We start from the raw sequence: 57,671 nt of genomic DNA on the forward strand, positions 1-57,671 counted from the left end.
AAGCCATAGGGCTTTCTCTGCTCCACCTTTTTTTCGTTCTCAGCCTTCTGCTGAGCCGCCAGTTTTTCTGATTCTTTAATCAGTTTTTCCTGGTGCTCTTCCCTCATATTATCGATCTTCATACGGGATAAGGAGCCATAAGTAAGGGCCTTCTGGATTGCAAGTCCCGGGTCATTGGTGTGGACATGGACCTTTACCACGTCATCGTCCGAAACAACCACAATGGATTCGCCGATGGATTCCAGATATTCCTTAAATTCATGCTCCTTCTTATCATCATAGTGATTTTCCAGGTTAATGATGAATTCGGTACAGTAACCGAACCGGATATCAATGTCAGCAGATTGCGCCCCATGGGCTGCAGCTGAAGCAGCCGGCTGCCTTATAACCTCTACAGATAAGTCCACCTCCTTGCCCATCAGGCAGTCAAAGGCTCCCTTCATTACCTGCATAAGCCCCTGACCGCCGGAATCCACTACTCCGGCCTGTTTTAAAACCGGAAGCATCTCCGGCGTCTGGCTCAATACGTAATCACCGTGATCGATCACCTTCTGACCGAACTCAAGGATATCTTCTGTTTCGGTAACCAACTCTGCAGCCTTCTCTGCCATTCCTCTGGCTACAGTGAGAATGGTTCCCTCTTTAGGCTTCATTACCGCTTTATAAGCAGTTTCCGTTGCCCTTACAAAGGAATTGGCTAAAACGGTGGCAGTCACCTGATTGGCAGCAGCGATCTCTTTTGTGAAACCCCGGAACAACTGGGACAGGATCACACCGGAATTTCCTCTCGCTCCTCTTAAAGAACCAGAGGAAATCGCTTTAGCTAACGTTTCCATGGTAGGATTCTCAATGGCGGCAACTTCTTTTGCCGCCGCCATGATGGTCATGGTCATGTTGGTTCCGGTATCTCCATCCGGCACTGGAAACACATTCAGTTCGTTAATCCATTCTTTCTTCGCTTCCAGTCCTTTTGCTCCTGCCAGAAATGCCTTCTGCAGCATTTTGGCGTCTATAAACTTCATACCCACGGGTAGTTTCCTCCTTAATCAATCACTCTTACGCCTTCGACAAAAATGTTTATCTTATCTACTGTCATACCTGTGAATTCTTCTACTTTGTATTTTACATTTTCAATCAAGTTATCCGCCACCGCAGAAATGCTGACCCCATAGGCTACAATTACATGGAAATCGATGGTGATATGGTTGTCCTGGATGTTCACATTAATACCGTGAGTCAGGCCTTCCCGTTTTAAAAGCTTAACAAGTCCGTCTTTCATACTGACAGCCGCCATACCGACGATACCAAAGCATTCCACTGCAGTCGTTCCGGCATACATAGCGATAACATCAGGGCTTACCTGGATCTCGCCCAGTCTATTGTTAATATAACCCTTCATAGTCTTTACCTCCGTTCTTTCTGTCTGATTTGATTATACATGATTTTTCCAAAAAAAGAAACAAATTTTTAATTTTCACTTGCAAATCCATGTGTTTTCTGTTATCATACATTTGTTGTGGATTTTTCAACCATAAAAAGTCCAAGTCGCTTTTAAGGAGGTGCAATCATGGCTAAATGTGCAATTTGTGAAAAAGCTGCTCACTTTGGCAACGCAGTGAGCCATTCCCATAGAAGATCCAATAAGATGTGGAAAGCAAATGTAAAGTCCGTTAAAGTAAAAGTTAATGGCGGCGCTAATAAGAAGATGTACGTATGTACTTCCTGCTTAAGATCCGGATTAGTTGAAAGAGCTTAATCGAAGGAAACTCCTGGCTAGCATCAGTCAGGAGTATTTTTTTGTCATTTTATCATGAGGCCTGCCCTCTTAAAAGGCTGGCCTCATTTATTTTAACAGCATTGCTTGATCAGCAGCAGAACAGGTTATATCCCAGTACCAGACATCCAATGATAAACAGGATCGTTACGATAGTCGCCGGGATAAAAAGCAGGATTGCCATGCCCGCTCCGAAGCAGAACAGCATAAGTCCGCATACTCTTCTCATATCATCCCTCAATCCATTCAGGCTATATGACATCCTATGCGGCTTATCCCTTTCTTATTCTTCCGCTTTTTTCTTATCTTCTGCAGCGGCCATCTCCTCCGCCACCTTTAAGGCTTCCGGAGAAACCTCTTTTGAACCGCCGGCAAATTTATTGACAAAATCCGGAACCATATCCAGAATTTTCGTTACAGCATCCTGCTGCTTGATATTTACCAGCTTTGTTACTCCATTCTGGATGATGAGCACCGCACTGGGACTCATCTTTGCATGCATGCCTCCTGCCCCGTTTTTCTTTGCATCTCCTGCAAAGGATCCGGCAGCCATGCCGCAGGTCACATCCACCAAAGGCAGAATGATCGTATCATCTACCTTTACCGCATCTCCTACCACAGTTTTTGTTGCCACAAAAGAATCCATTCCCTTAAACAGCGACTCTACTGTAGATGTAAAATTATTCTCTGCCACGTTAAGCAATTCCTCCTTTATGAAGCCATCCCTTTAATAAACGCCTGAAATTCTTATTAAACAGCATACGCGATCCAATGAAAAGAACCGTCCCCGTACGGATCCTGCCCCGAAATGTTCCTTCCGCCGTAAACACAGTCCGGTCAAAAACAGGATACAGGTTTAAATGCTTATGGCAGAGCGGATAAACAACGCTTGCATAGGTGAGCACCTGGCCGGTCAGATAAGGGTCGTCAAAGCCAAAGGTTATGTTTCCCTTTCCCCGGCGGGGAAGAATATGACGGATCAGTTTTTTTCCCTGCCTAAAAAGCAGCTTTACGGTCTTCTGGTTCTCCTTATTGGAAATCCAGGCATGAATCTCATCTTTTTTGTCTTTTATTGTTCTCAGTGTATCACAGATCCGCAGGAAAAAAAACTTAAGTTTTGTAAAAGCCATAAGAACCTTTTCCTTGACCCTTGCAAACAGCTTCTTAATCCCGAATCTTTTTTTCTTTTTTGGTTCTTTCTTTGGAAGTGGAAAATTCTTTGATTCCTCCTTTGGAGGCGGCAGGCTCCTGGGTTTTTCCTGAATCCTGCCATCAATCTCATCTTTCACTTCCGGTACTTCTTTTATGGGTTCCGGTTCCATGACTTCCATGGCCTGAACCATGATTTCTTCCGCTTCCTTAAGCTCTGAATCCATCTTCTTCGGTTTTCCTATACGAAAGCCGAAGAACCGGACCCTTACGATTAAATCCTCCTCGTACTGGGCTGACACGGAAAGGATATGTAAAAGCCAGGTAATCCTGGCCTTTCCCTTCACCTTTCCGTCATAGGACCCTTCTGCCTGGTAACGGACCGGGACCAGAAGGACCAGCAGAACCACAGAGAGGATAAGCCCTAAAACAATAAGCACCAGCAGCCCTAAGATTTTAAGTATAAACAAAATTATATGAAGCATGAACACCTCACACCTTACCGGCTTCTTTCCCTGCTTTCACCCTTGCATTTGGGGCATGCAGGTATCCCTGTTCCTCTATAAAAGCAGACAGATCAAAGCCTCCTGTTTTCCGGTACATATCACTAATGATATTCCCTGCCACCTCTAACGCTTCCCAATATCCGGACGCAATTCCCAAAATGAGAAATTCCTCCTCCCGGTAAAGGGGCCATAAAAGCGTCATTGCCGGATAGATATCAAGTATATTATTCCCATTTATGGCAGGCGTAATCACATAAATCCCTGGCCCAGGTTTTAACCTGCGGATTCCCTGAATGATCCGGTAACGTTTCTTCTTCGCTTTCTCGCCTACGTACAAACGGTCAAACCAGCTTATTTTCATCATCCATCAGCTCTTCCAATAATTCCTTGCAAGTTTCCTTTTCCGCTTCATCCAGGCAGCTTTTTAAACTTCCTTCGATATATGCCTGTATTTCCTCAATTGAATTAAAATAGACAGGAAGGTCTGATAAAACCTTAGCCATGATGGCCCGTACCACAGGCCTGGAAACGCCGGAGAATACCTCTGAAAGTTCCTCAAAGTACTCCTTTGCCGTTTTCTCCAGGTAAGGACGGTCAACAACAGCCGTTTCTTCCGCCTCTCCTGCCTCTTTCTTCTCATTCCGGCCTTTTAATTCCACAAAAGAGCTTCCGGATAAAAGCCTGTCTACATTTACAGCTTTCACGTAATCCGGGTCTTTATTCCATTCATCGCTCTCTTCCGGCAGTTCAGTCCTTAAATAACGCTCATAGTAAGCTTCCTGCCTGCCTTCCAGCTGGGTAAGCCTGTCAAAAAACTCTTCTTTTGCAGCAGAGTAATCTTCTTTTTCAAACTTATCCAGTATCTCTCCCACCATGGAGCAGTAAAGCTCCTCCTCCTTCACATCAATGACCGCTTCCGGCCTGGCAAACACCAGGACGCAAAAATCATTGATAATCTCCTGAAGCATGATGTAAAGGCCGGATTCATCTATAAGCCCCTGGCAGGCAATGGCAAGCTTTGAAGAAGCTTCTTCATAGCCTTCGGCTGTCATATTGGTGTAATCCTCATGGCGGAACTGTTCCAAAAGCTCAAACAAGTCCTTATGCCCCTCTTCCATTCCCAAAGGAAGCTTTGTCATGGATTCCGTTCGGAGGGTATACATCATATCTTTCAGATTTTCCAAGGGAGAACCAATGTAAACGGACAGTCCTTCCATGACAAGGCTGAAAAACTTCTGTTTTGTCAGACGGACCGGAAGCTGGCCGATGATCTGCCTGATTCTTCCGTTCATAACAGCTGTTTCCCTTGTATCCCTTACAAATCCTGTGAGACGCATGGCAAAGCTTTCATCATCATGTCCGGTTTCAGGCAAAGTCATAAACTTCCGTTCCAGACGGTTTAAAACATATTCATAAATCTGAAAGCAGTCGGTGTAGGAAGTCAGGACTTCCACCTCATGAGTGATATCCTCCCGAAGCTTAAGCAGTCCCTCTTCCACATCTTTTCCGGAGAAATGCTCCTTAAGCAGGCCGTTAAGCTGCCGGCAGTAAGCAATGATCCGGTCCGGAATCACCGGTTCTTCCCCTATGGTTTCAAATAAAGTATAATAATTCAGCACCAGCCTTACGTAGGAGTACTGGTACGCTGCAGTCATCTGTTTTTTCAGCAAACGGGTCTCCAAATTTATCTCCTTCCGGAAGGTCTCATGAATGGTAATTCTTAAGAATGGAACGGCGCAGCAGGTCCAGAGCCTTTACTACGGACTGTTCCCTGATTTTTTCCCGGTTCCCCTTAAAATGATATTCTTCCACCGAAACCTTGTCCTTCATATAGCAGGCCATGTAAACAAGTCCCACCGGCTTTTCTCCGTCAGAATCCGGTCCTGCAATTCCTGTCACTGCAATGCAGACATCCGAATCGGCCGCAAAAACACCTCCGATGGCCATTTCTTTGGCCGTCTGTTCGCTGACCGCACCGTATTTCTTTAAAGTACTTTTGCTTACATCAAGATGTTTTCTCTTTGCCTTGTTGGAATAGGTAATAAATCCTTCTTTGAACACCTGGGAAGCCCCAGGCACATTCACCAGACGTCCTGCGATCAGTCCTCCTGTACAGGATTCTGCCGTAGTCACCGTCAGATCATATTTTTTAAGGAGACGGACAACTGCCATTTCAATGGTCTCTTCTTCTTTTGTGGTATACACATCATCCCCAAAACGGCTTTTAATCTCTTTAACCACCGGCTTTAAAAGGCTTTTGGCGTCCTCATCACTTGATGCCTTTGCCGTGACTCTTAAATGCACCTCAGACGTTTTTGCATAGGTGGCAATGGTTGGATTGGACTGACCGTTAATTAAGTCAAGAATCTTTTTCTCTACCTGGCTCTCTCCATGTCCGCAGATCTTGACCATTTGAGAACGGATCACTTCAGGCTGCCCCTTCTGAAGATATGGAACTACCTTGCCGCGAAACAGAGGCTTTAATTCACCTGGAGGCCCTGGCAGCAGAATTGCCACCTTTCCATCCTTTTCCATAATAAGTCCGGGAGCAGTACCGTTGTCATTATCCAGTACCACCGCTCCCTGGGGAACAAGAGCCTGCTTCCAGTTATTATCCGGAATCTCTTTATAAATGCTGTTTTTAAAATACTCCCTGATTCTTTCCTTTGTATGGACATCTTCCACCAGAGAAAACCCCATAACCTCTGCACAGACCTCTTTTGTCAGATCATCCTCCGTTGGCCCCAGACCTCCGGTCAATATAACAACATCCGAGCGCTTTAAGGCTGTCTCAAAGACTTCTGAAAGCCGTTCTCTGTTATCGCCTACCGTAACCTGGTGGTACATGGAAAGTCCCAGAAGGGCACATTTCTCCGCCAGATACTGAGTGTTGGTATTTACAATATTTCCAAGAAGAAGTTCCGTTCCAACTGAAATCAGTTCAACAACCATGATCACATACTCCCTTCCGTAAGAACGCGGTAATTTTTTGCTATATAATCAACAAGTGAAACCACAGTAAGGACAGTGGCGATCCAGATAAATGCCGTTGTGACAAAGGACAATGCCGGAATATTCAGGATAAGAAGAACCGACATGACCATCTGGGACACCGTCTTAAACTTTCCCCAATAGCTTGCTGCAATCACCACCCCATTATCGGAAGCCACCAGACGGAAACCGCTGATAATAAATTCCCGGCTTATGATCACGATAACGATCCAGGCAGAAAGCTGCCCCAGAGCTGTAAAGCAGATAAGACCGGCACAGACCAGCAGCTTATCCGCCAGAGGATCCATAAACTTGCCAAAATTAGTCACCAGGCCATACTTTCTTGCAATCTTTCCATCCAGTAAGTCCGTAAAACTGGCCACAATGAATATGACCGCTGCAATGTAACGGTACGATGCATTTGCACCTCCGTCAAGCATCAGAAACAAAACAAAAAATGGAATCATAAAAACTCTTAAAATCGTAAGCTTATTCGGTAAATTCATCCTCCAACTCTCCTATCAAATCATATTCCATAGCCCCTGTCACCCGGACCCTGGCAAAATCACCTGACAACAGTTCTTCGCCCGTCTGAACAAAAATCATTCCATCCACACCTGGCCCATCCATATAAGTACGGCCTACATAGGCATTTTCATCCGCCACCTTGCCTTCAATCATGACCTCCAGGGTTTTCCCGATCATTGACCTGGAAAAGTCATAGGAAATCTCCTGCTGAAGCTCCATGATGGCATCACGGCGTTCCTCTTTTACCTCCTGCATAACCTGATCCAGGAATTCTGCAGCAGGTGTATCCTCTTCTGCGGAATATGCAAACACTCCCAAGCGCTGGAACTCCATCTCATCCACGAACTCCATCAGTTCTTCGTGATCTTCTTTAGTTTCCCCTGGAAATCCGGAGATCAGGGTGGTCCTAAGAGCCATATCCGGGATCTCTCTCCGAAGCTTCTCCACGATTTCCCGAAGCTGTGCCTGTGTAGTCCTGCGGCCCATGCGTTTTAAAATCCGGTCGCTGGCATGCTGAATGGGCAGATCAAGGTATTTACATATTTTCTCTTCTTCCTTAATGGTCTGGATCAGCTCATCCGTGATTTCTTCCGGATAACAGTACTGGATCCGGATCCACTGGATTCCGGGTATGCGGCATAAGCCTTTAAGCAGCTTTGGAAGTGATTTCTCCCCATATAGATCCACACCGTAAAGGGTTGTCTCCTGAGCAACTAAAATAAGTTCTTTTACCCCCTTCTCAGCCAGTCCTTCCGCTTCCTTTATCAGTCGTTCCATGGGAACGCTGCGGTAATTTCCCCGCAGAGAAGGAATGATACAGTAAGTACAATGCTTGTCACAGCCTTCTGCAATCTTTAAAAAGGCATAATGGCCTCCTGTTGTAAGAATCCGCTCTGTTTCCAGTTCCGGAAGCCCGTCCAGATCGTGAAAGCGCTGAACGTGTTCATTTCCGCCCAAAGCCTCTGACAGGACGTGAGAAATCTCGTCATAGGTGGAGGTTCCTAAAATACCATCCACTTCAGGAATCTCGTCTATGATCTCCTGTTTATACCGCTGGGCCAGACAGCCGGTTACAATCAATGCCTTGCATTTGCCGTCAACCTTTCTCTGGGCCATCTCCAGTATGGTATTTACGCTTTCCTCTTTCGCGTCACCGATGAAGCAGCAGGTATTGATCACAATCACATCCGCCTCATACTCATCATCCGTAAACGTATATCCGTCTTTATTCAGAAGGCCAAGCATCATCTCCGTATCTACGAGATTCTTGTCGCAGCCCAGTGAAACACATAATAACTTCATGTTTTAACTCCTGTCTTTCATTATAAAAGGTTTAGTCGATCGTAGATTATTTCATGAGAAAGGCCATCTCATCCAAAAGTGAGACGGCCTTCTTCCTAATTATCGTCTTCTTCTGTTGCATCCGCTTCGCTTAAAATCTTCACTTTGCCCTCATACAGTTCCTCTACGGCAACAGAAAGCGGTTTCTTACCGGCTCCCAAAATCTCCGGCTCTGAGCCGCCGATGATCTGCCTTGCTCTCTTGGCTGCGGCGATCACGATAGAATAACGACTCTGCACAACAGGAGCCTCTCCTGGCTCTACCTCGCTGTTTACTACATTAATTAAATCTGAATAAGATGGATGTAACATCTTTCATTCCCCTTTCTCAATCGGCTCTATATATTCTTTAATTCTTCCCGAATATGGGACAAAAATGCCATATTATTGGAAGCCCGGTTATGTTGTACCTGGATCATGCGGTGCATCTCTTCCACACAAGTGTCTATCTTATCATTAATGATGATATAATCATAGGCCTCCATGCCTTCCGCTTCCTCAGCCGCCCGGCGGAGTCTGGCATTAATCACATCCATGTTTTCTGTACCGCGGCCGATGAGACGGCGTTTTAATTCCTCAGCATTGGGAGGCATAACAAAAACCAAAATTGCTTCAGGGAAACGTTCCTTTACTTTTAGTGCCCCCTGAATTTCAATTTCCAGGATAACATCCTTCCCCATTCTCATCTGGTTTAAAACATATTCCTTGGGTGTGCCATAGTAATGGTTGACGTACTGGGCATATTCGATCAATTCTTCCTTTTCTATCATATCCTTAAAGCGTTCTTCTGCCACGAAGAAATATTCTCTGCCGTCTGCTTCTCCCTCTCTGGGATTTCTGGTTGTAGCAGAAATGGACAGCGCGTAATTATCATACCGTTTCAAAAGCTCCTTCATCAAGGTACCCTTACCTGCCCCTGAAAATCCGGATACGACTACCAATATGCCATTTTCATTCATGTTTCTGATACTCTCCTACTCAATATTCTGGATCTGTTCCCTTACCTTTTCAATCTCGGTCTTCAGCGCGATGGCCTTATCGGAGATTTCCAAGTCATTGGCTTTGGAAAGAATGGTATTCGCCTCCCGGTTCATCTCCTGAGCGATGAAATCCAGTTTTCTTCCCACACTCCCGCCTGCATTAAGCTCCGCACAGGTATTTTCAATGTGGCTTCTGAGCCTTACGGTCTCTTCATCCACACAGATTTTATCGGCAAAAATGGTAACTTCCGTGGCAATTCTTCCTTCATCAACAGAAGCGCCTGCCAGCAGTTCCTTCACCTTGTCCTCCAGCTTTGCTCTGTATTCCGAAAGAATCCTGGGGGACCGTTCTTCAATAAATTCCACAAGCTCAGTCATAAACTTAAGCTTTCCAAGGAGATCGTTCTTTAGGTTTTCTCCTTCTGCTACTCTGGTTTCCACAAAACGCTTTGCAGCTTCCTCAATGGTTTCTGAAAGAAGCTTCCACATCTGGTCCTCATCCTCAGGCACCTCTTCCATAATAAGGACCTCCGGGCATCTGGCCAGGGCCGATACTTTAATGTCGTTTTGAATTCCGAACTGTGCCTCCATCTTTGCGAAATAATCCATATATTCAGCAGCCAGCGCACTGTTATACTTCAAGCACAGTTTATTCTCTGTGTAATCCTCATAGGAAATGAATACATCAACCTTACCTCGCTGGATATAATTCTTTAACAGATTCCTGATTCCTGCTTCAAAGAAATTAAACTTTTTCGGCATCTTTATGCTTAAATCCAAATATCTGTGATTTACAGCTTTCATCTCGACGGAAATCTTATACTCATCCGTGACGGTTTCGCATCTGCCAAAACCTGTCATGCTCTTGATCATTCCATATGCCTCTCTTTCGCCATAGATATCATCCATTATAATTCATAATAAAATACAAGTCAATTGGTTTTAAATTTTACAGAAATATGATTCTGTGCTATACTATCCTTATTATATAGACCATTTACCGGAGGAAACCCCTTCCAGGGATACCATTATGCCCAAATAACGTGGCAGGAAAGAGGAATCAGACAATGGCATTAGACGGAATTGTTATGGCAAATCTCGCAGCAGAAATGAAAGACCGGTTGGAAGGCGGAAAAATCGCTAAAATTGCCCAGCCGGAAAAAGATGAACTGCTGTTTACTGTTAAAAACCAGAAAAATACATGGAGACTCCTGATATCAGCCAGCGCCAGTCTCCCCCTCATCTATTTTACGGAATCAAACAAGCAAAGCCCCATGACCGCCCCCAATTTTTGTATGCTTTTAAGAAAGCACATAGGGAACGGGCGCATCATCCGGGTAAGCCAGCCGGGGCTGGAACGAATCCTATGCATGGAAGTGGAGCATTTCGATGATTTAGGTGACAAAAGGATCAAAAAACTGATCATTGAAATCATGGGAAAACACAGCAACATCATTTTTTGCAATGAAGAAGACTTGATTTTAGACAGCATAAAGCATATTTCTGCCCAGGTCAGCTCCATACGCGAGGTTTTGCCGGGAAGAACCTATTTCATTCCACAAACCATGGAGAAAAAGGACCCTCTGACCATCACAGAGAAAGAATTTATAGATGTGATCGGCCATACGGCTGCTCCCATACAAAAAGCGCTGTATATGAAACTGACCGGTATAAGTCCTATTATGGGGCATGAGCTATGCAACCTGGCTTCCATTGACGGGGACCGGTCTGCCAATGGGATGACGGAACTGGAGCTGGTTCATTTGTATCACATGTTTTCCTTTGTCATGGAAGATGTAAAGCAAGGGCATTTTACTCCAAATATCATATATAAAAAGGAAGAGCCTGTGGAATTCTCCGCACTCCCCTTAACCTGTTATCAGGGAGATGACTATATTTCCCGATGCTTTGATTCCATCAGTTCTCTTTTGGAAACCTATTATGCTTCAAAAAATACCATTACCAGGATCCGTCAGAAATCCGTGGACTTACGGAAAATTGTGCAGATTGCCTTGGAACGAAACTATAAAAAGTATGACCTGCAGGCCAAGCAGCTAAAGGATACGGACAAGCGGGACAAGTATAAGGTTTATGGCGAACTTATCAATACCTATGGATATGAATTAGCTGGCGGAGAAAAGCAGCTAGTCTGCCTTAATTATTACACCAATGAGGAAATTACCATTCCTCTGGACGATCAGTTGTCTGCAAAAGAGAATGCGCAGAAATATTTTGATAAGTACAACAAATTAAAGCGTACCTTTGAAGCCGTGACAGAACAGATTGCTGAAACCAGACAGGAAATCGACCATCTGGAATCTGTAAGTGCCTCTTTGGACATCGCCTTAATGGAAGAGGATCTTGTTCAGATCAAGGAAGAGTTGATGGAATACGGTTACATTAAGCATCGACGGTCCGGTGATAAGAAGCCCAAGATCACAAGCAAGCCCTTCCACTACCTTTCTTCTGACGGATTCCATATTTATGTAGGGAAAAATAATTATCAGAATGAAGAACTGACCTTTAAAGTGGCCGGCAACAGTGACTGGTGGTTCCATGCAAAAGGAATCCCTGGGTCCCATGTAATCGTAAAGTCCGAAGGAAAGGAACTTCCCGACCGGGTATTTGAAGAAGCCGGGGCTTTAGCTGCCTACTATTCCAAGGGCCGTGAAAACGATAAGGTGGAAGTGGATTATGTACAGAAAAAGCAGATAAAGAAGGTGGCCGGAGCGGCACCTGGCTTTGTCATCTACCATACCAATTATTCTATGGTTGCTGAGCCGAGGATTCTTTTGGAAGAGTGTAAGTAGATTTAAAAATATGATTTTTATTATGACATCGTAAAAATGGATTATTATTTGCATCATCAAGTTTATTCAAACACAGAACTGCGGCTTTGATTGTTATCTCAAAGCCGCAGTTCTACGTTTGCCGATCAGGAAGATGGAATTGCACCTGATACAAACCTTATTTAAACCGCCAAATACTCTCCCTCAGTTTTCTTACATCCAAGTCCCGGTAATGTTCCACCGTTTCATGGGCACCGGAGATGTCCTGTTTTATCTCCGCTCCCCTGTAGGCAATCACATAACAGCCTGCATCAAGTCCCGCGCGGATCCCATTAAGGGAATCTTCTACCACCACCGCTTCTTCTGCATGTATCCCCAGCCGCCTGACTGCCTCCAGGTACAGGTCGGGAAAGGGCTTAGACCGGCTGGCTGCCTCCTTGCCAATATAAAAATTAAAATACTCCCTGATTTTCAACTGATTCAGCACATATTCCACATAGTCCTGACCGGAGGAAGAAACTACTGCCAGAAGAATCCCCTCTTTTTTAAGACTTTCCAAAAAGCCTTCAAGCCCGTCCATAGGCGTTAATTTCCCCTTATAAAACCGCTCGTTAAACAGCGTCCTTTGAACGCGGATCAGTCCTTCCGTATCATAATTCTCCAGGCCGAAGTCCTGTTTCAGCCGTTCAGTGATGACGTGGATATCTGCCCCAATCAGATATGCCAGTTCCTCCACTGAAGCCTCCTTGCCCAGCGTTCCCAGTATTTGGGAAACACAGGAAAGGTAGATGCTCTCGCTGTCCAGCAGTACGCCGTCACAGTCAAATAAAACTGCTTTTAACATAGGTCCCTCTTTTACAGGCTGCTTCTAAAATCATTCAGCTTTTCCATAAACCGCTTTACCCGATCCTTATCCACAGGATTTTCAAATATTCCGTCCTTTTTCAGGCTGGTGGCAATAAATGCCGCATCACAAATTGAGAATATATCATCAACTGTCTCATACTTCACGCCCGTGGACGCCACCAGAACCATATCCGGCATAGCCTTTCTCAGTTGATGCAGCAAAGACATATCTGCAGACTGTCCTGCAGTTGCTCCCGGTACAGCAAATCCATCTGGCATGTTCATAAACTTGGACGCCACCGCAGAGGCCAAAGGATCGCGCCCGCCGATATCAGCGCTTGACTCAGGTACCACATAGTGGATCATCTTCACATCATCCGCATGAAGATTGTGACGCAGACGCACATAATCCCCGATGGCAGTATCATACAGCCCCAGATTTCCGGAGTAAACCCCGGAAAATGTTCCTCTGGTGAATTTTGCTCCAACGCTGGCGCACAGCGCCACACTGTCACTGGGGCTGCTGATAACATTTGCGCCGTAAGGCACTTCGATATACGGTTTCAGACGGCCAATCATATAGGCCATTGCTGCCATGATTTCTCTGGGAGGATTCTTCTGGTAGGGAAAGCTGAATTCATTGGAGAAATGCAGTGCATCGATCCCTCCTTCCTGAAGAGACTGAACATCTGCCAAAGCTGCTTCATATATCCGTTCCAGTCCGCCCTCTGCATCATACAGTGGATCACCTGGAAGCGCCAGCAGGTGAACCAGACCGAAAGCCGCTTTTTCTGTTCCAATTACATCTGAAAGCCAGGTTTTTTTCATAATAACTCACATTCCTTTCGCTCAGTTCAGGCACAAATCATTGCAAAAGTACTTGAACTTCATTTTATTTTTCTGTCATATTTACCCCTGGAAATATAATAAGTGTTGTTACAGGCTTTAGTTTTAAATATTTTGTCTGCTGCGGCATGAATGTTCACAAGAAATCCGTTATTGCCGTCTCAGACTATAAGGGCATTACGATTAAATTAACGTTTCGACCTGATCTCATGGTTTTATAAAATCCCAAATAATGCCGCAATAATCGCAACTGCAAACAAAATGATCATGATTTTGAACACGCTGACTCTCTTCTTCATTAACCCAAAGCACAGCATAACAAAAATCACGCTTAACATACCTGGAAGGATGGAATCCAGCAGATCCTGAATGACGACGGAGGTCTTACCAATGTTGATAGCAAGAGGTGTCACAATGGAAACATTATTCACCATCATGGCTCCTGCAATAATTAGTCCCAGGATAGAAAGACTGTTAGTGATCTTTTTCATAATTGCGACATCCGTGATCTTGCCCAGCACATTTTGTCCCAGACGGTAGCCGGAGAAGAACGTAAAATAACCCATTCCTCCTATGTAAATGCCCATAAGGATTGCATAAATAAACGGCGCCGCAATGCTTCCCTTTAAAGTCATATCCACAAAAATTGCCAGCAGAACGGTTTTGAACAGTCCCTGGGTAATGGTATCTCCAATACCTGCCAGAGGTCCCATCAGACCAATTTTGACACTGTTGATCATCTCTTCGCTGATGGTTCCTTCGTTGGCCCTCTCCTCTTCCATGGAGCACACAATTCCCGGAATAAACGCCCCCCAATTGTTTTCGGTGTTGAAAAATACCATGTGGCGCTTCAATGCAGACGCCCGCTCCTCCTTTGTCTTATAAAGGCGGTTGATCACAGGCGTCATGGCATGGCAGAAGCCTAAGGACATCAAACGTTCATAGCTTAAGCAGGATTCGGAGGTGGTCTCCCATATCAAAAAGCAGCGGAGCAAATCCGATTTTCTTAGCTTCTTTTCATTGTTTTCATTTGCTGCAGCAATGTTTTCATCCATCTTTAATTTCCTCCTTCTGTCAGTTTGTCCAGATTCAGGGTCCAGTAAAGAACTGCACAGGCCCCGCCTAACAGGGCACAGGCGATGATGTCCATATGAAGGTATGCCACACAAAGAAACCCTACCACGATAAATGGAGCAAACCTGGGATTGAATACAGTTTTAAGCATCATCGCGATTCCCAGAGCCGGAAGAATCATGCCGACAGTGGTCAGTGCCTTAGACACAAATGCCGGAATATGATTCATAAACGCCTCCAGATAAGAGGAGCCAAAGTATACGGCCAAAAAAGCCGGAATTCCCCACAGCACCCCGCACAAAAGGTTGGGAAGCAGCCAGTTGTAAATCCATATCCTGTTGGTTTTTCCCTCTTCCACATATTTATCAGCCATATGTACAAATGCCACGCAAACCGTCATGAAAATATTGCTGGCAATCAGGCCCAGGGTCCCCAGAGCAACTGCCAGCGTGATTCCAATCTCCGGTGTCTGGTGCGATGCAATGGTAACTGCAGTTGCGATAATGCCGGCATAGGATTTATCATAAGATGAAATGCCTCCCACTGTCACCTGTCCCATGTACAGCAGCTGGATGGTAGCTCCGATCATTGCGCCGGAACGCCAGTCCCCCATCAGAATTCCAGTAATGGTTCCGCTTACAAGCGGCGCACCTCTGACGATCCATACCAGATATTCCGATACCACCATACCGTTAAACCATGCCCAGAAAGCTACTAAAATCGATTGAATTAACATGTTGTTTCCCCCTTTACCGATTATCCTTCAAATAGTGTCTGCTTTTCGTTGGGTGTTACCTGGAAATACACCTTTACTCCGGATTCCTTCATATCTTTTAAAGTTTTCCGTTCCTCCTCACTGGCAGAAATATTCTTAAACAGCTTTTTGCGTTCTGCATTTGCCCCCATTCCGCCCACATTCAGTTCCCTGAGTCTGATATCTGTGTCAAACAACAGCCTGGCGACCTTGGGATATTTCACCAGGATCAACGTATTTTTGTCCGCAGCATCGAATTCCTCCGCCATCTCCCTTGCCTTGTCAGTACCGGTAATCACAAGCTCTGTATCCGGCGGAGATACCATTTTCATTACATTCGTGATAAATGCGTCCTTAGCCACATCATCATCTACAATCCATATCCGTTTGATGGACAGGCTTTTCGCCCATGCCGCAACAATCTGACCATGGATCAGACGGTCATCGATTCGAATCATCCTGACGCTCATTTTCTGCTCCCTTCCCTTCTCTCATATCCGTTCCTTCAAGTCCACGATTCCCTCAGTACCCGCTGTCACCGCGATCTTTTTCAGTTCTTTTACCGGCATATTTCCCACAAAATTAAATACCTGAATGGCCATGGCCAGATTCATGCCTGTCACTATCTCCACCCGGTCCTTGTCCTCCAGTGATGCGAACACACGAGAGGCCGTGATAAACGGCGTTCCTCCAAAAATGTCAGTCAGTATCAGAAGCCCATCTTCCGCTTCCTCTATCTTGCGGCGGATATCCTGCTCATACCGGTTTAAATCTGTTCCCAACGGAAGCGTCAAATACTCTACCCCTGACATCTCTCCCAGCACCATGTTGGATGTGGCCCATATTTCCCTGGCTAAATCCCCATGACTTAATAAAAGTACTTTACTCATATAACCTCCTTGCATGATTTTTCTTGCTCTCATCATACTGTAATCGAGTTTGTTTTGTAAAATTTCATTATAAATCGACACATTTCTCATTTGTGTTTATGCATTTTACATAATTTTTATTTTTTATAAGAGAAGCAAACATTTTTTGTGTAATGTGTGTCAAAACACAGCAATAACTTTTACACACATTTGCATATTTTCTTGTATTCCAATATGATCTGTGTTAAAATTTCACCAAGATATTACACGCATTTTTCAAAAAAATACAAAGGAGAGCCGCTGCAATGGCACATAACACAACTATACTGAATTCCGTACGGGAACAGACCCTGCAAATTCTTGAAAGTGGAGATATTGACGGCCGGGGCGTTGATGCCTATACCCTTGCCATTGACCTGAAAATGGACAGGGCCAACGTATCCAGAGCCTTAAATGATCTCTGGAGGGATGGCCTCTTAATTAAATTTCAGGGAAAACCCACTTTGTTTTTGGACAGAACACTGGTTTCAGAATACCATCCCGGCTTTTTCATCCCTCAGACCGTGGCAAAAGGTGAAGTTCTTTCCAATCTGATCAAAGCTTCGGATAACAGGAAACAACCAGACAGAGCCATCTTTCTGGAAGAGCTGATCGGAGCGGACACCAGTCTTAGAGAAATCATTACCCTTGCCAAGGCCTCCGTAACCTATCCGCCTTATGGGCTGCACACCCTACTCTGTGGTTCCACCGGCGTGGGCAAAAGCAAATTCGCTCACTGTATGTATCTATACAAAAAAACGCTGGTCTCATCTGACAGTGCCATTCCCTTTATTCCTGTGACCTGCCATAGCTTTTCTGACAATCCCAAGCTGTTTTCCCAACAGCTTCTGGGGCTGGCCAGAGATGTAGTCTCTAACAAATCGCGGCGGGGCTTCCTGGACGCAGCCAAAGGCGGAATTCTTTTCTTTGATGGAATCGAGTACCTATCCCCTGCTTCTATGGAGCTTATTGCCTCAGTAATTACCAAAAACTATTATAACCGCATCGGCGATACCTCCCTGCGTGACATCCAGTGTATGATAATCGCCTCCACTACCTGCAAAAGCAGCAATGATTCCATTCGCATACTGGCGGAAAGGTTTCCTTCTGCCATTTCCATCCCTGATCTGGAGGAACGGGGCATCCACGAAAAAATAGAGCTGATCATCCAGCTCTTTTCTGAGGAAGCACGCACCATCCATCTTCCTTTAAAAATTTCCAAAGACGCAATTTCCTGTCTGGCGGTCATGAACTATACCAGAAATATCATTCAACTGAGTAATGAGATCAAGGCCGCCTGCTCCCGCGCCTATCTGGACAGCCTCTCTAACCATTGCAGAACTGTTTACGTCCATCTCCACGATCTGTCTCACGACCTTCTTTCTTTTACAGATAGCACCATAAACAAGCAGGATCTTGTCCGCCATATCCTGGAGGAAATACCTGACCAGTACATTGAGCTGGACCATAACGGAGGTTCCAAATATTTAAATTCCTTTAAATCCGCTTCCTCCATATCCGAGACCGGCCGCCAACAGCTGTTGGAAAACCGTCTGAGCATGGACATCGAATCCATTGACAACATTTATCAGACCGTGGTAAACAACATCGCCCGGCTGTCCAACTGCAGGGATACAGAGCTTCAAGCCATTAAGCGGAATATCTATCCTATTGTCTTCCAGATTGTTATCGCTCAACTGCAAAAGAGAGGCAAGTTTGAGGAAAGCAAAAAGCATATCCATCTTTTATATGGGATTCTTTTGCATATCACCAATTTTTTGAAAAGGGCAGACATCCATTTGCTGCCAGATCCCAACGAGGCTCCCGCCGCTTCCCTGAACAGTTTCCCGGAAGAACATCAGATGGCTTTGGATATCATGGAAAATCTGTCTCAGATTTACTCCTGTTATTTCTCCAACCGTGAAATTGATTACCTGGCCTCCTATTTTGCCATTTTTTCTAACTGGATAACAACCGTAAATCTGGGACTTTTAGTAATCTGCCATGGCGAAACGATTGCCTCGGACATGGTGAGTTATGCCCTGAAAACCATTTATGATGACTATATTATCGATTATATCAACTTCTCATCCACCATGAGCTTAAAGGAGTGCCTGGATCTGGCAGTGGAAAAAGCAACGCAGTTAAACCGCGGCTCCGGCATCCTGATTTTCACCGATATGGAGCCGTTGACCACAATCAATGAATACATTACCAGGCAGACTGGTATTGACACCAACATCCTCTACCCCGTCACCCTGCCTTTGCTTCTGGAAACTATTCGTCAGATTCTGTCCAACCGGTCAGATTTCTCCCTCCTGACTCCTGCCAGCCAGACTCACAGTACCCGTGCCGCCAGCTTAAGTTCCCAGGAAGCCTTTATTCAGAATTTGGTAGACAAGGTAATTTCCAAAACTACAGTATTTTTAGACACCACCAAGGCTGTTAATGTGCTTGAAAAATGCTTGAAAGCCACATTGATGGATTTTAAAATCCCTTATTCCAATGAAATTGCTGCCAAATATCTGTGCCATTGCTGTAATATGCTGGAGCGGGCCATTCGGGGAGAGACCTGGAGCTATTCCCGCCTCAACGGCTTTACCAACGAAAACCATGAGCTTATGTACACTGTAGAACATAAATTAGAATATGCAGAAAATATTTTCGGGATTAAGATTCCGGCCAGTGAAATCGCATATATAACGGAGATATTCATGGAGTAATCCGGCTGCAGATCTTTTTCACAATACTTGCTCAACTGGTTCACGATCCATTAAAAAAAGCGCCGGAGGAAGTCCGACGCTAATAGAACGTGCCTGATTGATTGTCTATAATTCATGGAAAAATAGGCAGCAATGTTATTTGGTGTACTGCCTGCTTTTGCTAACACTCCTTCAGTTACCTGCTCTGGTTAAAGTTCAATACTCTCAATCTCTACCATAGCTTTCCTTTCAGGTATGATTGTTATCACATCTATATAATATTCATCTGGAATGATCTTTCTCTTTCTGTGCTTTGACATGATATTCTTTTGCACAGAAGCATCTGCTAAATTCTTTTCCATTCTTAGAATTCTACGAAATAAGTTTTCTCTCATCTGCTTTTCTCCTATCTTGGTCATCCCTTTGTACAGGAAAGGTCCGGTAAACTTCATGCAAGTAAATCAAGTCTAAAACAGTTTTTATCCAATTCATATAATGACTAACTGCCCTTTGAAATCAATTCAAAGGGCAGCAATTATTTAACCTTATTCTACTGAGCATCCATAAAACTTCTGAATGTATACAAATTCCATATATTTATACTTAAATTGTTTATTGGAATCTTAATTGATCCAGACAAAAGTTTCCCCCTTGTTACTACAGTAGTCATACAATATACATTCCAACTAGTTGGAAGCGAAAATCTTACAATAATTTATATGTATTATTTTCATTGGTATAACAGCGCTTTTTCTCTATAATGAACATATTATCATTATATAACTCATACCGGACCATCTGCACTTAAATTTAAAGGCAGAATTTCTTTCCTTGTTAATTTCCTATTTAGTATTCTCATTGCGCATTTTTAACACTGCTTCCGGAATTTTTCTTTCATAGATTCCAGCCGGAATACTCTTTCCCACCGAATTGAGAGATACCTTCACTAACATTTTCTGTAATCCTTCTACTGCCATTTTTTTCATCATCTGTTTTCTCCTTTAACAATTATTTATTTTTAGGAAGTAATGTTAATACTTCCAATGTAACCGGAATTATAAGTAAATCTCTTAGCGGCGGATTTAAAAATGCAATCGCCATAATGAAAGTCAAAACAACAATGGAATATAATTTCTTTTTTAATTTATCTTGTGAACTAAAGTGCTCAATATTTATTGTTCGTGGAGCACAGCACAGAATAACTAAAGCTGAAACAGTATAAATATACGGCAAAAAAGAGGTTTTTATATCAAAAAAGATATCACCTAAAATCGATATTGCCCAGACTAACAACATGCTAAATCCACAACCCAAACCTGTTTTAGCATGAATGCCGCCAGCTTGTAATCTTAAACCACAAAATGTAGACAATACCACAAGGGTCTCAACCCCTTTTCCTAAGACAATTCCAATAAGCAAAATAACTATTAGTTTAATGATATTGTCTAGCAACAATTCCATTCCATATTGAATCACTTTATTTTCTTCCTGACTTTTGGGACTCATTTTGTTCAACCAGTCGCAAAAACCAACAGCAATTCTCGAAATATTCATTTTATCACCACCGTTTGACCATATATTACCATATCCTTATGCCAATAAAATATTTTTGCAATTTCCGTAGTATTTTTCTTCCTAAGCGTAAAATGCGCTTGCTTTTCATACAATTTCCTTTACTTTCCATTTACAACAATGTAAAATATATACATACATCTACTGGCAAGGAGATACATTATGACTTATTTTATTTACACATTTACAGGAGCCTTATGTAATTACTTTTTTTGTGTACATTTGCTTCCTAATAAGTTGACATTTATAAAACGATTTATTATATTTTTATATGCCTTTAGTACTTTCTACTTTTTTAATCGAATTTATGGACAGGCCAGTACGTTTATAACTTTTTTGGGAATCACATTTTTAATCTATTTTTTTACTAATAGTCCTTATTTAAGTCTATCGTGTTATTTATTTGGATATCTTTATACCATTACATTTAACTACTTGTTTATGTGGATAGCTGGCTTCATTTTCAAAATGGATATGGAAGCCTTAATAACCCACCATTTACTGCTTATTGCTTTTTCTTGTGTTTATTGCATATTCTGTGGAACCACAACAAAACTAATTGGCTATTATTTTCATAAAAAATTAAATATCACTAAATATTTAATTAATGATCATCTGCTGAAAGCTATTTTTATTGATCTTTTTCTATTGGTGTTTTTTTATATTTTTAACTTTTCCTATGGAGAACGCCTTGGTTATAATTACGGTGTCATTGCATTAAATGGAATTATTTTCCTATTATTGTTTGCAATAACGGTTTTTCTCATGTACTCTGTTTATAAAGTCACCATGGGAGAACAGGCTTATAAGCACCGCATGGCACAGTTTGAAAATCTTCGTGTCTACACGGAGCGCTTAGAAAATTCTTACGGCATTATGCGTAAATTTAAGCACGACTACATGAACATACTTGTTACTATGTCAGGATTTTTGAAAGAGGATGATATAGATGGACTAAAAGAATACTACGGAGAAAGAATCCTTCCTATCAGCCGTGCATTTACAGAATCGGACACCAAACTGGGAGCTCTTTCAAATATTAAAAATACTGCTATAAAAAGCCTGCTCTCATCCAAATTCGTCTATATGATAGAAATAGGTATCAAGACGGAAATAGAACTGACTGAGCCCATTAATAATCTGAACATGGATTGTCTGGACCTCTCCCGAATCCTAGGCATATTTTTAGACAATGCTATGGAAGCCGCTATAGAAACAGAAGAAAAACAAGTACGTTTCTGTATATTTTATAAAGAAGAGAACCTTCATCTCATCATTCAAAACACCGCACTTCCTCCGACCTATGCCATATCAGAGCTTTGCAGCCATGAAATTTCAACAAAAGGCGAAAATAGAGGAATCGGTCTTTTTAACGTAGATATGATTTTAAAAAGCTATGAAAATACTATTTGGAATACCACATATGAAGAACCATATTTCACACAGGAACTCATCCTAATACATAATGGTTCATAAGGAGTACAAGAATGATCCACATTTACCTCTGTGAAGATAATAAAAAACAGTTAAATCGTTGGGAAAACATCATTGAAAAATATCTAATAATGAATCCAACAGAATCCAAACTTTTCTGCTCGGCTTCAAAACCGGAAGATTTGCTTTCCATACGGAAACGCTCCAGTACTACCGGACTTTATTTTCTGGACATTGACTTGCAGGCAAATAAAAATGGAATTGAGCTGGCCCAGGAAATACGCAAATATGATCCCCGCGGTTATATTGTTTTTGTAACTACTCATAGTGAGATGGCTGTTCTCACCTTCCGCTATAAGGTAGAAGCAATGGACTTTATTGCAAAAGATGATACGGACACCCTGCCAGAACAAATCTGCGCCTGTATTCAAAACGCAGAAAGGAACTATAAGGCGCAACTGGACTCCTCCAACCGCCTCTTGTCAATAAAGGTTGATAAGGATTCTCTGGTTCTGGATCAAAATGACATTGTAGCTATTACGACTGGCGATGATTCCCACAAGCTCACCTTACATACCAAAACCGGAATCCGACAGATTTCAGGCTCGTTAAAAGAATTCCATGCGACCTTGAATTCCGGTTTCTGTCAATGTAACCGTTCCACCATTGTAAATCTGAAACATGTATTAAAATATTCGAGGGAAAACTCCATGCTTTTCATGGATAACAGGGAAACCTACTCCGTATCCATACGTATGATGGGAAAAGTTCAAAAAGCGTTAAACAGCTTTCATCTATCCATAATGAAATAGGAGGCAGCCGAATAAATCGGCTGCCTCTTATTTCATTGATCTTATAACTTATCCTACCGCTCCCACAAAAACGGATCTTCCGTCTGTCGCAGGTAATTTTTAAGCTTTTCCCGGTATGACAAAACTTCCGCTCTTTGGCAGTCTGATTCCAATAGCTCCGGATTTTTCTGATAAGGATCTTCCTTATTATCATAAAGATATTCCTTTTGCTCCTCTCCAGGAGCATATCCGTTAAAAATGACATAGGTATAACGCTTATCTTTAATGCCTCTCCAGCCATAAGCCTTATGGGTGAGGCCTTTGTCGGAAAATGACTTTACCAGCTCCGCTCCGCCAGGATAAGAACAGATCAGCATATCCTGGGGCTCGCTCTCGTCTTCTCCGAACATTCCTTTTACATGACTGTAGCCCTGGCAGGTCTCCGGTATGGGGAGCTCCAAAAGTTCCAGAATGGTAGGCATATGGTCCGGACTTGCAAAGATACCATCATTGTCCACGGCCTTAACTCTCCCCTTCTGCCGGATCATAAGGGGAATGTGGATGGATTCCTCGTACCAGATGTTTTTACTCATGAGCCCATGGGAACCAAGCATTTCCCCATGGTCCGCAGACAGGATGACAATGGTATTTTCCTCCATATTATGATCCTTTAAATATTGAAGAATTCTTCCAAACTGTTCGTCAATCCCATAGACTGCGGCATAGTATTGCCTTGTCTGAGTTTCCAGAAGTCCGCCTTTTCCCCCCATCTCCTCCGGCACGTTTTCCCGGTAATGGATTTCCAAATCCTTAAACTTCTCATAATACCGGTCCGGCACCAGTTCATAGGGAAGATGGGGAGGATTATAGGATAAGAACAGCGCAAAAGGCTCATCCTCCTCTTTCCTGGCTTCCATGTATTCGATGGCCTTATCTGTTTCAAATTCCGCAGACCATTTACCCGGTTTTATTTGCTTTTCATCATCCTGCCAATAATGGGGATCCAAATGGTCATCCCAGGCTCCGTAGGACAGCCAGTAGTCAAATCCATGCCTTCTCTCCCCTGGCGGCGTATAGGCATCCCAGTCTCTTGCGCCTGATTTTGGATCAGGGGTAAAGTTAAGTTCCGAAGCATCTAAATGCCATTTTCCAATATAGCCCGTCCTATATCCTTCTGTCTTCAGCACATCTCCGATACATATCTCCTGGGGTCTTAGCATGACCTTTTCTTCCAGACCTATCTTGCAATTGGTCCACATCCCTGCGCAAAAGGGGTATTTCCCTGTCATCAGGGAAGCTCTGTGAGGAGAACATAAGGGATACGTACTGTAAGCATTGGTAAACCTCATGCTCTCCTGGGCAAAGGAGTCAATGTTTGGAGTCACTACCTGGTCCATGTTCATAAATCCCATGGCATGAGCCCGCCACTGGTCGGCAAAGACATACAGCAGATTTGTTTTCATTTTTTTCTCCTTATACTTGCACAGTTCTTACCAGTACAGTTCCCAATCCTTTGAAAGCCTGGTAAGAGCCTCCATATAGAAATAGTCGCCCCAGGTGTTGCACTCATCAACGCCCCGGTTCGTACAGGTATTCTCCTTGGAATCTCTGGCATAAGTGCCATGAAGCAAAAGTCCATTGGATTTTTTGTAATCCTTGTTAGCACAATGATCTGCCAGCGCCCTGAGCATCCGGTCAGCTGCATCTAAATATACCATGGCTTTATCTTTTTCCAGATATTTTGCCATTTCCAGGATTCCGCAGACAGCAATGGCTGAAGCAGAAGAATCTCTCGGCTCCGTGCTTTCTGTATCAAAGTCAAAATCCCAGTACGGAACAAGATCATCCGGCAGATGTTCGATAAAATAATCGGTTACACGGCAGAATAAATCCATGTATTCCGTATTCTTTAAATACCGATAGCTTAAGGCAATTCCGTATATGCCCCAGGCCTGGCCTCTGGCCCATGCAGAGCCATCGCGGTTTCCCTGGTGGGTCACGCCATAAGTCGGTTCACCTGTTTCCACGTCAAAGAAATGAGTATGGTACGTGGAATCATCGGGACGCAGAATGCATTTCATGGCAGTCTTTATATGGTTTTCCGCCTTTTCTTCATAAGAAGGATCTCCCGTCACTTCCGTTGCCCAGTAAAGCAGAGGAAGATTTAACAGACAGTCAATAATCAGTCTGTATTCCTTCGGCTCTCCCGGATTTCCCCAGGCCTGAAGGAATTTTCCTTTTTCCCGGTAACGTTCTGCCAGATGGTCCGCTGCTAAAAGGGCTGCCTTTTTGGCATGTTCATTGCCGGTCAGTTTATAGGCTGCCACACAGGACAAGCTGAATAAAAATCCCATATCATGATGGTTTACATCAATTTTATTCTCGATTCTATTAAGAAAGCTTTCAACCTGTACTTCCGCTGCTTTCCGGAATGCCTCATCACCAGTATGCTCATAAGCCAGCCAGATCACTCCTGTCCAGAAACCTGTTGTCCATTCTACATTTTCTGTTGCTTCATAAAATCCGTTAAAACTGTTGGAAGACTGGAATTTATCCGTAAATACCAAAAGGTTTTCTTTGACGATCTTTACCGCATCATCAAGAGCCTTTTTTACCATGCCTTCTTCCATTCCAGGATAAGTTTTTATTTGTTCCAATGTCTGTGCCATATACTTTTCCTTTCCTCTTACTTTCCATCTTTCCAGTTAGCCCTTGATTCCGCTGGCTGCAACGCCCTCTACAAAGAACTTCTGACAGCTTAAAAATACAATGATAACCGGGATCAAAGAACATACAGAAGCAGCCATGATCCATGCATAATCAGCTCCAAACTGGGATATAAACATACGGATTCCCAACTGAATGGTCTTTAATTCCTTTGTCTTTAAATAGATGAGCGGTCCCATGAAATCATTCCATACATTGGTAAACGTAAAGATTGTCAAAGTTGCCATCGCCGGCTTTCCAAGAGGAAATACGATTTTTGCGAATATGCCGTACTCGTTTAACCCGTCAATCCTGGCGGCTTCGCATAATTCGTCAGGAATGCTGATATAAAACTGGCGGATCAAAAATACGCCGAATGCGGAAAATGCCTGCATCAGAATTAATCCTAAGTGGGTATCGTTAAGGCCAAGCTTGGAAACCAGAATAAACTGAGGAACCATGTAGACCTGCCATGGAACGGCTATCGTCGTTACATACATAAGGAAGATTAAATCTCTGCCTTTAAAACGTGTCTTTGTAAAACCGTAAGCAGCAAAGCAGCTGGTGAACAGCTGGATTATGGTCGTAATGACCGTCAGCTTGGCGGTATTGAGAAAGAAGGTCACAAGGGGCAGCTTCTTCCAGATGATTTTATAGTTCTCCCAATGCATGGATTCCGGCCACCAGGTCATCGGTACGGAAAATACGTCTTTATTAAGCTTTAAAGAAGAAATCACCATCCAATAAAAGGGCACCAGCATAAAAAGGGATAAAGCAATCAATCCCAGATACAGAAATATGTTTAAATTCTTTGTTTTTGTTCTCATCGCTTTCCCTCCTTACATCAAATCTTTAGACCACTTCTTTTCACCGGCAAACTGAATCAGGGTGACAACAAGTACTACCGAAAACAGAACCAAGGCTCCCGCGCTTGCAGGTCCAAACTCCCAGCTGGTAAACGCCTTTTCATAAATGTAATTGACCAGAGTCTTGGTGGCATTACCAGGACCTCCTCCTGTCATTACATATACAAGGTCAAATACCTTAAAGCACTGGATCGTCAGCATGATCAGCACGAAGAAGGTGGTTGGAGTCAGCATGGGAATGGTAATATACCGAAGCTTCTGGAAGCCGTTGGCCCCGTCAATTCCGGCCGCTTCATAAAGAGAACCTGAGATTCCCTGAAGGGCTGCCAAATATACGATCATATAGTATCCCATGTATTTCCATACGCTTACCACAGAAATGGCTACCATGGCCCATTTCACATCCACAACCCATCTGGGGGGCTTGGAAATTCCAATGAATCTAAGGAATTCATTGATCGGTCCAAAATCCGGCTGGAACAGCATATTCCACACCGCGCCTACTGCTACGATGGAAGCAATATAAGGGAAATACAGTGCTGTACGGAAAATTGCGATCCCCTTTAACTTGTTATTCAACAGAACTGCCAGTAAAAGCGCCAGCACTAAGGTTGGGAATACCGTAAGCAGTGCGTATTGAATGGTGTGAATAAAGGATTGAACAAATATCCTGTCACCGAAAATTTGAGCGAAATTTTTTAATCCTACGAATTCCATGGGAGCACGGGAGCCATCCCATTTCATAACGCTTAAAACAAAAGAAAAGATTACGGGAATGAATACAAAAATTGCATATCCAATTAAGTTGGGCAGAATAAATGAATAACCAATCAGGTTACTTCGGATCGCCTTCATTTGATGTGACGTCATTGTCTTTTTTACTTCTTTCATACAGGGTTAACCTCCTTTTCACCTGCTTTTTGCCGCAAAAAGAGCGCCTTGCCATAATGTTAGAAAAGGCGCTCTCCGGGCAATCAATTTTTTACCAGCCCTTGATCTCCGCAACACGCTTGTTCAGCTCTTCGATTCCCTGATCAACGGTATACTGCTTGATCATGATCATTTCATGAACTTCTTCAAGTACAGTTTTGATTTCAGTAATCTTCGGATCTAAAGGACGGTCAAATATATAGTGGCTATAAGACAACGCTTCAAGGTTTGATTCTCCTTCTGGGAAGAACTGTGCAGAAGCAATGGTCTTTAATGAATCTTCTGTCTGGATACCGGTAAATACTCCCTGTTCAGCCAGGATATTTGCTGCTTCCTCGCTGGTTGCAAACTTAACAAAATCCCAGGATAAGTCAGGCTCATCGGTGTAAGCGCTGATTCCAACAGGAGTAAGAGCTCCTACTGTGTAGCCGGCATCTGTATCAGCAGGATGTGGAATCCTTGCAATGCCCCAGTTAAAGGATGTTTCATCTGATGCGCGGGACTGGATCATAGTTGCGATAAACCAGGTACCCATTGGCATCATGGCACACTGCTGATTTTTGAATACGGAAGAATAATGAATATTTCCTGTTTTTAAGGTAGAGAAGTCCTGAATATAACCATTATCCTGTAAGGAAAGAGCTTCCTCATACCATGGCTTTAAGAAGGAATAATCCTTTTCAACCACTGTATGTTTTCCATCCTGAACAGCCCAGTTGGATACAAGTGCCTGCCAGATATGGTTATGTCCTCCATATACCTTTGAACTGCCTTCTCCGGAGGTCAGCTTAGCTGCAAGGGCATCATACTCATCCCAGGTCATATCATTGGATGGATAGGCAACACCAGCAGCATCAAAAAGATCTTTGTTATAGTATAATACATACCAGTCGGAACGGTATGGAAGTCCATAAGTGGCTCCGTTGTACTGAAGCTGCTCTGCTGCACCATTGTAAACAGACAAATCAACATTGTCCTTCTTCATGAAATCATCCAGAGGAAGAAGCTGATTTTTATCTGCCATCTGAAGCATGGATCCCATGTCCTTTACCCAGATTACATCTGGATCCGGCTGTGCTGCGGATAAGCTGATTCCCAGGGAATTATTGTATTCGTCAGCTGATGTATCAATAACGTTAATCTCAACATTTGGATTTTTCGCCATGTAAGCATCAACAACTGCCTGAAATGTAGGTGCTGTATCATAGTCCCATGTAGTAACGGAAAGAACCTTCTTCTCCCCTGTGCCCTTTGCTTTATCATCTGCTTTTGTTGTTTCTGCAGCAGTTGTTGCTCCGTCTGCAGCACTGCTCTCAGATGTCTTGCTGCCACAGGCAGTCAGAGATGCGCATGCCATTCCGGCTGCTAGCACCATAGCTAAAACTCGTTTTAATCTCATTCGATTGAAACCTCCCTTTTTTTAGAACCACGCGTGTGTGTTCCTTATGGTATATAAGATACCAGATTTGGGTTCATATCGGAATAAACGATTTGCATAATTCTATTATTTTTTTTACCCTTACCAGACTTTCATGGTTTTAAACATGTATTATATTCAGATTCTTATACTTTTTTAAGATTAATTTCTATATTCGTTGAATTTATACAGAATAAAGGATATGATATTATTGAATTTATTCCCGTGAAAGGATCCTTGCCATGCCCCGCACATTCCAGTACAAATTTCTTCTGTATAATCTTCTGGTAGTCATAAGCATTGCCTGCGCAGTCAGCTTTTATAACTATCGCTCTTATTATAAGGATGCCATTCAGAACGAAACGGAAAATTCCGTCAACCGCATCCAGATTTTGTCCGACCGGATGGAAGTAGCCTATGAGGAAATGGTCAATATTGTTGTGACATGTTCCGAAAGAAAGTCTTTATTTTCTACTCCCTCTCTGAAACGGTCAGACGGGGAGTCCGCCTATATCAAGCTGTATGCCTCTAATGTGCTGAAGGATTTTTGTGCGATTTCAGGATATAGCAAATATATTTATAAAATTGCACTTTATAACAACGGGGAAGTCCTGCAGGCAGGAAGTGCCTACGGCTCCACTCACGATGTCAATGACATCCAAAATGCGCCCTGGTTCCATGATTTGCTTTCCCGTGAAAATACACAGTATCTTCTTTCCCTTGAGGACAACCCTTTTTCTCCAACGAATTACACCCCAAAGCTTCTTCCTCTTTTAAGACCTTTAAAATATGTATCCGGCAGCCGGCCGGAAGATGCCTGGATATTTCTGGCCATTTCTCCCCGCCTGTTTTCTGATACCCTGGAAAGCATGGGCGATGGACAGATTCTCTATGCGGTCACTTTAGATGGAAGCATCATTTCCTCTGTTAATGGAGATTCTTATGATGTTTCCGATTTGCTGGTCACTTTTAAAAATTCAAAAGAGCCTCAGGGCAATTTCCGCACCTGGCTCAATGGAAAGGATTGCATCATTTCCTATCAGAGACAAGGCATCAGCGGGCTTATTTTCTTTCAGATCCTTCCAATTTCAGACCTAAACCTGGATCATGGCATGATTGGAGGTACCATTGCCCTCATATTCTTTTTCTGCTGCGGCATCGGCCTGACCTTGTCCTGGTTCATAGCCCGCCAGCTGAGCGCCCCGATCAGCCGTTTGAAAAAACGCCTGGAATTCATTTCCCAGGGAAATTTTGACCCGGACCGCTCCATTGAAACAGATGACGAAATCGGCAGCATAGGAAAACAGATCAACCAGATGTCCAACCGGATCTCCGACCTTCTGGAAACCAGAGTTCAAAGTGAAAAAGAAAAACGGGATCTGGAAATCAAAATGCTTCAGGCCCAGATCAACCCCCATTTCCTATATAATACCCTGGATTCTATCAAATGGATCGCGACCATGCAGAAAAACAGCGGGATCGTCCAGGTGGTCACTGCCCTTTCCTCTCTGTTAAAGAACATGGCAAAGGGATTTAATGAAAAAGTAACCCTTCGTCAGGAATTGGATTTTTTGCAAAATTATGTTATTATAGAGAAGATCCGCTATATTGAACTTTTTGATGTGACCACCCAGGTTGACCAGGAAGTTTTATACGATGCCAAAATCGTGAAGCTGACCCTTCAGCCGCTTGTGGAAAATGCCATCTTTAACGGAATTGAACCAAGCGGAAGAAACGGTCTGATACAGATACACGTTTTTTCTGAAAACGGCGTTCTTTATATTACAGTAAGGGACAACGGCATCGGCATTTCCCCGGAAGACATTGAAACACTGCTGACAGATACTTCCCGCATTACGAGAAGCAACATGAGCGGAATCGGACTTCCCAATGTGGACCGGAGATTAAAGCTGGTTTACGGAGAAGAATACGGATTAAAGCTGGAAAGCGAATTAGACCAATACACATTGATTACCATTGCCCTTCCTCTGGAATTTTAGAAAGGGCTGACAAAGGGGTATAAAACAGCATGTACCGAATTATAATTATAGATGACGAGCCGCTTATTCTGGCTGGTATCGCCTCCCTGATCATATGGGAAAACTATGAATGCACTATTATTGGAAAGGCAACCAACGGCCCTTCCGCCTATGACATGATCATGGACCTTCATCCGGATATCGTCATAACAGACATCCGGATGCCCGTACTGAACGGACTGGATCTGGTGGAAAAATGCAAGGAAAACGGCTGTGACTTTGCTTTTATCGTATTAACAAACTTAGAGGAATTTCATCTGGTAAAAAAGGCCCTTTCCCTGGGTGCTTCAGACTATCTGGTGAAAATTGATTTAAATGAGGAAGCCCTTGTGGCCGCTTTGGAACGGGCCAAGGAAGCCTTTGATTTGCTGGCTAATAAGCAGAACCGGCTCCTTGACAGCCAGCTTAAGAATAACCAGGAGGACCTGGCTAAGACAGCGTTCCGCCGCCTTTTTCTTACCCAGGAGGCAGTTCCTGATATCCCTGCAGAGCTTGAGGCGCAGTATCCAACTCCTTTTGTTATCCTGTTTTCCTTAAACCCTATCCATATTGATTTTGAAGCAGGCGGGGGGAGTTATGACCTTCATTCCGTCAGCAGGCAGCTTATGGATATACTGGGCGGGATTGCGGCAAGGTTTTTCTTTCATTATACGGTCCTGGAATACCGGCAGGATACCTTTCTCCTTACAGCCTCTTTAAAAGAGGAGGTCTTTTCCCAAAGCGTTATAAGGGAATTCTGCCAGAAGTTCAGCGTTGCTTTAAAGACTTATTTTGAGCTGTCCGCCGTTTACGGCGTCAGCAGGGCAAAAGAAAAGATTTCAGAGCTTCCCCAGGCATTCTCAGAAGCCATGACAGCACTGGAATATTACTACTTTGATTCTTCATCCCAGGTGGTATTTTACGAAGGACAGTCTTCCAATTCCAGCCATGCGAAGAAGTTCAATATCAATGTATTTAAAAAAGATCTGGCTGCTTATATAAGCCAGAACGACAGCGAAAAGCTGGCCTCCATCTTTGAAGACATCATCACCCTGTTCCGGGATAACAGGCCTCGTAAGGAACAGGCCACCAGCGCCTGCATCAATATTTACACCTATCTCTATTCATTTTTTGAAACAGGGGATGACAGCTATCAGGAGATCTTTCCCTATACCATCAACATTGCAGAGCAGCTGAACAATTTTAACAGTCTGGAGGACATTTTAGAATGGCTGAGAAGCTTCTGCCAAAAGCTGTGCCGTCTTTTGGATGACCGGAAGTCTACCCGTTCCGACAAGCTGGTGGATCTGGCCAGAAGTTACATCAAGGAGCACTACATGGAGAAGCTGACCCTGGCCGATGTTGCGGAAGCTTTAAACATAAGCTCCGGGCATTTAAGCAATACCTTTAAAAAACTCACAGGTACCACCCTGTCTGATTACATTGCCCAGGTCAAGATACAGCATGCCATGGAGCTTATTGATACCCACCAGTACCTGATGTATGAAATCTCTGATAAACTGGGGTTTGATAATCCTTATTACTTCAGCAAGGTATTTAAAAAGGTTACCGGCATATCACCGAGGGAATACGAAAACCGGATCACCTATCCGTTTACAGATGAAGGAAATTAAATCATGCCTCCGGTTAATCTTTTGATCAGACCAGCTTTCAAGGCTTATGCAGATTGCAGGTAAAATCAATTATCTTTTATAATATAGAATGGAATAATCAATGCAAAAAAGAGGTTTCCCCCCTGGCGGCAAATCAACCGGGGGAACCTCCAGCACCATCAAAAGAAGGTAAGATCATTAATCCTTAAATACGATTGAATAATAAAGAATTATTTGTTTACTGCCGCAAGGGCATGTACAGCCTAAGAAAACTGTATTCTCTTGGTTGAAACAAAAACCAAAAAGATGTCCAAAAAAATTAATTAAGAACAAGAAGAAATTCAATTCTTCCTCTAACTCCCTTGTGCTGCAATAAGTGAAAACTTGGGCATACCAAAATTTACATGGTCCTCTGGAATTATCACAGCGTCTAGGAATGTCCCAATCAATATTAAATCTTTCTCTCAGTATTTCTCTCTTTTCTTCATCCGTTTTTCCTTCTATAGATCTCAATACTTCTTCTTTCAATTCTTTTAATTCTTTTCCCTGTATTTTCATAACAGCATTGCGCCCCCTTAATATATACTTACAATATAATAATATTCAATATAATATTTTTTGACACAAGCCCTAATCCATAGTCTTTGTGCTGCAGGGATTGTATTATGGCTGGAAGAACCCAGGGAATACAGGTTCAATCAGGCAGCATAAAAAAAGGGGGGCTACTCTACAGATGATTTTTCATCTGTAGAGCAACGCCCCCTTTTGTAAAACATATGCACTTTCATGAACCTGTAAAACTAATTATCTTTTTCTGTCACATTACGATATAAACAGTTACCTCTTTTTTCACAAATAATCAACATCTTGCTTATAACCGCAGAAAGCAAAAACATGACTATACAAATGCCCGCATTAAAAGCCAAGTATGGAAAAAGACTTCTCATATCTTCAGTTGCCAGTAGTAGAGAAAACCAATCCAGAAAATTAAACAAAAAGTATTTTACGCAGTAAAATGTTATAATCAGTATATAATACTTTTTTAATTGAGGGTACAGTTTCCAGACTACAACAGTAAAAACTACGGCAAAAATCAATACCAATGCCAGATTGGAAGAGTACTCAACTGTTCTTTTCTCCATGCTTCCATTATTTATATGCTCAGCCATTGTGGTTGTAGTATAAACCATATAATTTCCATATATGTTGCTGGTTCCCAATATTATTCCAACTATACCCGTTTTAACTAATGCACAGAGAGGCAAAAAAGTCTTTTTTGTTATCACATGATTCCAAACTTTGAATCGTCTGGCATTTACACAGAAAGCAAACAGAACAACGGGAATGGGGAATAACAGTTGACGTATTGATTTTGTCCAATCCGGGCCATGAATGGAGATAAACAAAACACTGTCAAAAAAAATGTCATGGTCTGTGACAAAATCGTTCACATAAAGGCTCACAGAACTGGAAATACACCAAAACAATAATATTCCAAGAGCATTCATCCAATAGATGTCAATTTCAGAAAAAAATTTCCTTATAAATATGGGCAGCAACAGGGTAAAAGCAATACCCAATACCCAATTCCACTCACTTTGAAAATAAATCAGTCCATAGGAACAGCCAGCTACCGCCATGGTTACAAGAAGTGAGAATAAACATGTTTTCTCTATGTATTTCACAGATGCTCTTTCATCTACCATCATCTCGTCCCATTGCTGCTAATCTTCCCATTATAATTACACGAAATATTAATTTTTCCATTTACATAACTAAGTGATTTTTTTCCTTTACAAGTGTATGTGGCAGTAGCTTTACTGGTCCCATTTCCAGAAATTACAATCTTTTCATCATATACTTCATTCACTCCATCCATATCGGTAACCTGACCTTCCACATCATATACTTCTACTCTTTTATCACTGCTGTCCCATTCAAAACTTGCACTGAGTTCAACAGTCATTTTTGCACTTCCTGTGCCACATACCCTGGTTTTGGTAACATCCTTACTGTCATGAACACGCAATCTCGGATTTTGTGGTTTTACATAGGTCCGCTCAACATATGGCTCACCATTTTCATCGAACCCCCATTCTTCCGATATCAGTATCCCTTTTGCGGCGTCCGGTCCTTTGTCTTCCTTCCTGAAATCTTCCATGGGCGTGGACGCCATCGCCTGAGGTGCTGCCATGGTACTGACAGTTAAGGCCATTAAAATTACTGCTGTTCATTTTTTTAACTTTTTCAATTTAGCAAATCCCTCCTTATATACATTTATATAAACAGGTGTTTGCGAAACTCCAAAACCGTTGAAAATATCATATTATCTAGCTGTAATTAGATCCTTCTCTTCAAAAACTGTGAAAATGCATCTTATTTTACTTTATTTTAATTAGTAATAATCTTATTTTAAGGCTCATAATTATATTTGATCTTTTTAAACTTAGACACATTAATTGTTTTTTGAGTTTCGCGATCACTTCATTTATATAAATTATTAGTTACATTATAATTATACTCTCCTCTCAAACTTTTACAATTTGAATTTATCGACACTATCTGACTATTTTCGACATTATTTAATTCAGATACAAATGGATATGAAGTTATGTCGCTGGTTAATAATATCAATCCCCGTAAGTCCCTTTTGATTTAACCAGCTTTGGCCGGTACCCCGCTGCCGTAAGCGCTGCCATAATCGTATTCTTATGTTCCGTTCCGAATGCCTCCAGGGTAATGCGAAGTTCCACTGCCGCATTCCGGTTGATGCTGACAAACTGGTTGTGATCCAGACGGATGACATTTCCCTGTTCTTTTGCGAGAAGTGCGGACACCTTTGCAAGCTCTCCCGGTTTATCCGGAAGCAGAATGGACACCGTAAAGATGCGGTCTCTCTGCATCAGTCCGAACTGGACAATGGAAGCCATGGTGATCACATCCATGTTTCCTCCGCTTAAGATGGAAACAATTTTTTTATTATCCACATTCATATGCTTTAATGCCGCAACCGTCAGAAGTCCTGAATTCTCCACGATCATCTTATGGTTCTCAACCATGTCAAGGAATGCCACGATCAGTTCAGAATCTTCTATGGTGATGATCTCATCCACATTTTCCTGGATGTAGGGGAAAAGCTTTCCTCCCGGACATTTCACGGCAGTTCCGTCTGCAATCGTGTTGACGTTTGGAAGGGAGACTACCTTTCCCTGACGTAAGGATTCCTGCATACAGTTGGCGCCTGCCGGCTCCACGCCGATGATCTTGATCTTGGGGTTTAACATCTTAGCCAGAGTGGACACACCTGCACAAAGACCGCCTCCTCCAATGGGAACCAGGATATAATCAACGGTAGGAAGCTCCTTGATGATCTCCATGGCAATGGTTCCCTGTCCGGACGCCACATCTAAGTCATCAAAGGCATGGACAAAGGTAAGACCACGTTCTTCTGCAAGCTTGTAGGCATAATTACAGGCCTCATCAAAGACATCACCTTCCAGTATGACCTCAGCACCATAGCCTTTGGTACGGTTCACCTTCATAAGAGGCGCAGTGGTGGGCATAACGATGGTTGCCGGAATGCCGGCCAGCTTTGCCGCATAGGCAACGCCCTGGGCGTGATTGCCTGCAGAAGCGGCAATAAGACCCTTGGATTTCTCTTCTTCCGACAAAGTGCTGATCTTATAATAAGCCCCTCTCACCTTGTAAGCACCGGTATACTGCATGTTTTCCGGCTTAAAATATACCTTATTGCCCGTCTGGTTGGAGAAATACTCACTGTATATCAGTTTTGTTTCCAGGATAACTTTGCTAACAGCTTCTGATGCTTCTTCAAACCTTTCCAATGTCAACATATTTTACGCCTCTTCTTTCTCTTCTACGTGAAACAATGCGCTTACAAATTCTTTTGCATTGAATTTCTGCAGGTCATCAAGTTTCTCTCCTACTCCAATGTATTTTACGGGAATCCCCAGCTCCGACTGGATAGCCACCGCGATTCCCCCTTTCGCGGTTCCGTCAAGCTTTGTAAGGATAATCCCGGTAATATCAGCAACCTCCATAAATTGCTTTGCCTGGACAAGGGCATTTTGTCCTGTGGTCCCGTCAAGTACTACCAGGGTTTCCCGGTATGCCTCCGGGTATTCCTTATCAATGATCCGGTTGATCTTTTTAAGCTCTTCCATCAGGTTTTTCTTGTTATGAAGGCGGCCTGCAGTATCGCAGATTAAAATATCCGCATGTCTGGATTTTGCCGCAGCTACCGCATCAAATACAACTGCCGCCGGATCGGAACCTTCCTGCTGGGCAATGATGTCCACTCCTGCCCTTTTTGCCCACTCGCTCAGCTGCTCAATGGCTGCCGCACGAAACGTATCCGCTGCAGCTACGATCACCTTTTTTCCGTCATCCTTCATCTGTCCGGCAAGCTTTCCTACTGATGTGGTCTTTCCCACTCCATTTACGCCGATGATCAAAAGAACGGACCGCCGGTTTTCAAATTCATAGGCATTTTCCCCAAGATCCATCTGCTCCATGATGCTGTCCATAAGAAGCTGCTTGCATTCCATGGGATCCTTGATATTTTGTTCCTTTATCTTTTTTCTTAAATCCTCCATAATCGACATGGTGGTCTGGATGCCCAGATCTCCCATGATCAGGATTTCTTCAATTTCCTCATAAAACTCATCATCAATGGCTGAAAAACCGCTGAATATGGAATCTACGCCCGCGATGATGTTATCCCTTGTCTTCTGCAGCCCAGCAACCAGCTTCCCAAAGAATCCCTTTTTCTCACCCATAGTCGGCCTCCTTAACTTTCTAAATCTTCTTCAATCAGGTTTACAGATACAAGCGTTGAAACGCCTTTCTCCTGCATGGTAATACCATACAGACGATCTGCAGACACCATGGTGCCACGTCTGTGTGTAATAACAATAAACTGCGTATTTTTTGTCAGCTTATGCAGGTATTTTGCAAAACGGTCCACATTGGAATCATCAAGAGCTGCTTCGATCTCGTCCAGAAGGCAGAACGGAGAAGGCTTTAAGTTCTGGATGGCAAACAGCAGCGCAATGGCCGTCAATGCCTTTTCCCCGCCGGAAAGCTGCATCATATTCTGAAGCTTCTTGCCGGGCGGCTGGGATATGATCTGGATTCCCGCTTCCAGGATATCCTCACCTTCCACCAGCTCCAAAGCACCACGTCCTCCTCCGAAAAGCTCCTTGAACACCTTGTCAAACTCCATCCGTATTTCACGGAACTTTTCCTCGAATTGTTTTCTCATTCCCGTATCCAGCTCATCGATGATCTTTAACAGGGTACCCTCTGCGGCTACCAGATCATCGTGCTGGGTCTTCATGAATTCATAACGCTCCGATACCTCTTTGTAATCCTCAATGGCATTGACATTGACATTGCCAAGCTTCCGGATTTCCTCTTTTAAGGACTGGATCATTCGCTTGATCTCAGGCAGTGACGTCCATTCCTGATTCCTCAAATCCTTTGCAGTGGAAAAAGTCAGTTCATATTCATTCCACATGTAATTGACATGGCTCTCCATCCACTCATCAAGCTTTTCCTTCTGGCTTTGGAGGCGGAACAGTTCTTTATCCAAAAGGCTGATCCTTCCCGTAAGCTCCTCTCTTTTTCGGAATAATTCCTTCTGTTCTCTGGAACTTGCTTCTTTTTGTGTGGACTTCTCGTTTATGATCCCTTCCAACTCTTCCGAGTATACCTTTTCTTCCTGGATTTTCCCCTTTAATGCCTCAATTTCCTTTTGTTTCTCTTCAATAATGGAATTGGAACCATGGGTCCCGTTTGAAAGTCCGGAAAGTTCTTCCTCCAGACGGTGAACCTCTTCCTTTACACGCCGGATATTTTCCAGTTCAAAATCATCCTTTTGCTTTAAACCTGAGGTTTTCAGCTGAACTGATGATAAGTCTTTTAAATACTGTTCCCGGTCTGCCCTGGCAGTTTCAAGCCGGCCATTTAATTGTTCCAGCTCTCCAACTGTTTCCTGGTTCTGGGTTTCCAGCTTGTCAATGGCTGTAAAAATTTCCTGCTGGCTGGCACCGACCTCCCGTATCTGCTCTTCAAGCTGGCCGTTTTCCCGCTCCAAGTCTCCGTAGGATTCTTTGATTTCTTCTTTTTTATCTTCAATCCGGCGTATATTTATTTTAACCGTATTTTGTTTTAAATAAAGCTGCTGTTTTTCCGCCCGGATCTTTTCCAGTTCTTCCCTGCTTTCCCCAAGGAGTCCTTCGTTCATCACCAGTTCTTTTTCCAGCCGCTCCACATCGGTAAGAGCCTTGGAACAGATCTCTTCCAGTTCTTCCATCTCACGCTTGCGTCCCAAAAGATTGCTTGTGTTCTTAAAAGCACCGCCTGTCATGGAACCGCCTACGCTGAGAAGTTCTCCTTCCAGGGTTACGATCCTGAAAGAATACTGGAATTTTTTTGCAAGGGCGATGGCGTGTTCAATGGTATCCACCACAACCACACGGCCCAGCAAGTGATTTAAAAGGCCTTTATACTGGCTATCCGCTTCCACCAGGGTATTAGCAAGTCCCAGAACTCCCGGCTCCGTTAAAGCCCTGTCCTGGCGAAAGGAATCCCTGTTGCCGACGCTGGTCAAGGGAAGGAAGGTGGCCCTTCCATACCGGTTTTTCTTTAAGTATTCAATGAGCTGCTTGGCAGTTTCTTCGGAATCAGTAACAATATTCTGAATGCTTCCGCCAAGAGCAGTCTCAATGGCAATTTCATATTTTTTCGGCACTGTGATCAGATCCGCCACAACCCCATGGATGCCGCGAACCCGGTCCCTTACCTCCATGATACGGCGGATGCTGCCGCCATAGCCTTCATACCGTTCCGCAATGTTTCTTAAGGATTCCAGCTTTGTATAACTGGTATGGTATTCCTGCTGCTTATCATTTAAGTTTTTGTTAAGCCTTTTGACCTCGCCTTGCAGCTCCTCAGCCCGGTTCTCACTGAATGCCTGGGCTTCCTGGCCTTCCGCGATTCTGGTTTCTATCTCATCTGCTTCCTTTTGAAGAGCTTCCAGCTGTTCTTCCTGTTCCGACTCATCGCTTTTAAATTTCAAAAGCTTCTGGCAAACCTCAGAACGGCGCACATTCACCTGTTCCAGCATGGTTTCATACCGCTGCTGTTTTGCGGTCAGGGAAGCTTTTTCATTGAGGATATCAATGATGCCGCTCTTTCCTTCCTCAATCTGATGCTCTAATAGGTGGATCTTCTCTTCCTCTGAATACAGGACTTCTTCCGCTTCTTTCAGTTCATTTACAGCAGATTTTACCTGGTCGGCAATCAGGGAACGCTCTTCCTCATAAGTGGCTGCCTGAGTCATTTTCATCTGGATTTCAGAATCAATAGCCCTCATACGGCCGGCAATGTGCTCCGCATTCATCTGTTCCGTATTGATCTGTTCCTTTAAAACATTGATCCGGCCTTCCAGGCTTCCCATTTCCATGTTGGATTTATTTTTCTCATTGCCGGCTTTGCTGATGGCCTCTTCCAGCTCCGCTAAATAGGTATCCAGTGCATCATATTTTTCCCGGATGCCTTCCGATGTCTGCTTTGCCTCCTCCAGATCACGGGATACAATGATTTCCTTTTCCTGGTTTTCCTTTACCTGTACCTGTATTCCCTCTGTCTCCATCAGGAACTGGTTGACATCATACTTTTTTAAATCTTCCTTTAAACGGAGATATTCCTTTGCCGCCTCTGATTGCCTTGCAAGGGGGCCTACCTGCTTTTCAAGCTCTGTTAAAATGTCATTCACACGGATGAGATTTTGTTTTTCATCTTCAAGCTTTTTCTGGGCAATGAGCTTGCGCCGTTTAAATTTAACAATGCCGGCGGCCTCATCAAATAATTCTCTGCGCTCCTCCGGCTTTCCGCTTAAAATCTTATCAATCTGTCCCTGTCCGATGATGGAATAGCCTTCCTTTCCGATTCCGGTATCATAGAACAATTCATAAATATCCTTTAAACGGCAGGCACTGCCATTGATCATGTACTCGCTTTCGCCGGAACGGTATACTCTCCTTGAAACCGTTACCTGGTCATAATCAATGGCCAGATGGTGATCGGAATTATCAAGGGTAATGGCAACATAGGCAAAGCCCTGTGGCTTTCTTAGTTCTGTTCCGGAGAAAATCACATCCTGCATGTTGGAGCTTCGAAGCTGCTTTACCTTCTGTTCACCAAGCACCCAGCGCACGGCATCGGCAACATTGCTCTTGCCGCTGCCGTTAGGGCCTACGATGCCGGTGATCCCGTTATGAAATTCAAAGACGATCTTATTGGCAAAAGATTTAAAACCCTGGATTTCAATACTTTTTAAATACATATTTCACTCCGACAGGCTTCACAGGGCCTGCCCTTTCTTTTCCTTATTATTGTCCATGCTTTCCGTACATAGAGGTATACCCGCAGGGTGTTTCCTTATTGTTGTCCATTCCCTTAAGGCTGAGAATCCCATGATAGGCTGCCACCTGCTCTGCTGCCTTTTTCGTCCGTCCGGTCCCCTGGCCGATCACCTCCTGGCCTATGAGGACCTGAGTCTCAAATACCTTGTTATGATCCGGTCCCTCTTCCCGCAAAAGCTCATAGCTCAAAGGCTCTTCTGTCTTACTCTGTACGATCTCCTGCAAGATAGTCTTGCTATCATAAAAGAGCTGCTTATGTTCCAGATCATTCATGATGAAACGAAGGATAAACTCTTTTGCATTAGCAAAACCACCGTCCAGATAAATGGCCCCAATCAGCGCTTCCATAGCATCAGAAACAATCGACGCACGTCCCCTGCCTCCGGTGGCTTCTTCCCCCCTGCCTAAAAGCAGATACTCTCCAAGCCTTATATCCTCTGCACAATAGGCAAGAGTCGGCTCGCAGACGATACTGGCACGTATCTTTGTCAAATCACCCTCCGGCTTTTCCGGATATTTGTGATACAGACAGTCACTGGAAACCACCTCAAGCACAGAGTCGCCCAAAAACTCCAGGCGTTCGTTGCATTCCAGCTTATTTAACCGGTGTTCATTGGCATAGGAGCTGTGGGTCATGGCCTGTGTCATAAGATGCTTGTCCGAAAAATGGTAGCCGATCCGCTCCTCCAGTTCTTTTAAATTCCTGCTCATCATACACCTCTTCTCATTATGAAAGAAGGTGCTGCGGACAGACCCAAAGGTCCCCGGCAGCACCCACATCTATTAATTTAAAGCATTCTTGATCTGTTCTACTGCGTCATTGACACTTACGATGTTTTCTGCCACTTCCGTTGGAATCTCAATATCAAATTCCTCCTCAATGCCCATAATGATCTGGAACACATCAAGGGAGTCAGCGCCAAGGTCATCCACAAATGTGGAGTTCATGGTCACCTCATCCGGCTCAATATTTAATACCTCTGCAATTATGTTCTGTAACTTCTCAAATTCCATCTCTTTTCCTTCCTCTCTCCTATTCTTGATTTCCTTATTCCTGCCCATTCTTTTTGGGCATAAAGGTATGCCCGGAGGGCGTTTCATCATTCTTTTTAAGACTTTCTCTTATCTTATCATTAATCCCCTGTTCTTTGAAGGTTACGCACTGAAGTATGGAGTTCTTCACTTCTACTGCCTTTGAATTCCCATGGGTTTTTACAACCAAGCCATTAAGTCCTAACAGCGGCGCACCGCCGTGTTCAGATACATCAAATGATTTCAGGCTTTCCTTCAAAGCAGGCTTTACAAGCAGCGCTCCGATTTTGCTCCTTAAACTTCCCATCATACCGCGTTTTACCTTATTAATTAAGGTCGCTCCAACTCCTTCGTAAAGCTTCAGGATTACATTGCCTACAAATGCCTCACAAATAATGACATCTGCACCGCCATGCGGAATCTCCCTGGCTTCGATGCTTCCGGTAAAATGGATATCCTTGCACTCCTTTAACAGTGGAAAGGTTTCTTTTACAAGCGCATTTCCCTTTTCTTCTTCTGCGCCGATATTAACGATAGCCACTCTTGGATTCTTGACTCCCACTACATGCTCCATGTAAAGGGATCCCATCCTGGCAAACTGTACCAAGTGGGATGGTCTTGCATCCACATTGGCTCCGCAGTCAATCAGCAGGGAAACGCCTTTTTCCGTTGGGATAAGCGGTGCCAGCGGTGGTCTTTCCACCCCTCTTATCCGTCCGACAATTACCTGTCCGCCAACCAGTATAGCGCCGGAACTGCCAGCCGATACAAATGCATCCGCTTGCCTTTGTTTTACCAGATTCATCCCCACAACGATGGAAGAATCTTTCTTCTTTCGTATGGCGTTAACCGGAGGTTCATCCGTCTCGATTACCTCTGACGCATTCACAATCTGTATCTGATCCTTTTGATACGTATGTTTCTTTAACTCCTCTGATACAATATGCTCCTGCCCTACTAAGAGAACCTGGATTTCTTTATTCGCGTTCACCGCCTCTACGGCTCCGGCTACCATCTCTACCGGTGCATAGTCACCGCCCATGGCGTCAACAGCTACTTTTATCATCATGATTCTCCTTTCAAATATCGCCTAAGATAATCTATTACATAATATACTAAATATTATACTATAAATCAATAATAAATTAAGAAAAATAAAAGATCAGACAGGACCTTGGCTTTCCCTGTTTTTTTCCACCTTTTTCATAATATAGACATATGAAATTAATGTAAACAGCCCGGCGCTTAACCAAGCAGCCGGATCACAGGCACAGGCTAAGGGAAAACTTAAAAGCCTGATCGCCACTGCAGCTGTTACCAGTCTGGCAACAAGCTCTACAACTCCTCCCAGCATGGGAAGAAAGCCATAACCGCATCCCTGCATGGTGTTTCTGAATATGAAAATCATTCCAAGAGGAATATAAAAAACAGAACATAGATAAATATAGGTTTTCGCCCATGGAAGCATTTCCGTTATATCCACATCTCCAGAGAAAAACAGCCTTAAAGCATAGGGAAGGGCTAAGCAGACAATAACAGAACAAAGAACCGAATACACCACCCCCGTCCCAAGCACCAGCCTGACGCCATGGCGGATTCTTCCTATGTCACCCTTTCCGTAATTTTGACCCGAATACGTAGCCATTGTCTGACCCATGGCAAGCATTCCCTGAATGACCATGCCCTGAAACTTATTGGCGGCCGTATAGGCTGCTACTGCGGTTGAACCGAATAAATTAACAGCCGACTGCATGATGATGGTTCCTGATGCAGTGATTCCAAACTGAAGAGCCATGGGAATTCCCACGGAAAGCTGGTGCCTTGTATCCGTCTCATTCAGTTTCCAGTGATTCCTCTTTGGAGTTAAAACCGGCACCTTTTTATAGATATAGAAGATACACAGGATTGCGGATATCCCCTGAGAAAGATTGGTCGCCCAGGCAGCTCCGGCCACTCCCATTTTAAACTTAATAATAAAAACAAGGTCCAGCACCACGTTTAAGCAGGCGGAAAACATCAGGAACAAAAGAGGGCTCCGGCTGTTTCCAACGGAACGGAGATAAGAGGAAAACAGATTGTAAAATACATTTGCAATAATTCCCATACAAATGATGGAAATGTAGGTATAAGCATCCTCGAAAATATCCCCGGGTGTGTTCATAGCCCTTAATAGTGTTCTCATGAAGGCCAGGCTTAATACTGTCATGGCCGCAACAACAAAAAATGACAGGATGATCCCGTTAGCCACAGAGCGCTTCGCACCATTTTCATCCCCTGCCCCAAAGCGCTGGCTGGTAAGAACCGTAAATCCGGTGCTCATTCCCTGGGAAAATCCAATAACCAGAAACATGATAGTACCGGTGGAGCCTACTGCGGCCAGGGCATCCGGCCCAACAAAACGGCCGACAATAATGGTATCTGCCATGTTATAAAGCTGCTGAAAAATATTTCCCATTAGAAGCGGAAGCGTAAATTTTAAAATGATCGGAAGAGGATTGCCTCTTGTCATATCGGTTTCCATTTTTTTCCATCCTATGTTTAAAAATTATATCCTCTTTTAAGAGGCGCATGGGTTATTTTATCACGTTCCCCGCCAGTTGTCACTCCTTTTCAAAAAATCATAAATTCTATTCATAAACCGCAGCCATAACAGCTCCATAATCCCCTATCTTCTCACCTAACCGGGCCGGCACGATCCTGCACGCGGCTGCAGAAGAGGCAAGAGCCTCCTTACGGATTTCATCCCACATAGCTGTTTCCATGAATTCATGGGCTCTGGCGTATATGCTGCCGGCAACGATTACCTCCGGATTCAGGATATCGATAAGCATGGACAGTCCTCTTCCGAAATACGTTCCTGACTCACTCAATAATTCTGCGGCATCCTCATGGCCGGCCCTGGCGGCCTCTGCCACATCCTTTGCCCTGATCTTCTCCATTTCTCCTGTCTGAAAGGATGCCTTTTTTCCTTCCTTTTCCATCTGCTCCGCCTTATGTACTGCCATTTGCCGGATTCCGCCGCCGCTGCAAAATCCTTCCATGCTCCCTGCCTTTCCATATCCCACCGGCCCATCCTCCTTAAGGCGGACATGCCCCACTTCTCCTGCCATGCCGCAGGCTCCAGTATATAAACGTCCATTTAAAATAAACCCCGCGCCAAGGCCGGTGCCAAAGGTGAGGAATATCATATGAAGAGATCCTTTTCCGGCCCCATATTTCCATTCGGCAAGGGCACAGGCATCGGCATCGTTTAACATCCTGGCAGGCATTTGAAGCTTTACCGACAGATAAGAAACAACGGGAACATCATCCCACCCCGGCAGGTTAGGCGGAGAGCAGATGACCGTGCGGTCAGGGCTCAACGGCCCTCCGCAGGATATCCCGATGCGGCAGTGAGACCGGGAGACCTCATGGGTTTTAAGCATCCCTTCCCCATAACCACATAAGGTATCCAACACGGCTCTCCAGTCTGATGTTGTCTGTATTTCCTTCCGGTCAATCCATATAATCGTATCGCCTTCCAGGCGGCAAAGAAACACCGCACACTTTGTTCCTCCAATATCAAATCCCACTATATGCATCGTAATACCTCAGTCCTTCTATTATTATAAGTAAATTTGATTCGCCTGACATCTCGTCTGGCAGCGGTTTTACCTTCATTAAGAAAAATATGCCAACAGAGCAGGAACCGAAATACCGGCCCTGCTCTTTCACTGTTATGAAATATATCTGCGCTTATACCCGCATTTTATTTTATTGCTTCTTTTGTGAGGACGGAAACTCCTGTGTCTAAGTTCTTGTCTCCTGTATCCTTGCCTTCCAGGGCATTAACCGCTGTCTTCACTCCTTCATATCCCATAACATCAGGATTCTGAGCCATGGTTGCCAGGAGATAGCCTTCCTTAATCAGCTGAAGGATCATGTCGGATTTGTCAAAGCCTACGCCGATCACAGTCTCGCCTGCTTCCTGAATGGCATTGCCGGTTCCTACGGTAGAGCCTTCATTGGCTCCGAAAATGCCTACGCAGCCCTGGGTGATATAGTTTGCAGCAATATCCTTGGATTTTGCCGCATCGCCTTCTCCGTACTGAGTTTCCAGAATCTCAAATTTTGTTCCCTCAAATGCAGAACGGAAGCCTTCTTCTCTGGCTACTGTGGATGCGGTTGCAGCATTCACATTTACGATGCCGATCTTGCCTGATTCAATTCCATTAGCCTTTAAGGCTTTGATCATTTCTTCGCCTGCAGTTTTTCCGGCAGCTTTGTTATCTGTTGCAAGGGTCTGGACCGCCGGCAGGGATGCTGCGGAATCTACGTATACCACCTTCACTCCTGCGTCCATGGCTTCCTGTAACGATGCTGTCACTGCATCAGGGCCATTTGCCGCCAGTAAAATGGCTTCAGCGCCTCCTGCTACGGCATTGTTGATGCATTCGATCTGCTTTGCGTCATCCTTTACATCAGGAGCCAGCCACTTATAATCTACATTTCCAAGCTCCTTTACGGCCTTCTGGGCGCCTGCATCCACGTTTACCCAGTGCTGGTCCATTTGATCCATGGTGATTAAGTAAACCTTGTGTGAGCCTCCGCCGGAAGCTGCCTCTTTCGCAGTTTCTTCTGTTGTAGCTGCAGCTTCCGTTGCAGTCTCAGTTGTTGCCCCAGTGGTAGCTGCCGCCTCTTTTTGCCCGCTGCTGCAGCCTGCCATAGAGGCAATCACTCCCATAGAAAGAATAGCCGCCAATACTTTCCGCTTCATAAACCTTTTCCTCCTTAAATTTGAATATTTTATAGTCTGCCTATATCAAAGCCTCAGGCTCCAATACCTTGTTTATGGTTCTAACTTATTTTTCTTACCAAGCTTTCCGCTTCTTACAATTACATCGATCAATACGGAGATCACCACAATGGCACCGATGACAATGTTGCGGATGGCAACCGGAGCACCTGCAAACTGAAGGCCATTCTGCAGTACGCCCCAGATGGAAGCACCGATCACCGTACCGATTAAGATTCCCTGGCCTCCCAGGGTTGACACTCCTCCGATTACGGAAGCCGCCACAGCATACATTTCATAGGCATTGCCGGCATCCATGGTGCCCATGCCGCTTGTTGCACAGATCACCAGTCCTACGATACAGGAACAAAAGGAGCTGACTAGATAAGCCTTTGTGGTAGTGGCGACAATATTTACCCCGGATAGCTTGGAGGCTTCTATATTGCTTCCGATTGCATAAATATGCCGGCCGGTCCTTGTTTTGCTTAAGAGGAAATTAAATACCAGCCATAAAACAATGGCTATGATCACCGTATTATACACTCCGGCAACCTTTCCATAATAAAAGAAATTCCGAAACCCCTTTGCCCCGTCTCCGATGGCATCGGTATTGTAGTTATTATTGACGATCTGGGCAACGCCCCTGGCAATGGTCATGGTGCCTAAGGTTGCAATAAAAGGCGGAAGCTTGCACTTGGCTACCAGTAAGCCGTTGACCACTCCTACGATCAGACAGCATATCAGGGTAAGAAGTACCGCTGCCCACGGATTTATGCCATTTGTCATCATGGTCGCAGATATCATGCAGCTCATGCCGACAACGGAACCAATGGACAAATCAATATTGCCGGTGATCAATACATAGGACTGGCCGATGCCGATTAACAGGATGGGCGCAATCTGGCGCAATAGATTCGCAACATTTTTCCCGGAAAAGAATGTAGGGTTTATGATGCCAAAAACAACGCACATGACCATGAGTCCCACACCTACAGTGACTACCTGCCCCATCCCGCGAACGGCAAACAGCCTTTTATACCAACTCTGTCTTTTACTATTCATGTTACCTCTCCTTGCCCTTCTCTTAACTGATCTTGCTTTCAAACTGAGTCGCAAATTTAAGGATCTGATCCTGTGTCGCCTCAGCTGTCATCACTTCCCCTGTAATCTTCCCGTCGCACATGACAATGATCCGGTCGCTGATGCCAAGGACTTCCGGCATTTCCGATGAGACAAATAAAACGCCGATCCCCTCCTGTTTTAATTCGTTCATCAGGTTATAGATCTCTACCTTGGCAGCCACGTCGATTCCTCTGGTGGGTTCATCGAAAATCACCACCCGTGAATTCCTTGCCAGCCATTTACCCACCACCACTTTTTGCTGGTTGCCGCCTGACAGGCTTCCGGCATTCACCTCTGCGCTTGGCAGCTTGATTTTTAAGGAAACCACTGTTTTATCCGTCATTTCCCTCTCTTTTTTTCTGTTGACGATCCCAAGCTTTCCGCACAGGATATCCAGATTGGGAAGAGCGATGTTGTCCCGTATGCTGAGCTTCGTGCAAAGGCCATCCTTTTTCCTGTCCTCAGGAGCCAGTACAATGCCTGCTTTTATGGAATCCTCCACGTTATGTATGGCGACCTCTTTTCCATCCAGGATAATCTGCCCTGTTTCCTTGGGATCCGCTCCAAATATGGCCCTGGTGGTTTCCGTCCTCCCTGCCCCCATTAACCCTGCAATGCCTACGATCTCACCTTCGTACAGCTCCAGATTGATGTTGCGTACCATCCGCCCTGCATTTAAGTTACGGACCTCCAGGATTCTTTTCCCTTTTGGACAGGAAACACGGGGGAACTTCTGTTTTATTTCGCGGCCTACCATGTGGGCAATGATCTCTTCCATCTGCTTTTGATCAAAATCCATGGAAGTGATAAATTTTCCGTCCCTCATGATTGTGACCCGGTCCACGATATGTTTTAACTCTTCCAGACGGTGGGATATGTATACGATTCCGCAGCCTTCCTTTTTCAGCTTTTTAATGATTGCAAACAAATCATTGATCTCCTTTGATGTCAGGGCTGACGTAGGTTCATCCATAATAAGGACCCTGGCATTCATGGAAAGTGCCTTGGCAATCTCAACCATCTGCTGCTTGGATACTGCAAGGTTTCCTACTAACTCCTCCGGATCTAAATCAATATTCATGCGTCCCAGAATCTCAGCCGCCGCCTTGTTCATCTCTTTTTCAGAAAGAACCATTCCCCTTGTCCGTTCCCGTCCCAGGAAAATGTTTTCCGCTACAGTCAAATGCTGACACATGTTCAGTTCCTGATGGATGATCGCTATTCCCAGTTCCTTTGCCTTCTGTGTGGTCATTTCCCGAATATCAGAACCAAATACCTCAATGGTCCCTCCATCTTTTGGGTAGACACCGCTCAATATTTTAACAAGTGTTGATTTTCCCGCACCATTTTCACCCAACAATGCCATAACTTCGCCTGACTTTAAGTAAAATGAAACATCGTCAAGCGCTTTTACACCAGGGAATGTTTTTGTAATATTCTGCATCCGCACAATATCTTCCTGCATACCTTTCACCCTCATACTTCTCTCAAATTCTAGCTTCTGTAATTAGTATATCATTGGAAGCTCATGGAAAGTAGGGGAGATTCTTCCGTTTAAGGGGGGCAATCTTTGGCAGTCTGATGACCTGCAGCAATGAAAAACAGGCAGTCAGACCGCCTGTTAATCCTTTTTATCACCAGCCCACTTTATAGAATTCCTCTTTCATGTATTCTGCCGCCGCCTTTCCAGCCCGCAGGACTATCATCCGGTCCGATACATCCATGTTGTCGGCAAGGTTGCTGGTAAGAATGAGTACCGAGATCCCGCTGTTTTTTAACTCCTGGATCAAATCCAGTACATAACGCCTTAAGTACATGTCCCCTTTTGCCAGGGGCTGCACGCACACGGCGACCTTTGGGTGAAGGAGATGGATCCGGTAATAGGCCAGGCCGTATTTTTCCCGCAGACTTAAACGGTCAATCTTCACCGCATCAATGCAGGGGCCTACCTTATTCCTATATTCCTTCCGAACGCTGCGAAGATGGCTGCGCTTTAAATTTCCAAGCCGCACCTTCCGGTCCAGAAGAAAGGTCAAATTCTCCATATAGCTCATATCCCGAAACAGAAAAGTTTCAGCCGGATCATCGGGAATAACGGCTACCCCTTCCTTAAAAAAGTCTGTAGGCTCCTCTCCTGCAAAAACCCTTTCCCCCAGGTAAATCCTGCCACCCCTGATTCCCCTGCTGCCGGATAGAACCTCCACCAAGGGCTCCCAGGTCTGGTTATCCGTATCCAGTATCATAAGGCATTCCCCTTTTCTCAGAGAAAAATCCACCGGTTCTTTCCCATTCAAATGAACTCCCTCCAGCTTAAGGACAGCCTCCTCCTTTGGTTCCCGGATCTGGCTGCCGGATAAGTCAAAGGATATGGTATAGGGCTGAAGGGCTGTTTCCACCATTTCTTCCTTCTCAAATACCTTCCAGATGGTACCCTGGTGAAAAAGAGCCGCCCGGTCCGTGATCTGGAACACCTCCTGATGATGGTTTCCCATATAAAGAAATGCGGTTTCCCGCTTTGCCTGCTCTCTGATAATGTCCTGAAACTGTTTTAGTTCCATCTGGCTTAAAAAATTGCTGATCCTGTCCAGAATAATGAACCTGCACCCGGCCAGAATGGCCTTTAAAAGCTCAACAACGCAGCGCTCAAAGGCGCTTAAGGTCGAAATCCGGCGTTTGGGATCAATGGACAGCCCCAGCGGCCTCATCAGCAACTCCACCTGATGATCCAGCACCCTGCTGTTAATCATATACTTTTTAAACCCTTTCCGCATAACAAACAGGTTATCGGATATGGTAAGGCTGTCTATGAGCCGTCCCCTCTCCTCAATGACATAAACCCGGTTGTCGGTGAAATCCGAGTGGGAATAATGATTTACCCGGTTCCCTTCATAATACACTCCGCCAAAGCTTATGGGAATATTATGGCAGATAAGGCGGATCAGCTGGGAACAGCCCTTTGCATCGGAAACGATGAGCCCCATAATTTCTCCCTGGAGAATATAAAAGTCCAGATTATCCAGATAACGCTCCCCCTTTTCTTCCAGAGTAACATGATTCAGCCGGAGAATTTCCTTTCTCATCTCATCACCTCTCTGTCCTGTCAATCCTTTACCAGAGGAAGGGATATCTCAACATCTGTCCCTGCTCCTACCTGGCTGTAGACGTGGATACCATATTCCTCTCCAAAAAGCAGCTTGATCCTGTTGTTGACATTCTGGATCGCAATGCCGCCTTTCCGGTCCATATCAGGGTTCACGTCGTCTAAGGACAGGCTTTTAAGCTTTTCATTCAGCTTCCTGACTCTGTCGGCCTCCATGCCAAGCCCATCATCAGATACCTTGATGATCAGCCGGGAATCGGTCACCAAAATTTTAATAATCAGATGCCCTTCTCCTATTTTCCGTTCGATCCCATGATAAATGGAATTTTCAACAACCGGCTGGAGGGTCAGCTTTGGCAGGCGGTATTGCAGGATCTCCATTTCATCCAGTTCTTCGGAATATGCATACTGGATATTTAACTGTAATTTTTTTCCAAAACGGAACTGTTGGATATAATAATAGTTCTCAATATTTGCAAGCTCATCCTCTAAGTTTACCAGATGGTCTACATTGGAAATGGTATAGCGGAAAAAAGTGGCAAGAGCCTCTGTCATCTCCGCGATACTGTCCACTCCAAGGCTCAGAGCCTCACTTCGTATGCCTTCCAGGGTGTTGTACAAAAAATGGGGATTGATCTGGTTTTGGAGAGCCAGATATTCCGCCTGCTTTTTTGAAACATTGATCAGTTCCCTGGTTCCAAGCATATCAAAGAACCTTTGATTTACTTTCTCGGATTCCGGGCAGTAGGGATAGCGTATTTTAAATAAGTCATTTAAAACACTGCCGGAAGCGAACTGCCGCTCCACCCGCTTTGTCTCCTGCATGGGCTTATAAATTCCATAATATCCGCCGTAAAAAAACAGGGCCAGCAGTACCGACGACGCAATGAAAAGCCAGATTTGTTCCGGCTGACCCCTGGTCAAGTACAATGCATAGCAAAGCAATAGTAGGAACCCGGCCAAAAGACCTGCTAAAAGAAGAATCACCCTGACGGACAGAAACCGTAACTTTTCCTTCATAATACGCCTCCCATCAGGAATAAAGCTTCCGATACTCATTTGGCTTTAAACCGGAATATTTGGTAAAATTCTTTGTAAAATACTTTACATCGCTGTAACCCACTTCCTCACATATGGATGCAACATTTAAATTCGTTTCCTTTAAAAGGCTTTTCGCCTGTTCCATGCGCACCTCGGATAAAAACTCCAGAAAATTCTTTCCTGTCTCTTTCTTAAACAGGGAACTGAAATAGGTAGGATTGAATCCGGCGACTTCACTGACAGTTTCCAGGGTAATTGCTTCCCTGTAATGATCTCTGATATATTTTTTTGCCATGCGTATGGGGCGGTTATTCTCCTGCATCTTTCCGGCTACGGCATTATCGTAGGATGCAGAAATCTCCTTTATAAGATAGCGCAGGACCTCTCTTGCAGAGGAACAAAATTCCACTCCCTGATTAAACCGTTCCATGAAATTCTGTTCAATTGGAATTTTATGATTTTTCATGAAAAACAGATAAAGATTACAAACTTCCCTGCACATCTGCAGAATTTCATGTCCGGTCATATCCGGCTGCTCCAAAAGTCCTTCTTTCAGCTTCATCAGACAATCACCCACCTGCTGCCGGTCCAGGCTTTCCAGGGCTGTGTTCATATTCTGGTTAAACTGAGTGAACCACTGGCTTGATGCCAGATGAAAGGAACTGCGCAGTTCCCCTTCCAGGAGTTTGCCGTTTCCTGCCACCAGCCGCTGCTCCACTAAGTACCTGGCGGATTTGAGGGAACCTCTTAGCTGTTCGATATTCCATACGGTTGTGCCAAAGCCAATGGTCACGCGGAGTCCTTCCAAAATGGATTCCAGCACAGCAAGCTCATTTAATATGTTTTTACACTGCCGGCGGATGAGCTTCCTGTTTTCCTCCCCATAATTCAGGAACAGGTAAATATGGCTGTTTTCCACATACAATTCCCAGTCAAATACCTGGCCTTTCAGCATTTGCTCTGCAATCTGAGTTGTCTTTTCTGTCAGAAATTCCAGGTTTTTCTCGTCAGGCATGGAAATTCCATCAAATTTGACACAAACGATCTGGAAGCATCCCGGCTTTAGCTGATAATAATACTGCTTGTTGATTTCTTCCAGGCTGGAACAATCCTGTTCGCTCCGGTCCCGGTACAGGACATTGGAGAACCATATGGTCCTCAGCCTTTCCGCATCGCTTTTTCTTGCCAGCCTGACCCGCTCCTCGTAGGTCAGCTGCTCGCTTTTTTCATTGTACCTTACTCTGATTTTTTCCAGAGTTTCCGTTAGTTCCTGCTTTTTAATGGGCTTTAACAAATAATCGCTGACCCCATATTTGATCGCCGTCTGGGCATATTCAAAATGGCGGTATCCGCTGATAATCACAAATTCCACGCCTACATTCAGTTCCCGGGTCTTTTTTACCAGGTCCAGTCCGTCATATCCCGGCATCCGGATATCCGTAATCACCACATCAGGAGAAAGGGCTTCTATCTTTTCAAGTGCCTCGATCCCATTATTTGCCACACCGCAAAGCGTCATATCCAGCGCCTGCCAGTCGATCAGCTTCTCGATCAACTGGCAGATCTTTTCTTCATCGTCCGCTATTAGTACTTTTAACATGATTATCCCCCTGCTCTGCCCCGATTCTTTTGTCATTATAACATGTTCACCTGGGTGAAGGAAATAGTGTAAAAAAGAAAAACTGCCATAATCATTGACGCGGTAAGTTCTGTCATTCCCATTTGAAAAAGCGGAGGGAAACACTGATACATATTACTGCAATTCCGATCATTACCGTAACTGGAATGAAAACCCCGTCCATTGGCAGCCCCAGTGAAGCAGCCTTAAGAAGTTTAATTCCCTGTGTCAACGGCAGGATATCTGCTGCTTTTTGAAATGCAGCAGGCATCACCTTAAACCGCTTTAATATCTTTCTGCTTCGGTAATCAGATACAACCAGAGGAAGCCCCATCACGCCTCCGGCGCAAATGGCAATGGTCGATACGCTTGTTTAAGTCAGCCTGCCTTACAGTGCCATAAACATTATTTACTCTTTACCTTTCTATTTCAAATTCAACCGCCCCGGCTGCTCCAGGTGCTATCTCATATTTGTCAAAAACAATGACCGGATTTCCATTCTCTTTCATATAAAATTTTGTCTCATCAGAAATGCTTTCGAAACCGCCTTCCTCAGCGGTAAAAAACGGGATACCAATTTCCTTTGATTTTTCCTCCATCCGGCTATTAATGCTTTCGTTCGCTTTATTGATATAATCCTCTCCAAGAACCTCCTTAAGGGATAATAGCTTTCCTGACTTTAAATCTATGTTATAGTACTTTTCCTGACTGTAGGCAGAAGTCCAGCTCTCTGTTCCCCTTACAACAAAGGAAAGATAATCATCGCTTTGGGCCTTGATTTCATACCACACCTTGATCTCGATCTTATGTTCCGCCCATTCTGCCTCTGTTCCGCCTGTATCCAAAAATGCCTGTTTGTATTCCTTTGCCCGTTCCAATGATTCATCCGCATATTTGCTGCAGATTTCCTGGATTTCTTCATTTATTTGTTTGGAAAGTCCGTGGGTGTCATTTTGGATAAATTCCACACCCGGTACTTCTACCGAAATTTTTTCATCCCCAACAGCCTTTTTATAGGAACTTACGGTAAGTATCCGGGCGATGGCGCCGACAACCGGAAGCTGATGTACCTCCTCTGCAAACGCTGTGTTTATATTCAGCGCCGCTGTAAATGTAATAAGGAAAGCGGCCGCTGTTCCCAGTCCCCATTTATAATACCGCCTCTTTCCATTCCCGGTATTATTCTGGCTGCTTGCTGCTGTTTTACCTTCAAACTGTTCGATGGCACCCTGTATCCATCCGCTTAATTCCTCGGGAATGTGAGTCTCATCGTATCTTTTTTTTGCATCATCCAACTGGTTCATAAGTTTACCTCCTGAATATTCTGCTTTAACATTTTTAAACCACGGTACAGTCTTGCCTTTACCGTGTTTAAATTGGCACCGGTGATCTCTGCAATCTCTTTCAGCGACATTTCTTCAAAAAAACGAAGCTTAATGATATTTTGTATTTCCATATCCAACCGGTTGATCTCGCTATAAAGGTCATCCGATGGTTCAAAGCCCTGTTCATAATAGGGGATCTCCAGACCCAGTTCTTCTCCTGAGGCGATCTCTTTTTTGTTTTTCTTGAGGAAATAAATGCTTTCGTTTACAAGAATCCTGTAAAACCACGTTTTGATGGCATCGGTATTTTTTAAGGATTCATAATGATCCAGCGCTTTTAATACCGCATTCTGAACAATATCCAGAGCATCCTCCTGATTTCGGGCGTAGCTGAATGCCAGCCGGTAAAACTTTTTCTGGTTTTCAATGATGTAGCCTGTCATCTTATCATAAATCTCTTGTCTCATTCGTTACCCTTTCTGTCCTTTACCAGACATTTTTGCCTTTCTGTTATATAGATGATTTCAGATGCAAAAAAGTTGCAGGAAATGAAAAACAAGGTTCTGAAGATTCAGAAGCCCTATACCTGTTATGATTAACGCATTCATTGCAATTAAATCAATGCATTCTTTTGATTGGGCCACCATCATTTAAAACTGTAGAAATTATATCACAAGCAATAGCAAAAAATTTTTTCAGAATCTACAGATATTGTCACGTCCCATAAAAAGAGCCGGGGCACCAGACCGATTAAACCAGTCTGATGCCCCAGCTAATATATAATATGGATTATTCTTTTGTAACTAATTCATTTACATTATCAGCGGTTACCAGTTCGTTGTCCAGGATCACATACTTGTCTACGTCTTTGCCCTGAAGATAATTGTATGCAGAGTTCATAATCGCTTTTCCAAGGAAGAAAGGCGGTTCTGCAATCGTTGCTTCGACCTTTCCTACCTTAATTGCTTCAATGGTGTCATCAATGGCATCGCAGCCGATCATGGTAATCTCGTCTAAACGGCCGGCAGCTTCAATCGCTTCCAAAGCACCGAGAAGCATTTCATCATTGGCTGCATATAATCCGTCGATGTGGTCATTGGCCTGAAGGATGTTTTCCATTACGCTCATGCCCTTGGAACGGTCAAAATCTGCAACCTGGCAGGCAACGATCTTCATGTCAGGATTCTGGCTTATCACTTCGTTAAAGCCCTGGGAACGACTCTGGGCCACATTGGTTCCCATGATACCCTGGATTTCTACGATATTTCCTTTGCCTCCCAGTGTGTCTACCAGATACTGGCCTGCCAGTTTTCCGGATTTGATGGCATCGTAGCCAATATGGGAAACCACTTCCCCGCCGCTTGCCTCACGGTCCATGGTAAGCACCGGGATACCGGCTTCGTTACATGCTTCAATAGAAGAAACGATTGCATCGGAATCGCAGGTATCAATGATGATGCAGTCTGGTTTTTTGGTGATCAGGTTTTCTACATCCTTCATCTGAATTGCAGGATCATCCTGGGCATCTGTAATATAAAGCTCCACGCCTAATTCATCTGCGGCTTTCTGTACCCCGTCTTTTACATCCACGAAGAATGGATTTGTCTGGGTATTCATTGCAAGACCTATCACGTATTTCTTGCCCCCTGACGCAGCATCTGCCTGGGCCTCTGCTGTTGTCGTAGCTGCTTCCGCCTGTGCGGTCTCCTGTTTGGTTTCAGGTGCCTTGTTTCCACTGCTGCATCCTGCCAGTGATGCAAGGACAAGTCCTGCGGCTGCTACTGCTGCCATGTGTTTTCTTTTCATCATAATTTTGTACCTTCCCTTCTTTTTTACATTAATAGTTTTATTTATTCTGCTTTCGCAGATAAATCCTTAACCTTTTTGTCCACTAAAACTGCGATGAGTACAACTGCACCCTTTACAATATTGGTGGCATGGGGATTTACGTTCATAAGCGTAAGAATATTATCGATAATTCCCATGATCATGGCACCTACCACAGTAGGCAGCACAAATCCGGTTCCCCCGCTTAAGCTGGTACCTCCAAGTATGACCGCTGCAATGGCATCCATCTCGATCCCCTGTCCGCTGGTAGATTGGGCAGACCCCAGTCTGGCTGTTAAAACCACTGCCGCAATGCCGCTTAAGAAACCGTTAATGATGTAAGCCATCCATTCCGTCTTTTTTACTGAAATTCCGGATAAACGGGCTGCTTCCCGGTTTCCGCCGAATGCGTAAATGCTTCGTCCAAAGCTGGTCTGTGTCAATATATAATGTGCCAGCAGGAAAAGCGCTATCAGTATAATAACAGGCACCGGAATCCCCAGAACCGTACCTTTTCCAATAAATTTGTAGGAATCTACCTTGACCGGAATGGGAGAACCTTTGGTGTAGACCAAAACGCAGCCCCGAAGCAGGGTCATCATTCCAAGGGTTGCAATAAATGGGGGAATCCCGCACTGGGAAATAAAAAATCCATTTACGGTTCCGCAGGTAATTCCTATTGCAACCGCTGTCAGTACCGCCAGAAAGGTATTGCCGGTAGAGGCCAGTACGCCGGAGGCTACAACTCCGGCAAACCCCAGAATGGAGCCTACGGACAGATCGATTCCGCCGGTAAGGATTACAAAGGTCATGCCGCATCCGATAATACCGGCAACTGTCACCTGCTT

The 57,671-nt window shown here is 44.2% G+C and carries 55 protein-coding genes and 1 pseudogene (2 of these 56 running past the window's edge); 7 read left to right on the plus strand and 49 right to left on the minus strand.

The window, feature by feature from the left end; genetic code table 11:
* Both ABFV83_RS07125 and ABFV83_RS07130 read right to left on the minus strand, forming a co-directional pair.
* A protein-coding gene (locus tag ABFV83_RS07125; RefSeq protein ID WP_349948210.1) for a DAK2 domain-containing protein crosses the window boundary here: on the minus strand, positions 1–1,028 show its 5' portion. 646 nt of this gene lie to the left of the window's left edge; the window shows 1,028 of its 1,674 coding nt (coding positions 1–1,028); the start codon lies at positions 1,026–1,028; the stop codon falls past the left edge of the window.
* 14 nt (positions 1,029–1,042) lie between these two features.
* Entirely contained in the window at positions 1,043–1,399 is a 357-nt protein-coding gene (locus tag ABFV83_RS07130; protein ID WP_054737680.1) for an Asp23/Gls24 family envelope stress response protein, read from the minus strand.
* A 168-nt stretch (positions 1,400–1,567) separates the two neighbouring features.
* Between ABFV83_RS07130 and rpmB the strand changes: the two genes are divergently transcribed.
* Complete coding sequence (gene rpmB / locus ABFV83_RS07135; RefSeq protein ID WP_025233002.1) at positions 1,568–1,756, plus strand: 50S ribosomal protein L28; 189 nt, start codon at positions 1,568–1,570, stop codon at positions 1,754–1,756.
* A 109-nt stretch (positions 1,757–1,865) separates the two neighbouring features.
* Here rpmB and ABFV83_RS07140 read toward each other — a convergent pair whose 3' ends face one another.
* The 11 genes from ABFV83_RS07140 to ABFV83_RS07190 all read right to left on the minus strand — a co-directional run bounded on the left by ABFV83_RS07140 (position 1,866) and on the right by ABFV83_RS07190 (position 10,141).
* On the minus strand, positions 1,866–2,003 hold the full coding sequence (locus ABFV83_RS07140; protein WP_013272624.1) for a hypothetical protein: 138 nt from the start codon (positions 2,001–2,003) through the stop codon (positions 1,866–1,868).
* Between the two features lie 54 nt (positions 2,004–2,057).
* On the minus strand, positions 2,058–2,468 hold the full coding sequence (locus tag ABFV83_RS07145) for a GerW family sporulation protein (protein ID WP_349948211.1): 411 nt from the start codon (positions 2,466–2,468) through the stop codon (positions 2,058–2,060).
* 1 nt (position 2,469) lies between these two features.
* Positions 2,470–3,408: a DUF2953 domain-containing protein gene (locus tag ABFV83_RS07150; RefSeq protein WP_349948212.1), complete on the minus strand. Its 939-nt coding sequence runs from the start codon at positions 3,406–3,408 to the stop codon at positions 2,470–2,472.
* Between the two features lie 7 nt (positions 3,409–3,415).
* Complete coding sequence (locus ABFV83_RS07155) at positions 3,416–3,793, minus strand: hypothetical protein (RefSeq protein ID WP_349948213.1); 378 nt, start codon at positions 3,791–3,793, stop codon at positions 3,416–3,418.
* Complete coding sequence (locus tag ABFV83_RS07160) at positions 3,771–5,099, minus strand: hypothetical protein (RefSeq protein WP_349948214.1); 1,329 nt, start codon at positions 5,097–5,099, stop codon at positions 3,771–3,773. The genes ABFV83_RS07155 and ABFV83_RS07160 overlap by 23 nt, the downstream gene beginning before the upstream one ends.
* A 34-nt stretch (positions 5,100–5,133) precedes the next feature.
* Positions 5,134–6,381 carry a competence/damage-inducible protein A gene (locus ABFV83_RS07165; RefSeq protein ID WP_349948215.1) on the minus strand — a complete coding sequence of 416 codons (1,248 nt, stop codon included), beginning with the start codon at positions 6,379–6,381 and terminating at the stop codon, positions 5,134–5,136.
* Between the two features lie 2 nt (positions 6,382–6,383).
* Positions 6,384–6,926: a CDP-diacylglycerol--glycerol-3-phosphate 3-phosphatidyltransferase gene (gene pgsA / locus ABFV83_RS07170; RefSeq protein ID WP_349948216.1), complete on the minus strand. Its 543-nt coding sequence runs from the start codon at positions 6,924–6,926 to the stop codon at positions 6,384–6,386.
* Positions 6,910–8,250 carry a 30S ribosomal protein S12 methylthiotransferase RimO gene (gene rimO, locus ABFV83_RS07175; protein ID WP_349948217.1) on the minus strand — a complete coding sequence of 447 codons (1,341 nt, stop codon included), beginning with the start codon at positions 8,248–8,250 and terminating at the stop codon, positions 6,910–6,912. Before rimO ends, pgsA begins: the two co-directional genes overlap by 17 nt.
* A 95-nt stretch (positions 8,251–8,345) precedes the next feature.
* Positions 8,346–8,600: a DNA-directed RNA polymerase subunit omega gene (gene rpoZ, locus ABFV83_RS07180; protein ID WP_013272616.1), complete on the minus strand. Its 255-nt coding sequence runs from the start codon at positions 8,598–8,600 to the stop codon at positions 8,346–8,348.
* A gap of 26 nt (positions 8,601–8,626) precedes the next feature.
* On the minus strand, positions 8,627–9,247 hold the full coding sequence (gene gmk, locus ABFV83_RS07185; protein ID WP_349948218.1) for a guanylate kinase: 621 nt from the start codon (positions 9,245–9,247) through the stop codon (positions 8,627–8,629).
* A gap of 15 nt (positions 9,248–9,262) precedes the next feature.
* Positions 9,263–10,141, minus strand: coding sequence for a YicC/YloC family endoribonuclease (locus tag ABFV83_RS07190; protein ID WP_349948219.1), 879 nt, complete (start codon positions 10,139–10,141; stop codon positions 9,263–9,265).
* A 194-nt stretch (positions 10,142–10,335) separates the two neighbouring features.
* Between ABFV83_RS07190 and ABFV83_RS07195 the strand changes: the two genes are divergently transcribed.
* Positions 10,336–12,078 (plus strand): NFACT RNA binding domain-containing protein, encoded by a 1,743-nt coding sequence (locus ABFV83_RS07195; RefSeq protein ID WP_349948220.1) that lies wholly within the window; start codon positions 10,336–10,338, stop codon positions 12,076–12,078.
* 157 nt (positions 12,079–12,235) lie between these two features.
* Here ABFV83_RS07195 and ABFV83_RS07200 read toward each other — a convergent pair whose 3' ends face one another.
* From ABFV83_RS07200 to ABFV83_RS07225, 6 genes are all read right to left on the minus strand, one after another.
* Entirely contained in the window at positions 12,236–12,901 is a 666-nt protein-coding gene (locus tag ABFV83_RS07200) for an HAD family phosphatase (RefSeq protein ID WP_349948221.1), read from the minus strand.
* 11 nt (positions 12,902–12,912) lie between these two features.
* Positions 12,913–13,731, minus strand: a complete 819-nt coding sequence (locus ABFV83_RS07205) for a BtpA/SgcQ family protein (protein ID WP_349948222.1) — start codon at positions 13,729–13,731, stop codon at positions 12,913–12,915.
* A gap of 233 nt (positions 13,732–13,964) precedes the next feature.
* On the minus strand, positions 13,965–14,804 hold the full coding sequence (locus ABFV83_RS07210; protein WP_349948223.1) for a PTS system mannose/fructose/sorbose family transporter subunit IID: 840 nt from the start codon (positions 14,802–14,804) through the stop codon (positions 13,965–13,967).
* 2 nt (positions 14,805–14,806) lie between these two features.
* On the minus strand, positions 14,807–15,559 hold the full coding sequence (locus tag ABFV83_RS07215; protein WP_349948224.1) for a PTS sugar transporter subunit IIC: 753 nt from the start codon (positions 15,557–15,559) through the stop codon (positions 14,807–14,809).
* Positions 15,560–15,579: 20 nt separating this feature from the next.
* Positions 15,580–16,047 carry a PTS sugar transporter subunit IIB gene (locus ABFV83_RS07220; protein WP_349948225.1) on the minus strand — a complete coding sequence of 156 codons (468 nt, stop codon included), beginning with the start codon at positions 16,045–16,047 and terminating at the stop codon, positions 15,580–15,582.
* 21 nt (positions 16,048–16,068) lie between these two features.
* Positions 16,069–16,467 (minus strand): PTS sugar transporter subunit IIA, encoded by a 399-nt coding sequence (locus tag ABFV83_RS07225; RefSeq protein WP_349948226.1) that lies wholly within the window; start codon positions 16,465–16,467, stop codon positions 16,069–16,071.
* A 284-nt stretch (positions 16,468–16,751) separates the two neighbouring features.
* On the opposite strand from ABFV83_RS07225, the gene ABFV83_RS07230 reads away from it, so the two are divergent.
* Positions 16,752–19,208, plus strand: coding sequence for a sigma 54-interacting transcriptional regulator (locus ABFV83_RS07230; protein ID WP_349948227.1), 2,457 nt, complete (start codon positions 16,752–16,754; stop codon positions 19,206–19,208).
* 188 nt (positions 19,209–19,396) lie between these two features.
* On the opposite strand, the gene ABFV83_RS07235 is transcribed toward ABFV83_RS07230, so the two are convergent.
* The 3 genes from ABFV83_RS07235 to ABFV83_RS07245 all read right to left on the minus strand — a co-directional run bounded on the left by ABFV83_RS07235 (position 19,397) and on the right by ABFV83_RS07245 (position 20,741).
* Positions 19,397–19,582: a hypothetical protein gene (locus ABFV83_RS07235; RefSeq protein ID WP_349948228.1), complete on the minus strand. Its 186-nt coding sequence runs from the start codon at positions 19,580–19,582 to the stop codon at positions 19,397–19,399.
* Positions 19,583–20,029: 447 nt separating this feature from the next.
* Positions 20,030–20,176, minus strand: a complete 147-nt coding sequence (locus tag ABFV83_RS07240; protein ID WP_349948229.1) for an exodeoxyribonuclease V subunit alpha — start codon at positions 20,174–20,176, stop codon at positions 20,030–20,032.
* Between the two features lie 19 nt (positions 20,177–20,195).
* Entirely contained in the window at positions 20,196–20,741 is a 546-nt protein-coding gene (locus tag ABFV83_RS07245) for an accessory gene regulator B family protein (protein WP_349948230.1), read from the minus strand.
* Between the two features lie 180 nt (positions 20,742–20,921).
* On the opposite strand from ABFV83_RS07245, the gene ABFV83_RS07250 reads away from it, so the two are divergent.
* Positions 20,922–22,235 (plus strand): GHKL domain-containing protein, encoded by a 1,314-nt coding sequence (locus ABFV83_RS07250; protein WP_349948231.1) that lies wholly within the window; start codon positions 20,922–20,924, stop codon positions 22,233–22,235.
* Between the two features lie 11 nt (positions 22,236–22,246).
* The gene (locus tag ABFV83_RS07255) at positions 22,247–23,005 is read left to right on the plus strand and encodes a LytTR family DNA-binding domain-containing protein (RefSeq protein ID WP_349948232.1); all 759 of its coding nucleotides are present in this window, start codon (positions 22,247–22,249) and stop codon (positions 23,003–23,005) included.
* Between the two features lie 53 nt (positions 23,006–23,058).
* Here ABFV83_RS07255 and ABFV83_RS07260 read toward each other — a convergent pair whose 3' ends face one another.
* The 5 genes from ABFV83_RS07260 to ABFV83_RS07280 form a co-directional block, all read right to left on the minus strand.
* On the minus strand, positions 23,059–24,447 hold the full coding sequence (locus ABFV83_RS07260; RefSeq protein WP_349948233.1) for a sulfatase: 1,389 nt from the start codon (positions 24,445–24,447) through the stop codon (positions 23,059–23,061).
* Positions 24,448–24,474: 27 nt separating this feature from the next.
* Positions 24,475–25,653, minus strand: a complete 1,179-nt coding sequence (locus ABFV83_RS07265; protein WP_349948234.1) for a glycoside hydrolase family 88 protein — start codon at positions 25,651–25,653, stop codon at positions 24,475–24,477.
* 36 nt (positions 25,654–25,689) lie between these two features.
* Entirely contained in the window at positions 25,690–26,517 is an 828-nt protein-coding gene (locus tag ABFV83_RS07270) for a carbohydrate ABC transporter permease (protein ID WP_349948235.1), read from the minus strand.
* A gap of 12 nt (positions 26,518–26,529) precedes the next feature.
* On the minus strand, positions 26,530–27,426 hold the full coding sequence (locus tag ABFV83_RS07275) for a sugar ABC transporter permease (RefSeq protein WP_349948885.1): 897 nt from the start codon (positions 27,424–27,426) through the stop codon (positions 26,530–26,532).
* A gap of 112 nt (positions 27,427–27,538) precedes the next feature.
* Positions 27,539–28,885, minus strand: a complete 1,347-nt coding sequence (locus ABFV83_RS07280) for a sugar ABC transporter substrate-binding protein (protein WP_349948236.1) — start codon at positions 28,883–28,885, stop codon at positions 27,539–27,541.
* A gap of 260 nt (positions 28,886–29,145) precedes the next feature.
* Between ABFV83_RS07280 and ABFV83_RS07285 the strand changes: the two genes are divergently transcribed.
* Complete coding sequence (locus tag ABFV83_RS07285; RefSeq protein WP_349948237.1) at positions 29,146–30,903, plus strand: sensor histidine kinase; 1,758 nt, start codon at positions 29,146–29,148, stop codon at positions 30,901–30,903.
* A 29-nt stretch (positions 30,904–30,932) separates the two neighbouring features.
* Entirely contained in the window at positions 30,933–32,555 is a 1,623-nt protein-coding gene (locus ABFV83_RS07290; protein WP_349948238.1) for an AraC family transcriptional regulator, read from the plus strand.
* Positions 32,556–32,732: 177 nt separating this feature from the next.
* Here ABFV83_RS07290 and ABFV83_RS07295 read toward each other — a convergent pair whose 3' ends face one another.
* The 22 genes and pseudogenes from ABFV83_RS07295 to ABFV83_RS07400 all read right to left on the minus strand — a co-directional run.
* Positions 32,733–33,092: a hypothetical protein gene (locus tag ABFV83_RS07295; RefSeq protein ID WP_349948239.1), complete on the minus strand. Its 360-nt coding sequence runs from the start codon at positions 33,090–33,092 to the stop codon at positions 32,733–32,735.
* 242 nt (positions 33,093–33,334) lie between these two features.
* Positions 33,335–34,243 carry a hypothetical protein gene (locus tag ABFV83_RS07300; protein ID WP_349948240.1) on the minus strand — a complete coding sequence of 303 codons (909 nt, stop codon included), beginning with the start codon at positions 34,241–34,243 and terminating at the stop codon, positions 33,335–33,337.
* Positions 34,240–34,695 carry a hypothetical protein gene (locus ABFV83_RS07305; RefSeq protein WP_349948241.1) on the minus strand — a complete coding sequence of 152 codons (456 nt, stop codon included), beginning with the start codon at positions 34,693–34,695 and terminating at the stop codon, positions 34,240–34,242. The genes ABFV83_RS07300 and ABFV83_RS07305 overlap by 4 nt, the downstream gene beginning before the upstream one ends.
* Positions 34,696–35,164: 469 nt before the next feature.
* Positions 35,165–36,388, minus strand: a complete 1,224-nt coding sequence (ilvA, locus tag ABFV83_RS07310; protein WP_349948242.1) for a threonine ammonia-lyase — start codon at positions 36,386–36,388, stop codon at positions 35,165–35,167.
* A gap of 3 nt (positions 36,389–36,391) precedes the next feature.
* Positions 36,392–37,333: a signal recognition particle-docking protein FtsY gene (gene ftsY / locus ABFV83_RS07315; protein WP_349948243.1), complete on the minus strand. Its 942-nt coding sequence runs from the start codon at positions 37,331–37,333 to the stop codon at positions 36,392–36,394.
* A gap of 11 nt (positions 37,334–37,344) precedes the next feature.
* Positions 37,345–40,905: a chromosome segregation protein SMC gene (gene smc / locus ABFV83_RS07320; RefSeq protein WP_349948244.1), complete on the minus strand. Its 3,561-nt coding sequence runs from the start codon at positions 40,903–40,905 to the stop codon at positions 37,345–37,347.
* Between the two features lie 46 nt (positions 40,906–40,951).
* Positions 40,952–41,695: a ribonuclease III gene (gene rnc, locus ABFV83_RS07325; RefSeq protein WP_349948886.1), complete on the minus strand. Its 744-nt coding sequence runs from the start codon at positions 41,693–41,695 to the stop codon at positions 40,952–40,954.
* Positions 41,696–41,767: 72 nt separating this feature from the next.
* Positions 41,768–41,998, minus strand: coding sequence for an acyl carrier protein (gene acpP / locus ABFV83_RS07330; protein ID WP_054737838.1), 231 nt, complete (start codon positions 41,996–41,998; stop codon positions 41,768–41,770).
* Positions 41,999–42,032: 34 nt separating this feature from the next.
* The gene (plsX, locus tag ABFV83_RS07335) at positions 42,033–43,082 is read right to left on the minus strand and encodes a phosphate acyltransferase PlsX (RefSeq protein WP_349948887.1); all 1,050 of its coding nucleotides are present in this window, start codon (positions 43,080–43,082) and stop codon (positions 42,033–42,035) included.
* A 96-nt stretch (positions 43,083–43,178) separates the two neighbouring features.
* On the minus strand, positions 43,179–44,537 hold the full coding sequence (locus ABFV83_RS07340; protein WP_349948245.1) for an MATE family efflux transporter: 1,359 nt from the start codon (positions 44,535–44,537) through the stop codon (positions 43,179–43,181).
* A 106-nt stretch (positions 44,538–44,643) separates the two neighbouring features.
* Positions 44,644–45,597, minus strand: a complete 954-nt coding sequence (locus tag ABFV83_RS07345; RefSeq protein WP_349948246.1) for an ROK family protein — start codon at positions 45,595–45,597, stop codon at positions 44,644–44,646.
* A 167-nt stretch (positions 45,598–45,764) separates the two neighbouring features.
* The gene (locus ABFV83_RS07350) at positions 45,765–46,772 is read right to left on the minus strand and encodes an ABC transporter substrate-binding protein (RefSeq protein ID WP_349948247.1); all 1,008 of its coding nucleotides are present in this window, start codon (positions 46,770–46,772) and stop codon (positions 45,765–45,767) included.
* Between the two features lie 72 nt (positions 46,773–46,844).
* A complete protein-coding gene (locus ABFV83_RS07355; RefSeq protein WP_349948248.1) occupies positions 46,845–47,852 on the minus strand; it encodes an ABC transporter permease in 1,008 nt (335 codons plus the stop codon).
* Positions 47,853–47,874: 22 nt separating this feature from the next.
* Positions 47,875–49,377: a sugar ABC transporter ATP-binding protein gene (locus ABFV83_RS07360; protein WP_349948249.1), complete on the minus strand. Its 1,503-nt coding sequence runs from the start codon at positions 49,375–49,377 to the stop codon at positions 47,875–47,877.
* A gap of 169 nt (positions 49,378–49,546) precedes the next feature.
* The gene (locus ABFV83_RS07365; protein WP_349948250.1) at positions 49,547–50,992 is read right to left on the minus strand and encodes an ATP-binding cassette domain-containing protein; all 1,446 of its coding nucleotides are present in this window, start codon (positions 50,990–50,992) and stop codon (positions 49,547–49,549) included.
* A gap of 20 nt (positions 50,993–51,012) precedes the next feature.
* Entirely contained in the window at positions 51,013–52,032 is a 1,020-nt protein-coding gene (locus ABFV83_RS07370) for a histidine kinase (RefSeq protein WP_349948251.1), read from the minus strand.
* A 13-nt stretch (positions 52,033–52,045) separates the two neighbouring features.
* Positions 52,046–53,653, minus strand: coding sequence for a response regulator (locus tag ABFV83_RS07375; RefSeq protein ID WP_349948252.1), 1,608 nt, complete (start codon positions 53,651–53,653; stop codon positions 52,046–52,048).
* 112 nt (positions 53,654–53,765) lie between these two features.
* Positions 53,766–54,035, minus strand: a pseudogene (locus tag ABFV83_RS07380) (hypothetical protein); the annotation flags it as partial.
* A gap of 52 nt (positions 54,036–54,087) precedes the next feature.
* A complete protein-coding gene (locus ABFV83_RS07385; protein WP_349948253.1) occupies positions 54,088–54,975 on the minus strand; it encodes an RsiV family protein in 888 nt (295 codons plus the stop codon).
* Positions 54,972–55,463: a sigma-70 family RNA polymerase sigma factor gene (locus ABFV83_RS07390; protein WP_349948254.1), complete on the minus strand. Its 492-nt coding sequence runs from the start codon at positions 55,461–55,463 to the stop codon at positions 54,972–54,974. Before ABFV83_RS07390 ends, ABFV83_RS07385 begins: the two co-directional genes overlap by 4 nt.
* Before the next feature lie 322 nt (positions 55,464–55,785).
* Positions 55,786–56,802: a substrate-binding domain-containing protein gene (locus ABFV83_RS07395; RefSeq protein WP_349948888.1), complete on the minus strand. Its 1,017-nt coding sequence runs from the start codon at positions 56,800–56,802 to the stop codon at positions 55,786–55,788.
* Positions 56,803–56,846: 44 nt separating this feature from the next.
* Positions 56,847–57,671, minus strand: partial view of a ribose ABC transporter permease gene (locus ABFV83_RS07400; protein ID WP_349948255.1) — the 3' portion only. It continues 138 nt past the right edge of the window; 825 of the gene's 963 nt are visible here — the last part of the coding sequence; its start codon lies off the right edge, out of view; its stop codon occupies positions 56,847–56,849.

This window comes from Lacrimispora sp. BS-2 (assembly GCF_040207125.1).
Classification (GTDB): domain Bacteria; phylum Bacillota; class Clostridia; order Lachnospirales; family Lachnospiraceae; genus Lacrimispora.

Coding starts and splice junctions, on each gene's coding strand:
- ABFV83_RS07130 (WP_054737680.1), bottom strand. CDS start 1,399: ATGAAGGGTTATATTAACAATAGACTGGGCGAGATCCAGGTAAGCCCT.
- rpmB (WP_025233002.1), top strand. CDS start 1,568: ATGGCTAAATGTGCAATTTGTGAAAAAGCTGCTCACTTTGGCAACGCA.
- ABFV83_RS07140 (WP_013272624.1), bottom strand. CDS start 2,003: ATGAGAAGAGTATGCGGACTTATGCTGTTCTGCTTCGGAGCGGGCATG.
- ABFV83_RS07150 (WP_349948212.1), bottom strand. CDS start 3,408: ATGCTTCATATAATTTTGTTTATACTTAAAATCTTAGGGCTGCTGGTG.
- ABFV83_RS07155 (WP_349948213.1), bottom strand. CDS start 3,793: ATGATGAAAATAAGCTGGTTTGACCGTTTGTACGTAGGCGAGAAAGCG.
- ABFV83_RS07165 (WP_349948215.1), bottom strand. CDS start 6,381: ATGGTTGTTGAACTGATTTCAGTTGGAACGGAACTTCTTCTTGGAAAT.
- pgsA (WP_349948216.1), bottom strand. CDS start 6,926: ATGAATTTACCGAATAAGCTTACGATTTTAAGAGTTTTTATGATTCCA.
- rimO (WP_349948217.1), bottom strand. CDS start 8,250: ATGAAGTTATTATGTGTTTCACTGGGCTGCGACAAGAATCTCGTAGAT.
- rpoZ (WP_013272616.1), bottom strand. CDS start 8,600: ATGTTACATCCATCTTATTCAGATTTAATTAATGTAGTAAACAGCGAG.
- gmk (WP_349948218.1), bottom strand. CDS start 9,247: ATGAATGAAAATGGCATATTGGTAGTCGTATCCGGATTTTCAGGGGCA.
- ABFV83_RS07190 (WP_349948219.1), bottom strand. CDS start 10,141: ATGATCAAGAGCATGACAGGTTTTGGCAGATGCGAAACCGTCACGGAT.
- ABFV83_RS07195 (WP_349948220.1), top strand. CDS start 10,336: ATGGCATTAGACGGAATTGTTATGGCAAATCTCGCAGCAGAAATGAAA.
- ABFV83_RS07200 (WP_349948221.1), bottom strand. CDS start 12,901: ATGTTAAAAGCAGTTTTATTTGACTGTGACGGCGTACTGCTGGACAGC.
- ABFV83_RS07205 (WP_349948222.1), bottom strand. CDS start 13,731: ATGAAAAAAACCTGGCTTTCAGATGTAATTGGAACAGAAAAAGCGGCT.
- ABFV83_RS07210 (WP_349948223.1), bottom strand. CDS start 14,804: ATGGATGAAAACATTGCTGCAGCAAATGAAAACAATGAAAAGAAGCTA.
- ABFV83_RS07215 (WP_349948224.1), bottom strand. CDS start 15,559: ATGTTAATTCAATCGATTTTAGTAGCTTTCTGGGCATGGTTTAACGGT.
- ABFV83_RS07220 (WP_349948225.1), bottom strand. CDS start 16,047: ATGAGCGTCAGGATGATTCGAATCGATGACCGTCTGATCCATGGTCAG.
- ABFV83_RS07225 (WP_349948226.1), bottom strand. CDS start 16,467: ATGAGTAAAGTACTTTTATTAAGTCATGGGGATTTAGCCAGGGAAATA.
- ABFV83_RS07230 (WP_349948227.1), top strand. CDS start 16,752: ATGGCACATAACACAACTATACTGAATTCCGTACGGGAACAGACCCTG.
- ABFV83_RS07235 (WP_349948228.1), bottom strand. CDS start 19,582: ATGAGAGAAAACTTATTTCGTAGAATTCTAAGAATGGAAAAGAATTTA.
- ABFV83_RS07240 (WP_349948229.1), bottom strand. CDS start 20,176: ATGATGAAAAAAATGGCAGTAGAAGGATTACAGAAAATGTTAGTGAAG.
- ABFV83_RS07245 (WP_349948230.1), bottom strand. CDS start 20,741: ATGAATATTTCGAGAATTGCTGTTGGTTTTTGCGACTGGTTGAACAAA.
- ABFV83_RS07250 (WP_349948231.1), top strand. CDS start 20,922: ATGACTTATTTTATTTACACATTTACAGGAGCCTTATGTAATTACTTT.
- ABFV83_RS07255 (WP_349948232.1), top strand. CDS start 22,247: ATGATCCACATTTACCTCTGTGAAGATAATAAAAAACAGTTAAATCGT.
- ABFV83_RS07260 (WP_349948233.1), bottom strand. CDS start 24,447: ATGAAAACAAATCTGCTGTATGTCTTTGCCGACCAGTGGCGGGCTCAT.
- ABFV83_RS07265 (WP_349948234.1), bottom strand. CDS start 25,653: ATGGCACAGACATTGGAACAAATAAAAACTTATCCTGGAATGGAAGAA.
- ABFV83_RS07270 (WP_349948235.1), bottom strand. CDS start 26,517: ATGAGAACAAAAACAAAGAATTTAAACATATTTCTGTATCTGGGATTG.
- ABFV83_RS07275 (WP_349948885.1), bottom strand. CDS start 27,426: ATGACGTCACATCAAATGAAGGCGATCCGAAGTAACCTGATTGGTTAT.
- ABFV83_RS07280 (WP_349948236.1), bottom strand. CDS start 28,885: ATGAGATTAAAACGAGTTTTAGCTATGGTGCTAGCAGCCGGAATGGCA.
- ABFV83_RS07285 (WP_349948237.1), top strand. CDS start 29,146: ATGCCCCGCACATTCCAGTACAAATTTCTTCTGTATAATCTTCTGGTA.
- ABFV83_RS07290 (WP_349948238.1), top strand. CDS start 30,933: ATGTACCGAATTATAATTATAGATGACGAGCCGCTTATTCTGGCTGGT.
- ABFV83_RS07295 (WP_349948239.1), bottom strand. CDS start 33,092: ATGAAAATACAGGGAAAAGAATTAAAAGAATTGAAAGAAGAAGTATTG.
- ABFV83_RS07300 (WP_349948240.1), bottom strand. CDS start 34,243: ATGATGGTAGATGAAAGAGCATCTGTGAAATACATAGAGAAAACATGT.
- ABFV83_RS07305 (WP_349948241.1), bottom strand. CDS start 34,695: ATGGAAGATTTCAGGAAGGAAGACAAAGGACCGGACGCCGCAAAAGGG.
- ilvA (WP_349948242.1), bottom strand. CDS start 36,388: ATGTTGACATTGGAAAGGTTTGAAGAAGCATCAGAAGCTGTTAGCAAA.
- ftsY (WP_349948243.1), bottom strand. CDS start 37,333: ATGGGTGAGAAAAAGGGATTCTTTGGGAAGCTGGTTGCTGGGCTGCAG.
- smc (WP_349948244.1), bottom strand. CDS start 40,905: ATGTATTTAAAAAGTATTGAAATCCAGGGTTTTAAATCTTTTGCCAAT.
- rnc (WP_349948886.1), bottom strand. CDS start 41,695: ATGAGCAGGAATTTAAAAGAACTGGAGGAGCGGATCGGCTACCATTTT.
- acpP (WP_054737838.1), bottom strand. CDS start 41,998: ATGGAATTTGAGAAGTTACAGAACATAATTGCAGAGGTATTAAATATT.
- plsX (WP_349948887.1), bottom strand. CDS start 43,082: ATGATAAAAGTAGCTGTTGACGCCATGGGCGGTGACTATGCACCGGTA.
- ABFV83_RS07340 (WP_349948245.1), bottom strand. CDS start 44,537: ATGGAAACCGATATGACAAGAGGCAATCCTCTTCCGATCATTTTAAAA.
- ABFV83_RS07345 (WP_349948246.1), bottom strand. CDS start 45,597: ATGCATATAGTGGGATTTGATATTGGAGGAACAAAGTGTGCGGTGTTT.
- ABFV83_RS07350 (WP_349948247.1), bottom strand. CDS start 46,772: ATGAAGCGGAAAGTATTGGCGGCTATTCTTTCTATGGGAGTGATTGCC.
- ABFV83_RS07355 (WP_349948248.1), bottom strand. CDS start 47,852: ATGAATAGTAAAAGACAGAGTTGGTATAAAAGGCTGTTTGCCGTTCGC.
- ABFV83_RS07360 (WP_349948249.1), bottom strand. CDS start 49,377: ATGCAGGAAGATATTGTGCGGATGCAGAATATTACAAAAACATTCCCT.
- ABFV83_RS07365 (WP_349948250.1), bottom strand. CDS start 50,992: ATGAGAAAGGAAATTCTCCGGCTGAATCATGTTACTCTGGAAGAAAAG.
- ABFV83_RS07370 (WP_349948251.1), bottom strand. CDS start 52,032: ATGAAGGAAAAGTTACGGTTTCTGTCCGTCAGGGTGATTCTTCTTTTA.
- ABFV83_RS07375 (WP_349948252.1), bottom strand. CDS start 53,653: ATGTTAAAAGTACTAATAGCGGACGATGAAGAAAAGATCTGCCAGTTG.
- ABFV83_RS07385 (WP_349948253.1), bottom strand. CDS start 54,975: ATGAACCAGTTGGATGATGCAAAAAAAAGATACGATGAGACTCACATT.
- ABFV83_RS07390 (WP_349948254.1), bottom strand. CDS start 55,463: ATGAGACAAGAGATTTATGATAAGATGACAGGCTACATCATTGAAAAC.
- ABFV83_RS07395 (WP_349948888.1), bottom strand. CDS start 56,802: ATGAAAAGAAAACACATGGCAGCAGTAGCAGCCGCAGGACTTGTCCTT.